This window comes from Janthinobacterium sp. KBS0711 (genome assembly GCF_000988085.1).
Lineage (GTDB): Bacteria > Pseudomonadota > Gammaproteobacteria > Burkholderiales > Burkholderiaceae_D > Janthinobacterium > Janthinobacterium lividum_E.
Genome location: NZ_LBCO01000020.1, coordinates 4,356 through 60,877, shown reverse-complemented (window position 1 = coordinate 60,877; position 56,522 = coordinate 4,356). Strand labels below are relative to the sequence as shown.

At 63.9% G+C, this 56,522-nt stretch carries 53 protein-coding genes, 1 tRNA gene and 1 pseudogene (1 of these 55 only partly in view); 22 read left to right on the top strand and 33 right to left on the bottom strand.

The genetic code is table 11. The features are described from left to right. The 8 genes from VM94_RS11560 to VM94_RS11525 all read right to left on the bottom strand — a co-directional run. On the bottom strand, positions 1-664 hold the start of the coding sequence (locus VM94_RS11560) for an AMP-binding protein (RefSeq protein WP_046683636.1). Its footprint begins 716 nt before the window's first position; 664 of the gene's 1,380 nt are visible here — the first part of the coding sequence; the start codon lies at positions 662-664; the stop codon falls past the left edge of the window. Further along, positions 661-1,254 carry a hypothetical protein gene (locus VM94_RS11555; RefSeq protein ID WP_046683635.1) on the bottom strand — a complete coding sequence of 198 codons (594 nt, stop codon included), beginning with the start codon at positions 1,252-1,254 and terminating at the stop codon, positions 661-663. Before VM94_RS11555 ends, VM94_RS11560 begins: the two co-directional genes overlap by 4 nt. Before the next feature lie 83 nt (positions 1,255-1,337). After that, on the bottom strand, positions 1,338-3,098 hold the full coding sequence (locus VM94_RS11550; protein WP_046683634.1) for a vWA domain-containing protein: 1,761 nt from the start codon (positions 3,096-3,098) through the stop codon (positions 1,338-1,340). Next, positions 3,095-4,066, bottom strand: coding sequence for a hypothetical protein (locus VM94_RS11545; protein ID WP_046683633.1), 972 nt, complete (start codon positions 4,064-4,066; stop codon positions 3,095-3,097). Before VM94_RS11545 ends, VM94_RS11550 begins: the two co-directional genes overlap by 4 nt. A gap of 9 nt (positions 4,067-4,075) precedes the next feature. Then, positions 4,076-4,543, bottom strand: coding sequence for a hypothetical protein (locus VM94_RS11540; RefSeq protein WP_046683632.1), 468 nt, complete (start codon positions 4,541-4,543; stop codon positions 4,076-4,078). After that, on the bottom strand, positions 4,540-6,120 hold the full coding sequence (locus VM94_RS11535; protein ID WP_046683631.1) for an AAA family ATPase: 1,581 nt from the start codon (positions 6,118-6,120) through the stop codon (positions 4,540-4,542). Before VM94_RS11535 ends, VM94_RS11540 begins: the two co-directional genes overlap by 4 nt. A 74-nt stretch (positions 6,121-6,194) precedes the next feature. After that, a complete protein-coding gene (locus VM94_RS11530; RefSeq protein WP_046683630.1) occupies positions 6,195-6,800 on the bottom strand; it encodes a glutathione S-transferase in 606 nt (201 codons plus the stop codon). Further along, positions 6,797-7,654: an alpha/beta fold hydrolase gene (locus VM94_RS11525; protein WP_046683629.1), complete on the bottom strand. Its 858-nt coding sequence runs from the start codon at positions 7,652-7,654 to the stop codon at positions 6,797-6,799. Before VM94_RS11525 ends, VM94_RS11530 begins: the two co-directional genes overlap by 4 nt. A 99-nt stretch (positions 7,655-7,753) precedes the next feature. Between VM94_RS11525 and VM94_RS11520 the strand changes: the two genes are divergently transcribed. Continuing rightward, a complete protein-coding gene (locus VM94_RS11520; protein WP_046683628.1) occupies positions 7,754-8,617 on the top strand; it encodes a LysR family transcriptional regulator in 864 nt (287 codons plus the stop codon). Between the two features lie 60 nt (positions 8,618-8,677). Here the strand turns inward: VM94_RS11520 and VM94_RS11515 are convergent, their stop codons facing one another. The 8 genes from VM94_RS11515 to VM94_RS11480 form a co-directional block, all read right to left on the bottom strand. Beyond that, positions 8,678-9,826, bottom strand: coding sequence for an ABC transporter permease (locus VM94_RS11515; RefSeq protein ID WP_046683627.1), 1,149 nt, complete (start codon positions 9,824-9,826; stop codon positions 8,678-8,680). Next, complete coding sequence (locus tag VM94_RS11510; RefSeq protein ID WP_046683626.1) at positions 9,823-11,004, bottom strand: ABC transporter permease; 1,182 nt, start codon at positions 11,002-11,004, stop codon at positions 9,823-9,825. The genes VM94_RS11515 and VM94_RS11510 overlap by 4 nt, the downstream gene beginning before the upstream one ends. Before the next feature lie 6 nt (positions 11,005-11,010). Further along, complete coding sequence (locus tag VM94_RS11505; protein ID WP_052755724.1) at positions 11,011-11,994, bottom strand: HlyD family secretion protein; 984 nt, start codon at positions 11,992-11,994, stop codon at positions 11,011-11,013. Between the two features lie 2 nt (positions 11,995-11,996). Next, positions 11,997-13,406 carry a TolC family protein gene (locus tag VM94_RS11500; RefSeq protein WP_046683624.1) on the bottom strand — a complete coding sequence of 470 codons (1,410 nt, stop codon included), beginning with the start codon at positions 13,404-13,406 and terminating at the stop codon, positions 11,997-11,999. A 177-nt stretch (positions 13,407-13,583) separates the two neighbouring features. Beyond that, the gene (locus VM94_RS11495) at positions 13,584-15,194 is read right to left on the bottom strand and encodes a bifunctional aspartate transaminase/aspartate 4-decarboxylase (protein ID WP_046683623.1); all 1,611 of its coding nucleotides are present in this window, start codon (positions 15,192-15,194) and stop codon (positions 13,584-13,586) included. A gap of 46 nt (positions 15,195-15,240) precedes the next feature. Further along, a complete protein-coding gene (gene aspT, locus VM94_RS11490; protein ID WP_046683622.1) occupies positions 15,241-16,929 on the bottom strand; it encodes an aspartate-alanine antiporter in 1,689 nt (562 codons plus the stop codon). A 54-nt stretch (positions 16,930-16,983) separates the two neighbouring features. Beyond that, positions 16,984-18,666 carry an aspartate-alanine antiporter gene (aspT, locus tag VM94_RS11485; RefSeq protein ID WP_046683621.1) on the bottom strand — a complete coding sequence of 561 codons (1,683 nt, stop codon included), beginning with the start codon at positions 18,664-18,666 and terminating at the stop codon, positions 16,984-16,986. Between the two features lie 261 nt (positions 18,667-18,927). Further along, the gene (locus VM94_RS11480; protein WP_046683620.1) at positions 18,928-19,797 is read right to left on the bottom strand and encodes a substrate-binding periplasmic protein; all 870 of its coding nucleotides are present in this window, start codon (positions 19,795-19,797) and stop codon (positions 18,928-18,930) included. 202 nt (positions 19,798-19,999) lie between these two features. Here VM94_RS11480 and VM94_RS11475 point away from each other — a divergent pair, with 202 nt between their 5' ends. Next, entirely contained in the window at positions 20,000-20,311 is a 312-nt protein-coding gene (locus VM94_RS11475; RefSeq protein WP_082127677.1) for a heavy-metal-associated domain-containing protein, read from the top strand. 31 nt (positions 20,312-20,342) lie between these two features. Here the strand turns inward: VM94_RS11475 and ubiT are convergent, their stop codons facing one another. From ubiT to ubiU, 3 genes are all read right to left on the bottom strand, one after another. Continuing rightward, positions 20,343-20,870, bottom strand: coding sequence for a ubiquinone anaerobic biosynthesis accessory factor UbiT (ubiT, locus tag VM94_RS11470; RefSeq protein WP_046683618.1), 528 nt, complete (start codon positions 20,868-20,870; stop codon positions 20,343-20,345). Between the two features lie 19 nt (positions 20,871-20,889). Further along, entirely contained in the window at positions 20,890-21,786 is an 897-nt protein-coding gene (gene ubiV, locus VM94_RS11465; RefSeq protein ID WP_046683617.1) for a ubiquinone anaerobic biosynthesis protein UbiV, read from the bottom strand. A 127-nt stretch (positions 21,787-21,913) separates the two neighbouring features. After that, the gene (ubiU, locus tag VM94_RS11460) at positions 21,914-22,951 is read right to left on the bottom strand and encodes a ubiquinone anaerobic biosynthesis protein UbiU (RefSeq protein ID WP_442905226.1); all 1,038 of its coding nucleotides are present in this window, start codon (positions 22,949-22,951) and stop codon (positions 21,914-21,916) included. Between the two features lie 161 nt (positions 22,952-23,112). Between ubiU and VM94_RS11455 the strand changes: the two genes are divergently transcribed. The 7 genes from VM94_RS11455 (at position 23,113) to VM94_RS11425 (ending at position 32,131) form a co-directional block, all read left to right on the top strand. Next, positions 23,113-23,523: a hypothetical protein gene (locus VM94_RS11455; protein ID WP_046683616.1), complete on the top strand. Its 411-nt coding sequence runs from the start codon at positions 23,113-23,115 to the stop codon at positions 23,521-23,523. Positions 23,524-23,646: 123 nt separating this feature from the next. Continuing rightward, positions 23,647-25,395 carry a ribonucleoside triphosphate reductase gene (locus tag VM94_RS11450; protein WP_046683615.1) on the top strand — a complete coding sequence of 583 codons (1,749 nt, stop codon included), beginning with the start codon at positions 23,647-23,649 and terminating at the stop codon, positions 25,393-25,395. Continuing rightward, on the top strand, positions 25,392-25,589 hold the full coding sequence (gene nrdD / locus VM94_RS29320; protein ID WP_046683614.1) for an anaerobic ribonucleoside-triphosphate reductase: 198 nt from the start codon (positions 25,392-25,394) through the stop codon (positions 25,587-25,589). The genes VM94_RS11450 and nrdD overlap by 4 nt, the downstream gene beginning before the upstream one ends. Beyond that, positions 25,582-26,286, top strand: a complete 705-nt coding sequence (locus VM94_RS11440) for an anaerobic ribonucleoside-triphosphate reductase activating protein (protein ID WP_046683613.1) — start codon at positions 25,582-25,584, stop codon at positions 26,284-26,286. The genes nrdD and VM94_RS11440 overlap by 8 nt, the downstream gene beginning before the upstream one ends. Before the next feature lie 148 nt (positions 26,287-26,434). Beyond that, a complete protein-coding gene (locus VM94_RS11435; protein ID WP_046683612.1) occupies positions 26,435-30,490 on the top strand; it encodes a Pls/PosA family non-ribosomal peptide synthetase in 4,056 nt (1,351 codons plus the stop codon). Positions 30,491-30,511: 21 nt separating this feature from the next. Further along, on the top strand, positions 30,512-31,027 hold the full coding sequence (locus VM94_RS11430) for a 4'-phosphopantetheinyl transferase family protein (protein WP_160309288.1): 516 nt from the start codon (positions 30,512-30,514) through the stop codon (positions 31,025-31,027). Between the two features lie 198 nt (positions 31,028-31,225). Continuing rightward, entirely contained in the window at positions 31,226-32,131 is a 906-nt protein-coding gene (locus VM94_RS11425) for a LysR family transcriptional regulator (protein WP_046683610.1), read from the top strand. Here VM94_RS11425 and VM94_RS11420 read toward each other — a convergent pair. Then, complete coding sequence (locus VM94_RS11420) at positions 32,128-32,805, bottom strand: phosphoribosylanthranilate isomerase (RefSeq protein WP_046683609.1); 678 nt, start codon at positions 32,803-32,805, stop codon at positions 32,128-32,130. The two genes, VM94_RS11425 and VM94_RS11420, sit on opposite strands and share 4 nt — an antisense overlap. Before the next feature lie 221 nt (positions 32,806-33,026). On the opposite strand from VM94_RS11420, the gene VM94_RS11415 reads away from it, so the two are divergent. Next, the gene (locus tag VM94_RS11415; protein ID WP_046683608.1) at positions 33,027-33,431 is read left to right on the top strand and encodes a hypothetical protein; all 405 of its coding nucleotides are present in this window, start codon (positions 33,027-33,029) and stop codon (positions 33,429-33,431) included. Positions 33,432-33,520: 89 nt separating this feature from the next. Here the strand turns inward: VM94_RS11415 and VM94_RS11410 are convergent, their stop codons facing one another. From VM94_RS11410 to VM94_RS11390, 5 genes are all read right to left on the bottom strand, one after another. Then, complete coding sequence (locus VM94_RS11410; RefSeq protein WP_046683607.1) at positions 33,521-34,555, bottom strand: RNA methyltransferase; 1,035 nt, start codon at positions 34,553-34,555, stop codon at positions 33,521-33,523. Between the two features lie 64 nt (positions 34,556-34,619). Continuing rightward, positions 34,620-34,961, bottom strand: coding sequence for a zinc ribbon domain-containing protein YjdM (locus VM94_RS11405; protein ID WP_034756972.1), 342 nt, complete (start codon positions 34,959-34,961; stop codon positions 34,620-34,622). Between the two features lie 91 nt (positions 34,962-35,052). Next, positions 35,053-36,027, bottom strand: coding sequence for a CDF family Co(II)/Ni(II) efflux transporter DmeF (gene dmeF, locus VM94_RS11400; protein ID WP_046683606.1), 975 nt, complete (start codon positions 36,025-36,027; stop codon positions 35,053-35,055). Between the two features lie 10 nt (positions 36,028-36,037). Then, positions 36,038-36,313 (bottom strand): metal/formaldehyde-sensitive transcriptional repressor, encoded by a 276-nt coding sequence (locus VM94_RS11395; RefSeq protein WP_034784058.1) that lies wholly within the window; start codon positions 36,311-36,313, stop codon positions 36,038-36,040. Positions 36,314-36,371: 58 nt separating this feature from the next. Then, the gene (locus tag VM94_RS11390; protein WP_046683772.1) at positions 36,372-37,196 is read right to left on the bottom strand and encodes a TlpA disulfide reductase family protein; all 825 of its coding nucleotides are present in this window, start codon (positions 37,194-37,196) and stop codon (positions 36,372-36,374) included. Between the two features lie 184 nt (positions 37,197-37,380). On the opposite strand from VM94_RS11390, the gene VM94_RS11385 reads away from it, so the two are divergent. The 3 genes from VM94_RS11385 (at position 37,381) to VM94_RS11375 (ending at position 40,634) form a co-directional block, all read left to right on the top strand. Further along, on the top strand, positions 37,381-38,367 hold the full coding sequence (locus tag VM94_RS11385) for an alpha/beta fold hydrolase (RefSeq protein ID WP_046683771.1): 987 nt from the start codon (positions 37,381-37,383) through the stop codon (positions 38,365-38,367). 85 nt (positions 38,368-38,452) lie between these two features. Then, positions 38,453-38,881 (top strand): MarR family winged helix-turn-helix transcriptional regulator, encoded by a 429-nt coding sequence (locus VM94_RS11380; protein ID WP_046683605.1) that lies wholly within the window; start codon positions 38,453-38,455, stop codon positions 38,879-38,881. Then, positions 38,874-40,634: a chloride channel protein gene (locus VM94_RS11375; protein WP_046683604.1), complete on the top strand. Its 1,761-nt coding sequence runs from the start codon at positions 38,874-38,876 to the stop codon at positions 40,632-40,634. The genes VM94_RS11380 and VM94_RS11375 overlap by 8 nt, the downstream gene beginning before the upstream one ends. Positions 40,635-40,641: 7 nt before the next feature. On the opposite strand, the gene VM94_RS11370 is transcribed toward VM94_RS11375, so the two are convergent. Together VM94_RS11370 and VM94_RS11365 are read right to left on the bottom strand one after the other, a co-directional pair. After that, positions 40,642-41,178: a DUF2325 domain-containing protein gene (locus VM94_RS11370; RefSeq protein WP_052755740.1), complete on the bottom strand. Its 537-nt coding sequence runs from the start codon at positions 41,176-41,178 to the stop codon at positions 40,642-40,644. A 272-nt stretch (positions 41,179-41,450) separates the two neighbouring features. Further along, positions 41,451-42,068: a hypothetical protein gene (locus VM94_RS11365; protein WP_046683603.1), complete on the bottom strand. Its 618-nt coding sequence runs from the start codon at positions 42,066-42,068 to the stop codon at positions 41,451-41,453. 60 nt (positions 42,069-42,128) lie between these two features. On the opposite strand from VM94_RS11365, the gene VM94_RS11360 reads away from it, so the two are divergent. Further along, positions 42,129-42,365: a hypothetical protein gene (locus VM94_RS11360; RefSeq protein ID WP_138828855.1), complete on the top strand. Its 237-nt coding sequence runs from the start codon at positions 42,129-42,131 to the stop codon at positions 42,363-42,365. A gap of 168 nt (positions 42,366-42,533) precedes the next feature. Here the strand turns inward: VM94_RS11360 and VM94_RS11355 are convergent. The 6 genes from VM94_RS11355 to cysS all read right to left on the bottom strand — a co-directional run bounded on the left by VM94_RS11355 (position 42,534) and on the right by cysS (position 48,921). Then, a tRNA-Ser gene (locus VM94_RS11355) sits at positions 42,534-42,626 on the bottom strand. Positions 42,627-42,736: 110 nt separating this feature from the next. Continuing rightward, the gene (locus VM94_RS11350; protein ID WP_034756957.1) at positions 42,737-43,984 is read right to left on the bottom strand and encodes an aspartate kinase; all 1,248 of its coding nucleotides are present in this window, start codon (positions 43,982-43,984) and stop codon (positions 42,737-42,739) included. Between the two features lie 196 nt (positions 43,985-44,180). Continuing rightward, positions 44,181-45,599, bottom strand: coding sequence for a tRNA lysidine(34) synthetase TilS (tilS, locus tag VM94_RS11345; RefSeq protein WP_046683601.1), 1,419 nt, complete (start codon positions 45,597-45,599; stop codon positions 44,181-44,183). Positions 45,600-45,781: 182 nt separating this feature from the next. Further along, positions 45,782-46,756, bottom strand: a complete 975-nt coding sequence (locus VM94_RS11340; RefSeq protein WP_034756951.1) for an acetyl-CoA carboxylase carboxyltransferase subunit alpha — start codon at positions 46,754-46,756, stop codon at positions 45,782-45,784. Positions 46,757-46,810: 54 nt separating this feature from the next. Further along, complete coding sequence (locus VM94_RS11335; RefSeq protein ID WP_046683769.1) at positions 46,811-47,524, bottom strand: DNA-3-methyladenine glycosylase family protein; 714 nt, start codon at positions 47,522-47,524, stop codon at positions 46,811-46,813. Beyond that, a complete protein-coding gene (gene cysS, locus VM94_RS11330) occupies positions 47,524-48,921 on the bottom strand; it encodes a cysteine--tRNA ligase (protein WP_046683600.1) in 1,398 nt (465 codons plus the stop codon). The genes VM94_RS11335 and cysS overlap by 1 nt, the downstream gene beginning before the upstream one ends. A gap of 279 nt (positions 48,922-49,200) precedes the next feature. Between cysS and VM94_RS11325 the strand changes: the two genes are divergently transcribed. The 8 genes and pseudogenes from VM94_RS11325 to VM94_RS28515 all read left to right on the top strand — a co-directional run. After that, entirely contained in the window at positions 49,201-49,830 is a 630-nt protein-coding gene (locus tag VM94_RS11325) for a peptidylprolyl isomerase (protein WP_082127676.1), read from the top strand. A 73-nt stretch (positions 49,831-49,903) separates the two neighbouring features. Beyond that, positions 49,904-50,395, top strand: a complete 492-nt coding sequence (locus VM94_RS11320; RefSeq protein ID WP_046683599.1) for a peptidylprolyl isomerase — start codon at positions 49,904-49,906, stop codon at positions 50,393-50,395. A gap of 86 nt (positions 50,396-50,481) precedes the next feature. Beyond that, positions 50,482-51,228: a UDP-2,3-diacylglucosamine diphosphatase gene (locus VM94_RS11315; RefSeq protein ID WP_046683598.1), complete on the top strand. Its 747-nt coding sequence runs from the start codon at positions 50,482-50,484 to the stop codon at positions 51,226-51,228. Positions 51,229-51,297: 69 nt separating this feature from the next. Next, the gene (locus VM94_RS11310) at positions 51,298-52,014 is read left to right on the top strand and encodes a DUF72 domain-containing protein (protein ID WP_046683597.1); all 717 of its coding nucleotides are present in this window, start codon (positions 51,298-51,300) and stop codon (positions 52,012-52,014) included. 127 nt (positions 52,015-52,141) lie between these two features. Next, entirely contained in the window at positions 52,142-52,522 is a 381-nt protein-coding gene (locus VM94_RS11305; protein WP_046683596.1) for a GntR family transcriptional regulator, read from the top strand. Further along, positions 52,519-53,391, top strand: a complete 873-nt coding sequence (locus VM94_RS11300) for an ABC transporter ATP-binding protein (protein WP_046683595.1) — start codon at positions 52,519-52,521, stop codon at positions 53,389-53,391. The genes VM94_RS11305 and VM94_RS11300 overlap by 4 nt, the downstream gene beginning before the upstream one ends. After that, positions 53,388-54,389: a hypothetical protein gene (locus tag VM94_RS11295; RefSeq protein ID WP_046683594.1), complete on the top strand. Its 1,002-nt coding sequence runs from the start codon at positions 53,388-53,390 to the stop codon at positions 54,387-54,389. The genes VM94_RS11300 and VM94_RS11295 overlap by 4 nt, the downstream gene beginning before the upstream one ends. A gap of 759 nt (positions 54,390-55,148) precedes the next feature. Next, positions 55,149-56,522, top strand: a pseudogene (locus VM94_RS28515) (hypothetical protein); the annotation flags it as partial.

The window sequence follows — 56,522 nt, the reverse complement described above, 5'->3', positions numbered from 1 at the left end:
CGCGCCAGTCGTCCACATGCAGGTTGATCTTCGCCAGGCCCGATTCGCTCATCGTCGGCGTGACGGAGACATAGGTAAAGCAGCGGCGCTGGTGCCCCAGCAGCATGACGCCCACCTGTCCAGAGCCATGGCACAGGGTCACGCCGAAGCGGCGCAGCGCGCGCTTGTGGAAGGCAAGGTAGCGCCCCGCCACCAGCGGGTGCGAAGCGATCAGCAGCGGGTGGCCCGTGGTTCCCGTCGTCTGGAAATTGATCATGCGCGCCAGGTCCGCGTCGTCGGGCACGAAGGCGGCGATGTCGTGCGCCAGCTCGGCGCGGCTGATGGGCGCCACGTCCGCAAGGCGCGCGGGCGGCGAGCCGCAGGCGCGGTAATGCGGCACGGTGGCGTAGACCGTCCTGAGAAAACCGGACAGCCAGGGCGGCGGCGCATCGGCGCTCCAAGCGACTACCGCATCCATGACTTCCTGCTCGTAAGCGCGCAGCGCTTCCACTTCCCCTGCCAGCAGCTTGTTGCCACTGCGGTTGCGGTACCGGGGCGCCGCCGGATGGCTGCGCAGTTTTTCCAGCATGCGCGCGCCCGCCGGCGTCAGGGTGGGACAGTAGTCGCGATCCGATTCCCAGGCCCCGCCAGGCAGGTTGACGTCAGGTTTGCCAGCGAGCGTCATTCGCGCGACCACTTGTCGGCCGACTCCTCGGCCGCTTTTTTCGCCAGCGCCTCGCGGATTTCGCGTGCGCGCTGCTCGGCAAGCCGGCTCGCTTCGAGCAGGCGGCGCCGTTCCGTGCCGCTGATGGCTGATAACCGGTCCGTCGCCTGCGCCACGCTTTCGTCGCGGGGCCGAAAACCGAGGCGCGCCAGCACGATGCGCGCCAGTTCCTCGCGCCGCTCGGGGTCTTGCGTGAACTGGTGGGCCGGCGTGGCGGCGGCCAATTCGCGCGCCGCCTCGCCCAGCAACTGCAACAAATCGTGCTGCGGCAACTGCCGCCCGGTGAACCAGTCGTCGGCCAGCAGCCAGCACACGATCATGGCCAGCGCCAGCCGGTTGCGGTCCGCCTTCACTTGCGCGCCGATAAACCCGTGCAGCGACGCGGCCGGCGCACGGGCGCCATGCAGCAGCAAAATGTCATTGACCAGCGCGGCCACAGCCACGGCCTGCGCATTGGCGACGCCGGCAATGCGGGGCTCGGCGAGGAATTCGACGGGCGTGTCGGCCAGGCGGTGGGTCAGGGTTTCGAGGTGGGGACCAGAGATATTCATGGGCCTTTTCTTAATACAGTGATGCGCAAATTTAGCCCCAAAAGCAAAGGCTGGGGTCAGACCCGGCGGGTCTGACCCCGGATTTAAACATAGTGGCGTCGGCTGAACGCGCGCGCAAAGTCCAGCAAGTCCTCGTAACGCTCGACGGCGTGGATGTCCCAGCCCTGTTCGCGGCGCGCGCGCTTTAAATCGTCATAGGTTTTCTGCAACCACTTGTTAGCCGCCGCGCCCTCCCATTCGCGCTCCAGGTTGAGGGCCATGGTGCCGCCCGCGCCGCCCTGGGCCAGCGCTTTCGCCGAGATATCCCAGCCGCTGTTGCCCAGTTCATCCTGGTCGAACATGGTGGTGATGCCGTCGTCGGAAATCATCAAAATGTGCGCGGGGCGTTCGCGTTTGGCCGCATACGTCTGGCGCAGGCGGTGGATGGGGAAGCAGGTGCCGCCGCCGAAAAATTCCGTCAGCACGCCCAGGATCATATCTTCATCGCGCACGAAACCCGGCGTTTGCATCACTTCGTTCTTGCCGCTCCACAGGGTCACCTGCACTTTCGCGCCCGCGCGCAAGGCCGATAGCGCGATGACGGCGCCAGCCAGGGTCAAAAACGAGGTGTGCGCCTGCGGGTTCGGCATGGAACCGGAACTGTCCACGTACATGTCGAGGTCGACGGGCACGGCGTCGATCGCGCGCGCCGGTTCGCGGCCATACACGCGGCGCACGGTGGTCACGCCCGGCACGGGGCGCGGCGACTGCATCACCGATTGCAGCCAGTCGATGTCTTCCAACGGGTCGCCGATTTCCCACGGCTCCAGCCCTTCCATCTGCGGCTCCTGCGACTCGGGCGCGGGGCGGCTGGGAAACGCCACCAGGTGCGGCAAGGCCCGCTCGCGGTAGTAGCGGATGGCGATTTCATGGTCGCTCAGGTTCACGCCCGACGCCTTTAGAATGTCGCCCAGCTCGAACGGTTCGCGCAGCTGGCCGCCGCCCTGCCTGGCCGGCGCATCGGCTGCAGGTTCCTCGCCTTCGAGGCCCGAGATGCGCTTGTCATGCACGGGATGGATGGCGCCGTCCTCCTCGTCATCCTCAATCTGCTGCGCGCCATACGTCTGGCAGCCACGCGCCGCATCGCGCGTATCGAGCAGATAGCGGCTCGGGCTCAGAGCGTCCGTGTCTTCCACCAGATAGGGCAGCAGCAAGGTGGCGAAGCGGCCCGCCGCCAGCATCCAGTCGTTCGCGTAGACGCGGATCAGGCGCGCGCCCAGCCAGGCATCCGTGTCCAGGCGCTCATCGGCCTGGCCGCCTCCCAATTCACCCTTTTCCAGCTGCCACAGGTTTTCATAGATGCGCATGTACAGGGTCCATACGCCGCCGCTTTTGGCGTCAGCTTGCGCAGAACGTCCCTGCTCCAGTTTGCGGTAGATGTCGGCCATGCGCAGGTTCGCCTGGCGCTGCAAGCGGTCGTTGATGAACAGGTCCGTGTACAGGTTGGCCACCATGGGCGCGTGCTGTTCCAGGGTCGGCAAGGCGCGGCGCATGCGGGCCAGCAGGCGGAACTGGTCGCTTGCGCTGCCAGGCGCGAGGATGTGGTGACCGATTTCATGGGCAAGCACTTCCAGCGCATAGTCGTCCAGGCCCAGCTCCGTCACCAGCGGCAAGTCCACTACCACGCTCTGGTCCAGTAAACGGATCATGGCGAAGCTGCCGGACAAGCCCTGCTTGCTGGCCTCGACGCGGCTAGCGCACAGGCTGGGGTCGCGCAAGCGCGTAAATTTGCTCCACACGGCCAGGGCCTCTGGCCAGGCGGCACGCCAGGCGTCGATCAGCGCGGTGTCGGCGGTCGTCTTCATGCCAGCGGCAGCAGGCGGATCGCGTGCGTCCACGGCGACGTGATGGCGAGCGTATGCGCATTCGCGGCAAGAGCGATGTCGCCAGCGGGCAGATCGAGCGCGATGCTGCGCGCACCGATATGCACGGTGGCCCCATCGAGGCGCACGGACGATGGCATGCCGGTATTGGCCTGCTCATACTCCTGCGCCGTGGCGCTGTGGAGCACGGCGCCATAGGCATCGGCCACCAGCAGGTAATGGCGCTCGGCGCTGCGCACGACAAAACCGTCGTTTGTTGCACGCACTTGCGGCGGCGTGCCGAAATCGCCACCGAGGCCGCTGAAGCTGCCGAACTCCCTGCCCTCGGCATTGCCGCGCCAGGGATAGTCCAGCAACTGCGCCCGCACCTGCGGCCATTGCGCGCCCGGTTCGTCAAAGGCGGCCAGCGCCAGCGCCGGCGGCAAGGTGTCGGCGGCGGCCAGCGCGCCCTGGCGGAAATGCGCGACGCCGGCGCGCCAGGCCAGCACCTGGCCCACGGCGCGCAGCTGCGCGACGCTGCCGACTTGCGGCGCCACGGCGGTCAGTTCGCGCTGCCACTGCGCGGGCCGCGCGCCCGCCACAGAGGCTATGTGGATGGCGGCGTTGCTGAGCATGCCCAGCACGTCGACGGGGGCCGTCGCCAGCAGCGGCGAAAACCGCGGCGCCAGTTCGCGCCACACGGTATTCAAGAACGGGTTTTTCGCCGCCGGTCCGGCCAGGCCATGACCCACCAGTTCCAGTGCCATGTCGTAGGCGGCCAGGGTGACGCCGCCCACGCGCTCGGGTGCGGCAGCGGACACTGCCAGCACCAGCGGGTCGACGCCGTCGTGCAGGAAGGCGCCGAAGGCGGCCATGTCGAGCGCGGGAAAACGCCGGCGCGCTTCGGCCGCGCGCGCATTGAACTGGGCGCGGCCGCTGGCGAGTATCGAGGCAAAGGCGGGAGAAATCATCGCGGCCCGTCAGTCGCTGTGCGAAAAATGCAGCAGATAGCGTTCGCCATCGCGCTCGAACGCGATCTCGTCCCAGTGGATCGCGTACCACATTGGTGGCGTCATCGTCACGGCATGCAGGGAAAACCCGCCCAGCGCGTCGTCGAGCGACTCGAGGAAAGCGGCCACCAGCTGCGGGCGAAAGCGCCCGGGGGGCGCCGCCTGCATGTGCCGCGACGAGAAAAGCCAGCGCTGGCATACCTGTTCCAGCTGCGTACGCCCGCACGGCGCCACCTTGATGTGCCACAGGGCGGCCGGCAAGTCGCGCGCGGGTGCGATAACGTGCAAGGCATAATCTTCCACGCGCAAGCCCAGCGCCGTGGCGAGATCGGGCGCATCGGGCAGGCGCTGCAACTCGTAGCTGGCGCACAGGTCGCTCGCTTCGCTATTCAGCAGGGCCAGCGCTTCCAGGAAGCCTTGACAACGCAGGACGCTCATTGCGAACGCAGCCAGCTGCGGTAGTTGGTGTAGCGCTGGTGCAGGTATTTGAGCTTCAACAGGTCGTCGTACAGAGGACCATACAGTTTTCTCCCCTTCGTGCGTTCGGCGATCAGCTTTTCGATGCGGTTCAAACGCGCCAGGGTCTCGCGTTCGCTGACGCCGTCGAGGCCCAGGTCGAATTCGGCCGACAGCACGCCGACAGGATCGTCGCGGTCCAGGTCCAGGCGGTTGAATTCATCGTTCGACAGGTCGAACAAACGGCGCAGCCAGCCCAGCCTGTCGCTGCGGTAGGCGGCGTTTTCCGGCAGCGCGAAAAATGGCGCGTCCGGGTCCGGCTGCAGCTTGTTATGCAGGACGAATGGCAGCACCTGGCGCAAGTCTTCCAGCTCCACTTCGCCATTGCCGCGGAAATACGCCATGGCCTTGGCGTAGATCATGAGCGCCATCAGGGTGCGCACGGAGATGCCGTTCAGGGTCTGGCAGCCGAGGTCCTTTAGGCGGTCGCGCCCATTGTCGGCCGCCTGCGCCTGCCCCCGGTCGGCGCCGGCCAAACGGGCCGTATCCTTGGTCATGTATTCGAACTGGCCGCCGGCCGTCTCGAACAGCTCGAACTGGCTGGCGAAAAATTCCAGACGGCGGCGCACGGCGTCGGGGATGCCCACCTGGCGGATCGCCTCGCCGATCTGGTCAACTTCCCCTTCCGTGAAGATGATATCGGGCGGCACCAGCTCTTCGGGGCGCACGTTTTCTTCCACACGCAGCAGCAACTCGTTCAGGAAGCGCGGATTGAAGGCGAGCGCCTGCACCGTCACGTCGACCCGGTCGCGCAGCGCTTCGATCACCTGGTAGGTGCCGCCGCCCTGGTCGTCGTTGGCCGTCAGATACCAGGCCGCTTCCGGGCACTCATAAATATGGTTCAGCACTTCCGCGTAATTGTCGCCCATGACGGTGAGCAGCGCGCTTTGCGTGCGCGTGGGAATGCGGTTGTATTCATCGACGATTTTCACGCGCATGCCCAGCCAGGCGCGCCAGGCGATGCGGATATCGTCCATGCTTTGCGCGTTGACCAGGTCGGCGGGCAGCGGATTGCCCAGCAAATCGGCCACCGTCATCTGCGGGTGTCCATGCTGCATGGCCCGTTTGACTTCCTTGACGGTGGAGCCGGCCAGCACGCCCATCAGCAAGGCGCTGGCCGTCTTGCCCCGCCCCGGTCCGCCGACGAACAGGCATTTGCGGCGCGTGGCAAACGTCAGCAGCGGCAACAGGATGAAACTGGAATAGCTTTGCGCCGACGGCAGATTCAGGGTGCGGCGGCTGTCGCCCACGGAATACGTCTGCGACGGGCCATCGTTGTACTCGATGTCGTAATGGGGACTGATGATGGCGTGGTTGACGATCCAGAAATACGCCTGGCGCAGCTTTTCATCGAAGGGCCGCGCTTGCGCCTCGCCCTCCGCTCCCAGCGCGATGGGCCCCTGGTACAGGTCCGCCACGTCGAACTGCCGCGCAACGGGCGCGGACTTGGGCTTGGTGGGGGCCTGGGACAGGCGCTGGAACAGATTAAAAGACGGCATGGCAATACTCTTCCGTTAAGGAAATGAAATTATTGCACAAGCCGCCTGCAAATACCGGTTCGGATGAAAGCGGATTAGCCCGCCATCGGCGTAGCCAGAAACACCGGCTGCCGCTCGGCCAGCGCCGTCAGCGCGGCCACGGCCGGATAGTCGCCGGCCGCCATCACGTCGGGTACCATCTGCTGAGCGAAACTCCAGGCCACCGCAATGGTGATGCCGGCAATACTCAGGCAGTCCGGCGCCTCTTCGCGCAGTGACGCTTCCAGCTGCCGCCACGCCCCATGCAACTGCAGCTGGACGCGGTCCAGCCAGGGCTGATGCTGTTTTTCCTGCGGGCGCAAGCGCCGCTCATAGACGATCTGCACGGCTTTGTCGCAGGCCGCCAAAGCATAGCTGGTCTGGCACAGCGCGCGCAGGCGTGCAGGCTCCGGCTCAGGCCTGATGCGGGGAGCATGCGCGGCCAGCTCCTCCAGATACGCGAGGATCAGGGTCGAGTCCATCAGCACCTGGCCGTCGCCGGTGACCAGGGTCGGCACTTTGACGGCAGGATTGATGGCTTGTACCTGGTCGAAATCGGAAAACACCGACAAGGGCCGGTGTTCATGTTCCAGACCCAGCACTTTCATGCCGATGGCAACGCGCCTGACGTAAGGCGAATCGAGCATTCCGATCAATATCATGGTTTTCTCCTCTCCAGCTGATGAATAAACGCGATCACTTGTGCCGCGACGGCCGCTGGCGCATCTTCCATCAGGAAGTGCCCGGCCTCGTCAAACAGGTGCAAGGTGGCGCCGGGAATATCGCGCTGCAGGCGATGGCCATAAGCCACCGGCTGCCACTCGTCCTGCCGGCCCCATAATACCTGTACCGGCACGGTTAACTGCGGCAGTTTTTCGGCAAAGTCCATCGTATGGCAGGCGTTATAGTGCGCCACCTGGTGCTGGTAAAACGAGGGCTGCCCCACCACGCCGCACAGCGGCTCCAGGTAACATCGCAAAAGCTCGCCCTGCATCCTGTCCTTGTGAAAAACGGCCATGCCCAACTGGCGCGCCATCGTGGCGCGATGCTCGCTGGCCGGCGTCAAAGCATACCGGGCGAAGTCATCGCGCAGATGCTTCCAGGTGGGCGACGGCCAGGAATCGTAGCTGGGCGCGTCGGCGATGCTCAAGCTGCGCAGGCGCGCCGCGTGGTCGAACGCCAGGCGCAGCGCAATGGCGCCGCCGATATCGTGGCCGAACACATGGGTGGTCGGCAGTTGCCAGTGGTCGAGCAAGGCCGCCAGCAAGGTCACCTGCGCCGCTACGGAGGTATCGGCCTCGACGGGCCGCTCGGATCGTCCAAAGCCCAGCAAGTCATACAGGTGCACGTGGAAACCGGCATCGACGAACAGCGGCACCAGTTCGCGCCAGATAATGCTGTGCGCCGGCGTGCCATGCACCAGCACCAGCGGCGTGCCTACGCCATGGATACCGGTGGCGATACGCTGGCCGTGGATCAGGGCGTGGCCATTCAACAGCGGTTCTTGACTCGTCATCAGATGTCCTTTTGTTTGCAGAACCTGCAGGCTAAGGCTAGACTGAACATGACGCCAGCGACATTCTTTTAACCCTCAATCCAACTTTTGTCATAGCCCATGAATTTACGTCTATCCGTCGACGCCCTGCGTGTGTTCAGGGCCGTGGTACATACCGGCAGCATGAGCCAAGCCGCCAGCTTGCTTCATCTGAGCCAGTCGGCCGTCAGCTGGAAAATCAAGCGGCTGGAGCAGCAGCTCGATTGCCAGCTGCTGGCGCGCAGCGGCGGGCTGTTTGGCACGACCGACCAGGGAGCCGTGCTGCTGCGGCATGCGCTCAACATACTCGACGCCCACGATGACGCCGTCGCCCATTTTTCGCCATCGGCGATGCAAGGCCGGCTGCGCATCGGCGTGACGGAGCAGATTTCATTGGCGGACGTGTGCGCGGTGCTGTCGCAGTTCTCGCATCACCACCCCAAGGTCGATGTGCAGCTGGTGGTGGAGCAAAGCCAGGTATTGCGCGAACGCTTTGCCGACGGCGTGCTCGATGTGATTTTGCACCAGGATTTTGCCGGCAAGGCGGCGCCGGGCGACACGCTGTTATGGACAGAAACGCTGCATTGGTGCGCCGCCACGGCAGAGCAGGCTTTGCCGGGAGAGACCGTCAAGCTGATCACCTACGGGCCGCACTGCTTTTACCGCCGGCTGGCCGAGGAAAAGCTGGGCCAGGCCGGCATGGCCTGGAGCGTGGGCCTGGAATGCCCATCGGTGGCGGGCATGCTGACCGCGGTTGCCGCCGGCCTGGGCATGGCGGTGGTCAATGCACGCAAGCTGGGCCAGGGCGTGCACCGGCACGCGGCACTGGAACGGCTGGCACCGCTGCCCCGCGTCGACAGCCTGCTGCGGGCCAATGACAACCTGCCCGACCCTGTGCGCGACGGTTTTTGCCAGTTGCTGCTGGCGGCATTGCGGAAAGCCTGATGGCTCCCGTCGCTAACGATACAGGCAGTTGGGGCTCCAGCTCTTTCCCCGGCTGCATGCTCATCCTTGCTGGACGATGGGCGCTGGCGTCTCGGCGCGCCAGCGCCACCAGCCCAGCGCCACGCACGCTACCAGCAAGGCCAGCAAGCCCGCCACTTCATGGCGGATTTCATACAGCGAGGCGCCCATCTGGTTGAGCGCGACAAAGCCCTGGATGCCGGCCGTCGATGGCAGCAGCCAGCGCAGCCATTGCAGCACGACGGGCATGGACGACACGGGCCAGGTCAGCCCCGCCAGGAACAGCACGGGCATCGAGGTGGCGATCATCAGCTGCGTGCCCCGTTCGCGCGTGCGGAACAACATGCCCAGCAGCATGCCGAAGGCCGCTTCCGCCAGCGAAAACAGCACCAGCAGCAAGAGCATGCCGCCGAAGTTGCCGCCACGGGGATAATCCTGGAACCAGAAAACAAAGCCGAAGAAATAGCAGCAGTTAAGGAACGCCACGCAGGCAAACGCCAGCAGCATGCCCGCATAGCCGCCCGCCGTGCGCTTGCCAGCCACGGGGAAACTCTTGCGCTGGTACCAGGTGCCGAACAGCATGGTCATGCCGATCAGCAAAGTTTGCTGCACGATTAAGGTGGCCACGCCCGGCACGACATAGGCGCCATAGCCTTCCTTGACGTTAAACAGGGGCACGGCATCGAAGGCGATGGGCGAGCGCTGCTGGTTGGCCTGCACGGTCGATGGCGTGCCCGCGCCCAAACGCTTGAGCTCAATACCGGCCGACACCGTGCCCACCACTTCGGCCAGGCCATTCAAGGCTACCTTGTTGAGCATCAGGTACAAGCCGTTGCCCGCCACTTGCGCGTGGGCCGCGCGGCCGGCCAGCACGTCCGTCTGCAAGCCGCCGGGAATGATCAGCACGCCCATGACCTCATCGCGCCACAGCAAGTCCTGCGCGACGGGCAGGTCCGGCGTGACGGCGATCACTTGCAGCGACGGGTGGGCCATGGCAAAGCGCGTCAGCTGGCGCGACATGGCGCTGCGGTCCTGGTCGACGACGGCCACGGGCACGCGCTGGACGATTTCCGTCGAGTACGGCAAGGGGTAAAAGAAGGAATAGATGATGCCGCCGATGAACAGCAAGGTCAGTGCGCCCTTGTCCGTCAGCATGGCGCGCCAGGTGGAGAGGAAGGATTGCCACATCATGCGCGCCCCCAGGCGGCAGGCGCATTTGCGCGGCGCGCCAGCAGGAACACGCCCACGGCGCCGCAGCCGATGGCAAAGCCCGCCAGGATCAGCATTTCCTGCACGCCATAACGCCACGGCGCGCCGGCCAGCCAGTATTTCGTTTGCAGCTGCAGATAATGCGTGAGCGGCAAGGCTTCCGCCCAGGCGCGGGCCGGTGCCGGCATGGCCATCAAGGGAAAGGCCTGGCCCGCAAACGCGAAGGCCGGCGCCGTGATGAAGGCCGCGCCCGACAGGGCCAGACGCAGGGACAAGGTGGCGCCGATCAGCAAGGTGGCCAGGCCGCAGTAGGCCAGCACCAGCAGCAGCATGCTCAGTAGTAAGGCCGGCAAGCTGCCCGCCACGGCCCAGCCCCGCGCCAGGCTGAAGAACAGCAAGTACAGCAGCGCCAGCGCGCAGTAGGCGATGAGGGGAAACAGCAGCTTGGCGCCGATGGCGCGCAGCCAGCTGCCCTTGGCCGTAGCCAGCCATTGCGGCACCGTGCCGTCGCGCAACTCGCGTCCTATGCTCGTGACGACGGCGACGACGATGAAAATCTGCAGCATGGCCGGCATCAGGGCCAGGGTCAGGAACGCTTCATAGCTGATGTTCTCGTTGTATAAACTGTTCAAGGTCGTGCGGATCGGTTCGAACTGGGCGGCAGCCTGCACGCCCGACATGCCTTTTTTGGCGCGCGCCGTCATCTCGATGCCGGCCGACAAGGTCGTGCTGACCGTGCGCACGTCACGCAGCAAGGCGCCCGCGTGCGAGGAAAATTGCGCGTTGTACAGCCATTGCACGGTGGCTTGGCGGCCGCCCAGCAGTTTCTGCTCGAAATCGTCGGGGATCAGCAGGTAGCCGAACGCCGTGCGCTCGCGCAGGCGATGCAAGGCTTCGTCGCTGGACGCCACTTTCGCCGCCACCTCGATGCCGGGCGAGGCGTCTAGCCAGCGCGTGAGCTGGCGCGACAAGGTGGAATTATCGTTATCGATGACGACGATGGGCAAGTCGCGCGCAATGCCGGCGGAAAACACCAGCCACAACATGCCGCACAGCACGACCGGAATCCAGCTGAGCATGCCAAAGTCCCAGAAGTCGCCGCGCAAGCGCCGCCACTCGCGTGCCAGCGCCGAAACCGGCTCTTTATCCGCTTCGTTCATCTAGTATCAGAGCGGTGGAAAGACGACCGACATGCCCGGGCGCAAACCCTCGACCTTGATGGCGGGACGCAAGCGGATTTCAAACGTGCGCAAATCCGTGCCGCCCGGACGTGCCGCGCGCCACGTGGCGAAGTCCGGCAGCACCGCCACGGAACTGACCTTGAAGCTGACCTGCTGTTTCAAGGCCGGCACATTGGCCGTGTGCGTACTTCCCATGGCAAACGCGGCCATTTCATCTTCGCGCACTTGCAGCACGGCCCAGGCGTCATCGAGGTTCACGAGGGTGATCACGGGGAAACCTTGCGGTGCCAGTTCGCCCGGCTGTATCTGGATCTTGCTGACCTGCCCCGCCACAGGCGCGGCGATCTTCGTTTCGGCCAGGGCGATCTGCGCTTCCGTCAGCACGGCGCCCACCTGGCGCGCCTGGGCGGCGGCGGCCGTCTTGTCTTCCGGACGGGCACCCTTTTGCGCCATGTCGTATTGCGCGCGGGCTGCTTGCGCCAGTTGGTCGGCGGCGCGCCATTGGGCTTGCGCCTCGTCGCGTTTCTGCAGGGCGATCACGCCTTGTTCGTACATATTGTTGACGCGGGTGTACGTGGTCTTGGCGATGGTCGCCCCCGTCTGGGCCCGCTCCCAGTTGGCTTTGGCGGCTGCGACTTCTTCCGGACGCGCACCGGCTTGCGCCTTTTGCGCCACGGCCTCGGCCGCTTGCGTGGCCGCCGTCGCTTGCGCGATCTTCGCATCCACTTCCGGACTCGTCAGCTGAAACAATATCTGGCCTTTCGGCACGGTCTGGCCCAGCTTGACGTACAGCTCGCCCACCCGGCCCGGCACTTTCGACGAGACATTGACTTCCTGCGCATCCATCTGTCCCTGCAAAGGCAGGCGCTGCGGCTGGAATGCCTGGTACAAGCCCCAGCCGACGAAAGCCAAGACAAAGATGACGAGGGCGACGGCGCCGATGGCCAACGGTTTTTTGGAGGTACTCATTATTATTTGTCCACAGGTAATTGGATATCGGCCGCGGCGGCCAGGCTGCCCAGGCGCTGCGTCTCGCCCGTCGCTTCCAGCAATTGCGCCAGCCCCATCACATAGTTATAGGCAGTCTGCGCGCGCTGGGTTTCGACCTTGGCCAGGTTCAGGCGCGCGTCGACCACTTCCAGCGACGTCACTTGCCCTTGCTGGAAGGCCACCGTTTGCAGGCGGATATTTTCGCGCGCCAGTTCCACCGACGAGGCCGTTGACAGATACTGGATGCGGGCGTTTTCCAGCGCGCGCCAGTTCTTTTCGATCAGGGTGGGAATGTCGCGCTCGGCCTGGCGCGCCACCACCTCCACCCGCTCCTGGTCCAGCTTGGCGGCGGCGATCATCTTGCCCGTATTGATGCGGTGCACGAGCGGCACCGACACGACCAGGCCGATGGCCCAGTTCGAGCGCACGAGCTTTTCATTGCCTCGGTTCAAATTGTAGTTACCGATGGCAAACACGGTGGGCGCGTATTCCTTGCCGTGCAGCTTCAAGGCTTGCTCGGCCTGCACGCGCTTGCTGTCGATCTTTTTCCAGTTAGCGTTTTCCCGCATGCCCGTACTGATGAACGATTGCAAGGTGCCGACCGGCAAGCTGTTGACGAACAGCGGCGTGCTGGGCAGCACTTGCGTGTTGACGGCAAGCAAGCGGTCGAGCGCCACCTGGGCGATTTCCTCGTCGCTGCGGGCCTGCGCTTCGTCGCTGCGGGCGCTGTCCAGGGCCACGTCGGCGCGCAGGCGTTCCGCCCGCGAAATCAGGCCGCCCTTTTCCAGCCTGGCCGCGTCGCGCTGGTGCTGCGTCACGCCAGCCGTCACTTCGGCCCGCACGGCCACCACTCTTTTTGCCAGCAGCAACTGGAAATAGCGCTGCGCCACCAGGGTGGCCAGTTGCTCTTCCGCTTCCGTGCGCTCCGCTTGCGCGGCCAGGGTCAGGCTCGATGCAAGGCCCTTGACGGCGTCCAGGCGCCCGCCCGTGTAGATGGGCCACATGCCCAGCAAGCCGAACGACGTCAAATCCGTCACCACTTCACGGTTCAGGGAATTGGGAATATGCGGCGTGGGCAAGCCGGGTATCGCCGGCAGCACGGATTCGATGCCGCCCACCACGCCGGCCAGGCCGCTCGTATCGATATTCAAATCCGTCGACAAACGGCCGCGAAACGCCGTCAAGTCCACGGAAGGGCCGTCGATATTCGACAAGGCTTCCGCCTTGAGTGTTTTTGCGCGCACGTCGAGCGCGGCGCCCTGCACCGTGCCCGAAGCCTTGGCCGCTTGTTGCAGCGCTTCGTTAAAGGTCAGCGGTTCCGCCGCGGCGGGCATGGCCGCGCCCAGCGCGCTGGCCAGCAATAATGATAAGTGTCCTTGCAATCTGCCCATGTAGCGTCCAGTCAATGAATGAGGGGAAAGCACGGGGTTGCCATGTTTATACTTTCACAATAGCAATTATATCTATGGATGTCCATTCCAGCCTGCACTATTGGTTACCGGGACTGGCACATGAAAACGGGCGCCTCTTGCGGGACGCCCGTTGCGATCAAGCCTTTACCAAACTAATTATTTCTTCGCTTTCTTGCCACCCTTCTCTTTTTCCTTTTCAAACACGGCAAAGAACTCGGACGCCATGTTGCGGATGGCGCGGCCGATGTTGGCGTAGTCGTATTCGTTCAGGTTGGCCAGCGACACGCGGCCGGACGGGTGCGTGGTGCCGAAGCCGCGGCCCGGCAACAGGATGACGCCCGTTTCCTCGGCCAGGCGGAACAGCGCTTCGTTCGGTTTGAGCTTTTTCAGCAGCCACTGCGAAAACTCCACGCCATGCATTTGCGCGGCCAGGGACTCCATGTCCAGCAGATGGTAGTAGCGCACGGAATTGGCGTCGTGCACCATCGGCAAGCCCAGTTCGCGGTACAGCGCTTCCTTGCGGCGCAGCACGATGCGCTTCATCGACTGCTTGTACTTTTGCTCTTCATCCATCAGCGAGAACAGGGAGAACAAGGTCATCTGCGCCTGCACGGGCGTGGACAGGCCGGCCGTGTGGTTCAGCGCCACGGTGCGGCTGTCGGCCACCAGGCGGTCGATGAATTTCAGCGCGCGCGGCTCCGTCGTGATCGAGTGATAGCGCACATCGAGCTGCTTCTTGATAGTTTCCGGCAACTTGGCAATCTTGGCGTCGAGCACATTGTCTTCATGCGTGGCCACCACGCCCATGCGCCAGCCCGTCGCGCCGAAGTATTTCGAGAACGAATACACGAGGATGGTGTTGAACGGGCAAATGGCGAACAGCGAGACGAAATTGTCGGCAAAAGTGCCATACACGTCATCGGTCAAAATGATCAGGTCCGGGCGCTTCTTGATGATCTTGGCGATGTATTCCAGGGTCTCGCCATCAATCTTGACGGACGGTGGATTGCTGGGGTTGACGAGGAAGAAGGCCTTGACTTTCGGGTCCAGCAGCTTGTCCAGCTCCTTCTTCGTGAATTGCCAGTTGTTCGATTGCGGCGCATCGATGTGCACGGTGTTCAGCTTGTAGTCGTTCAGCTGTGGAATTTCGATGTACGGCGTGAAGATCGGCATGCCCAGGGCGATCGTGTCGCCTTCCTGGATGATGTGGTTCGATTTCAGGCTGGCAAACAGATACGTCATGGCGGCAGTGCCGCCTTCGACGGCGTACATGTCGAAGTTGCCGACGAACGGATGCTTGCCGATCATTTCGCGGTGGATATACTGGCCGACGATTTTCTCGGACAGGCGCAGCATGCGGTCCGGCACGGGATAGTTACAGCCGAGGATGGCTTCGCACATCTCGTAGAGGAAGTCGCCCGCGCTCAAGCCCAGCTGGTCGCGCACATACGATACGGCCGCCTCGATGAAATGCACGCCCGGGTTGCCTTCATGCTTGCGCACGAAGATTTCAAAACGCGCCTCGATGCCGTCGCGCGTGGGGAAACCGCCCACGTCGTCCATGTACACATAGGAACGTTCCGCTTCCGTCATGGCGAACTGGCCGAACTGGAAGAAGCCGTGACGTGGCGTGGTGGCCAGGAAATTCGGGTTGCCGCGGCCCGCATTGAGCATCAAACGGTTGCTTTGCTTGGCCGTCTGGATCAGCGCATCCTTCAATTCGAATGGGCTCAACAGGGCGAGTTTGCTTGGGTTACTGAAATCCATTTTTGCTACTCCTTATTGACAGACAATGTGCAGGGTTCTTGCAGACTCAGACGAAGGCCACGATCAGCGGCCCCAGCAAGGTCAGGAAAACGTTGGCCAAGGCATACGTGATGGCAAACGGTACGGTGGGAATCGAGTTTTGCGCCGCGTTCAGCACTTCGCCGAACGCGGGATTGGCGCTGCGCGAGCCGGACAAGGCGCCAGCAAACACGGCCACGTTGTCATAACGCAAGATGTAGCGGCCGATCAGCATGGTCAGAATCATCGGCAGGATGGTCACCACCACGCCGACGCCAAACAGGGTCAGGCCATGTTCGCGCACGGTTTGCACGGCTTGCAGGCCGGACGTGAGGCCGACGACGGCAACAAAGCCGGCCAGACCCAGGTCCTTGAGGATTTGCACGGCGCCGCTGGGCATGTAGCCGAACGTCTGGCGCTTGGCACGGAACCAGCCGAATACCAGGCCCGACAGCAGAACGCCGCCGCCGCTGCCCAGTGTCAGCGGAATCGAGCCGATACGCGCCACCAGCAAGCCCACCAGAAGGCCGACGACGAGGCCGGCGCCCATGTAGACGAAGTCCGTCTTGGCGCTCGGCACGATCATATAGCCCACTTCGGCCGCCACGCGCTTGACGTCCTGCTCGGCGCCATAGATGGTCACCACGTCGCCCGTCTGCACGACGGTTTCCGCCTGCATGGGCAGTATCTTGCCCATGCGGCTCAGCTGCACGACAAAGATGCCGTGACGCACGCCCGGCGCCGTCGCGCTGCGGATTTCGCCCACCGTCTTGTTGTGGTAAGCCTTGTTGGTCAGCACCATGTCGCGGCGCTGCATCACCAGTTCCATGCCTTCGACGGCAAGCAATTCCTTGCCCAACTGGGAAGAGACGCTGAGCATGGCTTCGCGCCGGCCCACCAGCAGCACGATATCGTCGGCCGCCAGCACCAGGTCCGGGCTGACGTCAATGATCTGGCCATTGCGTTTCACGCGCTCGATGGTGATGGCCGTGTTCGGATTGGCGCTTTCGATCTCCTCCACGGAGCGCCCGGCACCGGGGCCCACGTCGTAGATGCGGCCGATCAAGTCAGGCGCGGCCGGCGTCTGGCCAGGTCCCAGCACTTGCACGCCCGCTTGCAGCGCCGTTTCCGCCTTGATCGCATCTTCGCGGATGGTACGCCCCATGAGCTTTGGCAAGATGTTGACGCAGACGATGATGGCGCCAAACGAGCCAAACACATACGTCACGGCATAGCCGACGGCCACGTTGCCCTGCAAGCGCGCCACTTCCTCGGCCGCCAGGCCCAGCTTGGTGATCGCGTCGCCGGCCGTGCCGATGATGGCCGACTGCGTCAAGCCGCCCGCCGCCACGCCGGCCGCCAGGCCCTTGTCCAGATCGAACATCTTGGCCAGGATGACCACCGTAATCAGCGACGTCACGGCCAGCACGACGGCCAGGATGATTTCGCGCACGGACTGGCGCCCCAGCGAATTGAAGAATTGCGGCCCGCTTTCATAGCCGACCGCATAAATGAACAGCGCGAACAGCACCGACTTGACGCCAGGATCGATGGCGACGCCTACCTGGCTGACGAGTACCGCCACCAGCAGTGAACCGGCGACCCCGCCCAGCTGAAACGAGCCGAACTTGATCTTGCCGATGTAATAACCCGCTGCCAGGGAGAGAAACAAGGCAATTTCAGGCGACTTCTTGAATAACTCATGCAACCATTCCATGCGGACCGCCTTTCATGTTGAAGGAATTCTTTACTGCTTGTGCTCTTGCGTGCTTCACGCGTGGACGGAGCCGGCCAGGGCCACGATCAGCGGCCCCAAGAGGGGCAGCACCACGTTCGAGATGGCATAGGTAATCGTGTAGCCCAGCAAGGGCGTGGAATTGCCGGCCGCGTTCTGCACGGCGGACAGGGCCGGCGTGCTGCACTGCTGGCCGGCGATGGCGCCCAGGAGCACTGGCGCTTCCAGCTTGAGGAAAAAGTGGCCCACCAGCAGGGACAGCGAGGCGGGAACGACGGCGATCAACACGCCCATCAGCGGCAGCGACAGCCCGTACTGACGGATCAGGTCGATCGCCTGCGGTCCCGACGCCAGGCCCACGCAAGCGATGAAGGTGGCCAGGCCGATATCCTTCATCATGTCGAGCGCGCTGGGGTGGATGCCGGGCATGCCCGGTTTTCGCGCCTGGTACCAGCCGAACACGAGGCCAGTCAGCAAGGCGCCGCCGCCCGTGCCCAGCGAAAACGGAATGCCGCCCAGCTTGGCTGAAAAGCCGCCGATGTACACGCCGAGCACGATGCCGATGCTGGCGTAGACGATATTGCTGCGGTCGCCCGCGGGCACGCGCTTGCCGATGGCGGCCAACGCCGTGTTCAGTTGGCGCCCTTCCGTCGTGCCGTACAGGCGCAGCACGTCGTCGCGCTGCAGTGAAAGGTCAGGCAGCGGCGGCATGCTGTGCTCGCCACGGACGACGGCCGCCACGTGCACGCCGGACGGCAAGGCCAGCTGGCGCAGGGGCTGGCCGACGAGCGAAGCCTGCTGCAGCACCACTTCGACGGCGGAGACCGCCATGTTCAAGCCCGTCGTGTCGGCAAATTCCTCGCCCAGGATGGCTTCGGCCGCCACCAGCGCGGGACGGTGGCCGATCACCAGCACTTCGTCGTTGCTGCGCAGGCGCAGTGCGGGTTCCAGCGGCAAGACCTTGCCATGCCGGCGCACGCGCGTGATGCTGGCGCGGCCCGCGAAAATATGCTGCAAGGCATCGAGACGGCGCCCCGCGCCCCGGCTGATGCGGTAGGCGCGGCCCACCATGTCCGGCGTCGCCTGCACGCCGTCGCCATCGGTTTGCGCGCCGCCCATCTTTTCCCACAATTTATCGGCTTCCTCGCGCAGGTTGACGCGCAGCAGGAGCGGAAAAATCTGGCTGGTGACGATGACGATGGCGATCAAGCCAAAGATGTACGTGATGGAATACGCGGTGACGACGTTGGCTTGCAGCTCGGCGATGCGGGCGGCCGGCAGCGCCAGTTTCGAGATGGCGTCCGTGGCCGTGCCGACGACGGCCGATTCCGTCGCCGCGCCCGCCATCATGCCGGCCGCCGTGCCCTGGTCCAGGCCCAGGAAACGCGTGGCCAGCAGCACCAGCGCCAGCACCACCACCACTTCGATCAGGCACAGCAAGCCCAGGCGCAAACCCTTGGCATTCAGATTGGCAAAGAACTGGGGACCGCCCGCATAGCCGAGGGCGAAGATGAACAGCATGAAGAAGACGTTCTTGACGCTGGCGTCCAGGGTGATGCCCAGTTGGCCGATCAGCAGCGCGGCGATCAGGGTGCCGCACACGCCGCCCAGCTGGATGGGACCGAAGCGTATTTGCCCTACCGCATAGCCCAACGCCAGCGCCAGGAACAGGGCCAGCTCCGGCACCTGGTGCAATACCGACGTGATCGACTCGAGCATGGGCAAACCTTCGAAAAGATAACGGATGGTTACAAGGGAACAGAACGTTCGGCGGCTGGCGGCGGCTGGCTTTTGAACGGGCGCACGGGTCCTGCACGACAATTGCCATGGCAGCTTGTGCTTGCAAAATGTTGCAACGTGGAATTATGTTCGGTGAAAATTTTACAAGTGTCAACAGGTGTTCTGTTGAACTCGCCTTGCGTTTCATCAAACATCGTGCGCACGATTGAAGCGCTTGTTTGACACTGATCAATAAAACTATTAGTAATGTTTTGGACGGTACCAAAGTGCCTTGCGCAGCAGCGGCGTCTCTTCCGGCAAGTCGGGATTGGCCAATTCCAGCACGTACCGATGGGACAGCTTCAGGCCCTGCGCGAGGCGACCGAAATGGCGCTGGAACAGCTGCGCGAAACTGCCATCGGCCAGCATTTTCTCCAGCCCGGTCTCGATGTGGCGCGCCAGTTCCGGCCGGTGCCTACCGACAAAAAAATACAGCGCGGCCGGGTAGCGGATGACCAGGTGAGTGTCCAGCGCCAGCGGCAATGGCGCATGGCTGGCCAGCTCGCTTTGCGCCTCGATCACGGAGCGGGGAAAGTAGTCGATGCGCCCCGCCGCCAGTTGCTGGAACAGGCCTTCGTAGGTGCTCGAAGTATCGAGGCGCAAGCCATTCGCCTGCAGGATGACGGAGTCGGGCCAGTCGCGCATCTGGCCGGCCGACAGCCGCGCCAGTGCGGCGATGCTGCGCACGTCGCGCAGCAGTTGCGGCTGGCGCGCGTGGATCAGGGCCACTCGCCAGCCGATCAGGCCGCGGTCGATGGGGATGCGCACCGGCAGCAATTGCGTTTCGCGCGCGCGGCTCGTCATGGTCCAGACGACATCGACGCTGCCGGACGCCGTGGCGATTTCCTGCATGGCGCGCGTCTGCACCATGCGCAGCGCGGAGCGGCGCAAGGCATAGGCCTGGCCCGAACGGGCCAGCGCCTGTTGCAGCAAGGCCGTCACATAGCCTTGTTGCGGATCATCAATCGCCTGGTGGCGCGGATACACGAGCGGCAGCGGCGACGACTTGCCGGCGGCGGCGGCGCCCAACGGCCACAGGGCGGCAAGCTTGAGCAGGGGGCGGCGCTGCATGGGCCCTCCTTTCCAGCGCTTTCATCAGCGTTCTTATCAGAATGACAGTATCACGCAGCAGAGCACGCTTGTCGACTCGAATATGGAAACTGTGTACAAAACAACAGCGCTTTCAGCGCTGGACAGCAGGGGTCGGAATTAATCCAGATCAATAAAACCGCAAATAGAAAATAAATCCTGCGTGCCGCTCTGGACGGCATGCATGCCCCTCGCCTACGCTGTTTTTTTATCTGAAAAACAAGAGGAACCCATGCAGACAGCGCGCTTGAATATTATTGGAATGGATCACGAAGGCTGCGCCGACAGGCTGACGGGCGCGCTCGAAGCCGTCACGGGCGTGGCCACCGTCTGCGTCTCGCTGGCGCGCCACGGCGCCACGGTGCAATTCGACGAAAAGCTGGCCACGCAGGAACGCCTGCTGGCCGCCGTCAACGACGCCGGCTTCATGGGCGAAGCGACGGATGAAGAACAGCTGGCCTCATGCAGCGGCGCCTGCGGCCACTGCCGCCACTGAGTGCCGCCACTGCGCGCCGCCACCTTCCCGCTTACCCTCCCCGCGCGCCCCGGTCGCGCAGGTGCGCCAGCACGCGGCGCGGTCCCAGCGCCTGCAGGTCGAACGGCGGCAACTCGATGGCGTCGAGCGTATTCTTGAACAGCAAGCCCAGTTCCGTATCGCCTTCCAGGCTCAAACGGCGGCTGAAGAACAGGGTGTCCGGATCTTCCTGGCGCCGCGCCAGCAGCATCAAGTCATGCACGCTGGCGGCGATGCACAGGTCCGGCACGTCGACATAGCGCTCGGCCACGAACACCGTTCCCTGCCACTCGAAATCGAAGGCGATGCCCGCGTCCAGCAGGCGCAAGCGAAGACTGCGCCCTTCCAGGCTGCAGCGCACGTCGTCGGGCAATTGCGGCGCCAGCAGGCGGTTCAAGCCTTGCACGAACAGCCACGAGGCGGGATACGGCGGCAGCTTGGACAGCAATTCGGCCAGCGGTTCGGGCAGCCGGTACGATACGGCCGGCTTGCTCAGAGGAGGCTTGGCCGGGACGGGCAATCTTTCCAGTTGATCTTGCATGTGCTTCCTTTCGATGCGTTCAATGGGCGGCGTGCTGTTCCATGCCGGGCTGGCCGTGCCAGTAGCCGTCGCAGGCGCCGGCCGGCTGGCAAGCGGCCAGCTGGGCCTGGGCGCCGATGCCGCTGACCTGGCCGCGGCGGGCGCGGTCGAAGATGGCGATGACTTGTTCCGTATGCATGGCTTGCGGGCTGATGCGCGCCACGGACACGCCCATATCGCGCATGGCCTCGAGCTCGCGCACCAGGTTGTAGACGAGGGCCGACTGCGTCTGCGTGCCGTTGAGCACAAGGAACGGCACTTCATCGCGCGTGCGCAGCAGCAGGCCGTCCGGCTCTTCCAGGCAGCTGTAGCCGCAATCGTCCTTCGGCAGGTTGCGGTTGCGCGCCGTGAAGCAGCGCGCGGAAAACGCCAGCGGCATGCGGCCGTAGGCGAATACCTCCGTCTCCAGCCCATCCGGTTTCTGGCGCTGCATCTCGGCCAGCGCCGTCTGCCCCATTTCCAGCGGCATCACCCAGCGCCGCGCACCCAGACGCGCCAGCAATTGCAGGCTGGGGCCATTGAACAGGTTCAGATGGGGACCGGCGACGAAGGGCGTGCCCTTTTCCATGCAGTGCACGGCGCCCATGTCGTTGGCCTCGACGCCGTAACGGCCATTGCCCGTGATGCGGCGCAGGGTCGCCAGTTCCGCGCCCGCCTCGATCAGCGCCTGCGTCGACAGCACCACTTCCTTGCCGGCGGCGGCCAGCATGTCGGCGATATCGAGCCAGTCGGCCAGGCGCACCTCGTGCCGGCGCGAGCAGACGGTTTCGCCCAGGTAGACGATATCGACGGCCGTGGTGGCGATCTGCTGGTAAAACTCGAAGACGGTGGCGCGCGGCCAGTAGTAGAGCAAAGGGCCCAAAGAGAGTTTTAACATGCCTTTTCCAGTATTTTTAAAGTTTACAAAACCGTAGCGAGCGGTTCGCGGCGAGGCCGAGAAGCGCAGCTGTGCTAGAGCACAGCGAGCATCGCAGGCCACGCCCCGGGACGCGCAGTAGGTTTTGCTATTTCCAGGAGCGATGGTAGGCGCCTAGAGTGTGCTGCTGGCCTTCGGCCAGCTTGTCCATGGACGCCATCCAGGCCGGCTTGACGGCGTAGCGCGCATTGCCTTCGCGGCAGGCGTCGATCGCTTCGCGCCACACGCGCGTCACCTGCGCCACGTAGGCGGGGCTGCGCTGGCGTCCTTCGATCTTCACGGCGCGCACGCCCATGGCGATCAGCTGCGGCAGCAGCGCCAGCGTGTTCAGGCTGGCCGGCTCCTCGATGGCGTAATACTCTTCGTCGTTGACTTCGAAACGTCCCTTGCACAGGGTGGGATAGCTGGCGTTTTCGCCCGGTGCGTAGCGGTCGATCAGCACGCCGTTCAGGCGCGATTCGAGACCGTTCGGCGTTTCCAGCCAGCGCACGGATTTCGCCGGCGAGCACACGCCGTGGGTGTTCGGCGCCTCGCCCGTCGCATACGACGACAGCGCGCAGCGCCCTTCGACCATCACGCACAGGCTGCCGAAGCCGAAGACCTCGATCTCGACTTCCGTCTTGGCGATCAGTTGCTCGACCTGCGCCATCGACAGCACGCGCGGCAGCACGGCGCGGGCGATGCCGAAGTACTCATGGTAAAAATTGATGGCTTCGTAGTTGGTGGCCGAGCCCTGCACGGACAGGTGCAAACGCAGTTGCGGGTGGTGCTCGCTTGCATACGCCATCAGGCCCGGATCGGCCACGATCATGGCGTCGATGCCGGCCTGCGCGGCGCGGTCGATGGCGCTGCGCCACACGGCCCAGTTGTGCGGCTGCGGATAGGTATTCAGCGCCAGCAGCACCTTGCGCCCATATTGGTGGGCGTAGCGCACACCCTCGGCGATGGCCTTCTCGTCGAAATTGAGGCCGGCGAAATTGCGCGCATTGGTGGCGTCGCGAAAACCCAGGTAGACGGTGTCGGCGCCGTTGTCGATGGCCGCCTTCAAGGCAGGCAGGCTGCCGGCGGGGCAGACCAGTTCCAGCGGTCCGGCCACGCGGGTGGCGGTGGTTGATTCAAGCATCATGGTGTTCACAGTCCTGTAGCGGCTCAGGGTGCAGACTATAGCCCCGCCCATACCGCCCAGTCCTTGACGCAGGTGAAGGAATGCATGCATGGCTGGCGCGCGTTCAACTTGCTTGACCTGGCTGTAAAATGCCCCACTTTTCTCCCTCACCGATTGCCGCCATGCCCCGCAAACCGCTGCTGATTTTTTTGCTCACCCTGTTCCTCACCGTGCTGCAAGTGCAGTGGGCCGCCCCCGCGCAAGGCTACGACGCCGAGGCGCTCTCCGTGCTGTCGCCCGAGGCGCTGGGCGTCTGGGCCGGCGTGCTGCTGCTGTTCCTGCAAGCCGTCTTCGCGCGCCGCGCCATGCCCGTGCTGCGCCAGGCCGCCATCTGCACAGGCCTGCTGGCCGTCTACTGGCTGCTGGCGAACTACGTGACGTTCGACGCGCGCGTGGCCAGCTGGAGCACCTTCTCGGCGCGGGAAATCTGGGCGCACGTGCTGCCCGCCTCCGTCGTCAGCATCGCCGTCTGCGGCGCCGCTTACCTTGGCCTGAGCGGCTTCCTCCTGCGCCAGGGCCGCGCGAAAAAGTAAACGGGGACGCTTTTTTCACCTGCATCAAGGATTCGCCACGCAACTGCACGCGCCCTTTGACGCCACTATATTTAGTGATTAATCTCCATAAAAACACCGCATGTTGTGTTTATTGGAGGTTTCATGACGACGAATGCAGTTCTTCCATCACGCGGCCAGGTCGATGTCGCCGCGTCCATCAATGAATACCTGGACCGGCGCGACTGGCGTGTCAACGCCAACGCCAACCAGGGCTACTCGCTGGGGGGCCTGATACTCAATGTGTCGGGCAAGGTCATCGCCAATTACTGGCTGGACCAGGTGTATCCGCCGGAAGTGGGCGCGGCGCACCGCGAAGCGGCGCTGCACATCCACGACCTCGACATGCTGGCCGGCTATTGCGCCGGCTGGTCGCTGCGCACCCTGCTGCACGAAGGCTTGAATGGCGTGCCGGGCAAGATCGAATCGGGCCCGCCGAAACACATGTCGAGTGCCATCGGCCAGATCGTCAATTTCCTCGGCACGCTGCAAAACGAGTGGGCCGGCGCGCAGGCATTCAGCTCCTTCGACACCTATATGGCGCCCTACATCCGCAAGGACAGCCTGCGCTACGAGGACGTGCGCCAGTACATGCAGGAGCTGATCTTCAACCTCAACGTGCCATCGCGCTGGGGCACGCAGACGCCGTTCACCAACCTCACTTTCGACTGGGTCTGCCCGGATGATTTGCGCGAGCAGATTCCCGTCATCGCCGGCCAGGAGATGGACTTCAGCTATGGCGAGCTGCAGGCGGAAATGGACATGATCAACCGCGCCTACATCGAGATCATGATGGCGGGCGACGCCAAGGGCAGGGTCTTCACCTTCCCCATCCCCACCTACAACATCACCGAGGATTTCGACTGGCATAGCGAGAACGCGGAACGCCTGTTCGAGATGACGGCCCGCTACGGCCTGCCCTACTTCCAGAATTTCATCAATTCGGAACTCAAGCCGAACATGATACGTTCCATGTGCTGCCGCTTGCAGCTGGACTTGCGCGAACTGCTCAAACGGGGCAATGGCCTGTTCGGTTCCGCCGAGCAGACGGGTTCCCTGGGCGTGGTCACCATCAACTGCGCGCGCCTGGGCCACTTGTGGCGCGGCGACGAGCCAGCGTTGATGGCCGACCTGGACCGCCTGCTGGAGCTGGGCAAGACCAGCCTGGAAATCAAGCGCCGCACCATCGAGGAACTGATGCAGCAAGGCCTGTTCCCGTACACGAAGCGCTATCTGGGCACCTTGCGCAATCACTTTTCCACCCTGGGCGTGAACGGCATCAACGAGATGATCCGCAATTTCAGCGCCGGCGCCTACGACATCACGACACAGGAAGGCCATGCGCTGGCCGTGCGCCTGCTCGACCACGTGCGCGCCCGCATGGTGCGATTCCAGGAAGAGACGGGCCACATGTACAACCTGGAAGCGACGCCGGCCGAAGGCACGACGTACCGCTTCGCCCGCGAAGACCGCAAGCGCTATCCCGCCATCCTGCAGGCGGGCACCGTCGACAATCCGTATTACACGAATTCGTCGCAACTGCCCGTCGGCCATACGGACGACCCGTTCGAGGCGCTGGAATTGCAGGATGCGCTGCAGCGCAAATACACGGGCGGCACGGTGCTGCACCTGTACATGACGGAAGCGCTGTCGGATGCGAATGCGTGCCGCGAGCTGGTAAAACGCGCGCTGAGCCGCTTTTCGCTGCCCTACATCACCGTCACGCCCACGTTTTCCATCTGCCCGCGCCACGGCTACCTGGCCGGCAAACATGAATTCTGTCCCACCTGCGACGCGGAACTGATCGCCCGCAAGCAGTCCGATCTCGCTCACCCACTCAAGGAAACGCCATGAATGCACGTCCCGACTTCACTCCCGCCATCACCCTGCTCGACACGGAACGCCAGCGCTGCGAAATCTGGACCCGCGTGATGGGCTACCACCGCCCCGTCGCCTCGTTCAATATCGGCAAGCAGGGCGAATTCCAAGAACGCCAGTACTTTACGGAAGCGAGCGCCCGGGTTGGCCAGCCCGCCTGCCATGGCTGAGTTGAAAGTGGGCGGCCTGACGCCCTTTTCCGCCACCGACTATCCGGGCAAGCTGGCGGCCGTGGTGTTCGTGCAGGGCTGCCCCTGGCGTTGCGGCTATTGCCACAATCCGCACTTGCAGGCGCGCACGCCGGAAGGCGCCATGCCCTGGCAGGACGTCCTGACCTGGCTGCGCCGCCGCGTGGGCCTGGTCGACGCGGTCGTCTTCAGCGGCGGCGAAGCCAGCATGGACCCGGCGCTGGGGCGCGCCATGCAGGACGTCAGGGCGCTGGGATTCGGCATCGGCCTGCACACGGCCTGCATCTATCCGCAGCGCCTGCAGGAAGTGCTGCCCCTGGTCGACTGGGTGGGCTTCGACATCAAGGCGCCGTTTGCCGACTATCGTCATGTGACCCGCGTGGCCGGCAGCGGCGACCCCGCGCGCGCCTGCCTGGACGCCATCCTTGCCAGCGGCGTCGCCTACGAATGCCGCACCACCGCCCACCCCGACTTGCTGCCGGACGAACAGCTGTTGGCCCTGGCCAGCGCCCTGGCCGCCAAAGGCGTCGACAATTACGTGCTGCAGCAGTTCCGCGCCGAAGGCTGCCTGGACGCGGCGCTGTCCGGCCGCACCCTGCACGGCTATCCATCGGCGCCTGTTCTGGCGCAAATCGGCGCCATGTTTCCCCGTTTTACATTCCGTAATCATGGCAATTGAGCCTGCAGCCACATAATTGCTGAAAGCTTCACAAAATTCCCCGTTCTGCAACGCTGAAATGTCTTGCGTGCTGTAATGTATCAACTGTGCTGCGCACCACGCGCAGCCCATCTGATTCCTCACTCCGCATTACAGATAAGCGTCATCCATGAACGATTTCACCGCAGTCAGTCCAGGCCTCCCTTCCACCCACGCCGACATCCTGTACGGCCCGCCGCGACCGGATCTGCTGCGCGAGGAAGTGCTGGCCGACCTGCTGGAAGCGACGGCCCGCCGCTGCCCCGAGCAAATCGCCCTGATCGACGGCGCGCGCCGCACCACCTATGCGCAGCTCGATGCCCAGGCGGGCCTGGCCGCGTCACGCCTGGTGGCGGCCGGCGTCAAGCCCGGCGACATCGTGGGACTGTGGCTGCCGCGCGGCGCCCATTTGCTGCTGATGCAGGCGGCCATCGCCAAGGCGGGCGCCGCCTGGCTGCCCGTCGACGAAGACACGCCCGTCGAGCGCCTGCAGGTGTGCCTCGATGACGCGAACGGTTTTGGTGTCGTCAGCTGCGCCCAATTCGCGCCGCGCCTGGCCGAGGCAGGCATCGGCCGCCCCGTATGGACGGCGGAAAGCCTGCTGGCCCCCGCCACGCCGGGCGAACAGCTGCCCGCGCGCGGCGCCGTGCTGCCCGAACACCCGGCGTACGTGATCTACACATCCGGCTCCACGGGCAAGCCGAAGGGCATATTGATCAACCAGCGCAGCATCTGCCACTTCCTGCGCAGCGAAAACGCCGTGCTGGAAGTGGCGCAGTCCGACACCGTCTACCAGGGCTTTTCCGTCGCCTTCGACATGTCGTTCGAGGAAATCTGGATCGCCTACCTGGTGGGCGCCACCCTGTGGCTGGGGCCCAAGGAGATTTCGGGCGACCCGGAAGCGCTGCCGCGCGCGCTGGCCGACAACCACGTGACGGTGCTGCACGCCGTACCAACCTTGCTGGCCCTGTTCGCCGAGGAAGTACCGAGCCTGCGCCTGATCAACCTGGGCGGCGAGATGTGTCCGGAGTCGCTCGTCGAGCGCTGGTCGCGCCCGGGCCGCGCCATGTTCAACACCTATGGTCCCACGGAAGCGACCGTCTCGTGCAGCCTGGCGCGCCTGCGCCCCGGCGAGCCTGTGACCATCGGCACGCCGCTGCCCAACTACGGCTTGCTGGTGCTGCAGGTGGCCGAGCCGGGGGAAAACCATCCCTTGACTTTGCTGGCGCGCGGCGAGACGGGTGAGCTGTGCATCATCGGTCCCGGCCTGGCCGAGGGCTACCTGGGCCGGCCCGACCTGACGGTGGAAAAATTCCTGCCCAATCCCTGGAGCACGGGGCCCGACGATGCGCGCCTGTACCGCACGGGCGACCTGGCGCGCATCGATCCTGACGGCCAGGTGCTGTGCCTGGGCCGCGCCGACGACCAGGTGAAGATTCGCGGCTTCCGCGTGGAGCTGGGAGAGATCGAAGCCGTGCTGGCGCAGCAAACGGGCGTAGGCACGGTGGCCGTCCTGCTACGCAAGGATGACGGCATCGACCAGCTGGTGGCCTACATCGTCGGCAGCGACGAGGCGCCGGCCGAGGCCCTGGCCGCGAAAACCCTGCGCGCGGCCTTGAACCTGCACTTGCCGCCATATATGGTGCCGGGCCGTTTTGAATTGCTGCCGCTGATGCCGCGCCTCACCTCCGGCAAGATCGACCGGAAGGCGCTGAAGGCCATGCCCCTGTCCGCGCCGCCGCCTGGCGAAGCGGGTGAATCGGACGTACCGGAAACGCCGGCCGAAGCGGCCCTGTTCGCGGCGCTGGCCAAGCTGTTCCCGGGCCAGGCCATCTTGCGCCAGCTGGACTTTTTCAGCGACCTCGGTGGCCATTCCTTCCTGGCCGCACGCCTGGCCTCCGCCCTGCGCGCCGATCCGGCCTACGCCCACATGACGGTGCGCGACATTTACCAGAACCGGCAGATCGGCAAGATCGCCGCCGTGCTGAACGAAGCACCGGCGCTGGCCACACCGGAAGCGGAATGGAGGCCGCCATCGACGTGGAAGCGCTGGATCTGCGGCGCGGCGCAGGCGGCGGCCGTGCCTGGCCTCGTCACCCTGCGCATGGCGCAGTGGATGGCGCCGTTCTTCACCTATCACTTCTTCACGGGCGACACGGGCGACACCGTGCCGCGCGCCATCGCCGCCTCGATCGGGGTGTTCCTGCTGGCGACCCTGGCCGAATTTGCCATTGCGATTGCCGGCAAGTGGCTGATCGCCGGACGTTTGAAGCCGGGCAGCTATCCGCTGTGGGGCGTCACCTACTACCGCTGGTGGCTGGCCGACCGCCTGGTCGAATCGGCGCCCGCCTACCTGCTCAGCGGCTCGTCGCTCAATAGCTGGTGGCTGCGCGCGCTGGGCGCGAAAGTGGGCAAGGAAGTCGTCATCGGCTCGATGACCCTGCGCGCGCCCGACCTGCTGTCCATCGGCGACAACGTCAGCGTGGGCAATGCCGTCAACTTTGAAAACGCCCGGGTCGAACGGGGCCGTTTGCTGCTGGGCCAGATCAGCATCGGCAACGACGCCTGCATCAGCTCTTACGCGATCATGGAAGGCAATACCACAGTGGGCGCCTTCGGCCACCTGGAAGGTCAATCGGCGCTGGCCGATGGCGCGGCGGTACCGGCCGGGCGCGTGTACACAGGCTCTCCCGCGCGCGACGTTGGCGCGTTTGACCCTGCCAGCCAGCCGCCACGCCCCGCCGTCTCGCGCCTGCGCCTGACGGGCGAAACCGTGTTCTTCTGCTTCGGCATGGTCCTCATCGCCGTGCTGTTCTTCATGCCCGTCTTCCCCAGCTTCGTGCTGATCGACTGGTTCGACGAGCGCGAAATGATGCCGTGGCTGCAGGGACGCGACGTGACGACCCAGCTGGCCCGCTACTTCCTGCTGGCCTTCCCCGCCAGCGCCGTGCTGATCGTGCTGACGGCCCTGCTGTCAGCCGCCATCCGCTGGGGCGCGCTGCCCCGCTTGAAGCCGGGCAGCTCGCCCGTGCACAGCAATATCTATTGCGCCAAATGGCTGGTCAGCCATATCCAGGAATCGAGCCTGAACGTCCTGCATGGCATTTACGCCACCGTGTACGCGCCGTACTGGTACCGCCTGCTGGGCGCCAAGGTCGGCAAGGGCGCCGAGATTTCCACGGCCCTGGGCGTCGTGCCCGACATGCTGACCCTGGGCGACGACACCTTCATCGCCGACGCCGTCATGCTGGGCGACGAGCAGATCGACGGCGGCTGGATGACCATGCGTCCCACCGTCATCTCGCACCGCAGCTTTGTCGGCAACGGCAGCTATATCCCGGACGGCACCGTACTGCCCGAACACGTGCTGATCGGCGTGCACACGCATGCGCCCCGCAATGAACAGATGCACAGCGGCGACACCTGGCTCGGCTCTCCGCCCATGCACTTGCCCGCGCGCGAACAGGTCAGCGGCTTTGCCGAACACCTGACCTTCAAGCCGTCGCTGTTGCGCCGCCTGGGCCGCAGCCTGATCGAAGCGTTCCGCATCGTCGCGCCGCACGCCGTGGTGATCGCCGTCGGCTATACCCTGGTGCTGGACGTGATGCCGATCGCGGGCGCCGGACGCTGGGGCGAAGTGGTGGGCGACCTGGCCATTGCCGGCCTGGCCTACGGCATCGGCAATTTTTTGGTGGTCGTGCTGTTCAAGTGGCTGCTGCTGGGACGCTACCGCAAGCACGCGGCGCCCATGTGGACGCCGTTCGTGTGGATTTCGGAAGGCGTGACCAATCTGTACGAAGGTATCGCCGTGCCCAACTTCATGCGCTACCTGCGCGGCACGCCGTGGCTGCCGCTGGCTTTCCGCCTGATGGGCTGCAAGATCGGCCGCGGCGTCTACATGGACACGACGGACATCACGGAATTCGACTGCGTGCACATCGGCGACTACAGCGAATTGAACGCGCTGACCTGTCCACAGACGCATCTGTTCGAAGACCGGGTGATGAAGATCGACCACGTGGAGATCGGCCAGCGCGTCTACATGGGCCCGCGCAGCTCCGTGCTGTACAGCGCCAAGGTGGGCGACAATGCGCGCCTGGGACCGTTGACCCTGGTGATGAAGGGCGAACATATCCCCGCCGGCAGCAACTGGGCGGGCTGCCCGGCCGCGCCGCTGCGTAGCTGATCGCAGTTGATGGCTTTTACGGTGCTCCGGTTGGGGGATGGCGTGCTGGTGATCGGCATCGCCGCCGTGCTGCCGCGCTTGGAGGCCCGGTTACGCATCCGCGATGCCGCGCGCGAGGCCGTCGCACAGTGGCTGAAGCTGGATATCGAGACCATCTCGGTGGAGTCGACGCCGGGCGCCCCTCCCCACCTGCTGTTTCCCGGCGGCGTTGCGGGACTGTCGTTCAGCCATGACGAGGGAATCTCGCTGGCCGCCATCGGCTTGCATGGCCCTGTCGGCATCGACGTGATGCGGGTACAGGACATCCCCGACTGGTTCATTCTGGCGCGCGATTATCTGGGGCCGCAGGTGGCCGAAGCACTAGCCGCCTGCCCCGCCGAGCAGCGCCCATTGGCGCTGGCGCAAGCGTGGACGGCGCGCGAGGCGGCGCTCAAGTGGGCAGGTTTACAATTGGTGGAATGGGATGGGGCAGCACCGGCTTGCCGCTCGCATGCCTTGCCCCTGCCCGCACCCTACGTCGCGACCCTGGCATATTAATCTTCTTTGCCGCTACCGCTACCGCCAATCTGGACGAAAATCAGTTTTACGATAATACTGACGAGCAGTCCCAGCACCCCGATCAATTCCAGCATGGTCTTTCCTTTGCAGTGACAGCAGACGAGGCCACTGTACCGCGAACGGCGGGGCCGGGCCAATATCAAATCAGGCAGTCTCCGATCTCGAAAAGGCATACGATTGATTTCCATCAGACAGTTCCGCTACTTTGTCGAAGTCGTCGATGCGGGCAGCTATTCGCGCGCGGCGGAAAAGCTGTACATCGCGCAGTCGGCCCTGAGCCGGCAAATCAAGGAGCTGGAAGGCGAGGTGCAAGCCCTGCTGCTGACGCGCGACGCACGCCATATCGAGCTCACGCCCGCAGGACAGGTCTTTTATGAACGGGCCAAACGCATCCTCGACGACATCGAAGAAACCGTGCGCCAGACGCGCCACGTGGGACAAGGCGCGCAAGGCATCATCCGCCTGCTGCATTCAAGCTCCGTTACCCTGACGCCCGCCATCGGCGCCGTGCTGAACCGCCTGCTGGCGCAGTTCCCCGGCGTTTCGCTCGATGTGTCAAAGGGATCGTCGGAAAACCAGGCGGCCGACATCGAGGAAGGCCGCGCCGATCTGGGCCTCGTGCGCCTGCCCACCCTGCGCAAGCATGCCAACATCGTCGTGCGCGAACTGTTTGCGGAAAAGCTGGTGGTGGCCGTGTCGGCGATGTCGCCGCTGGCCGCGCTGGAGCGCACGACGATAGCCGCCCTGCGCGACGAAGCGTTCGTCTCGATCCCGCACAAGGACCGGGGAGGCCTCAGCTACCTGGTGGCGGGCCTGTGCCTGGCGCAGGGCTTCTTCCCGAAGGCGGCGCGCGCCCTGTCGCGCAAGACGTCGCAGCTGAACCTCATCGAGGCCAACATGGGCATCGTCATCGTCCCGGACAGCATGCGCCTGGTGGCGCCGCCCGGCGTGCATTTCATCGCGCTGCCGGACGAGGAGTCGCACTCCGTCGTGGGCCTGATCTCGCCGCGCGCGGCCAGCGGCATGGTGGCCGCGTTTACGGAAGCATTCGTGCGCGAAATGTCCCGCCTGCCGGCCGCTTAACCCTCCGCATACAGCGCCGCATCCACGTCGCGCACGGCCGCCATCAGCAAGGCCAGCTTCATGACGTCGAGCTGGCCATCCGTGCGCACGCGCGAGCACAGGTCGATGCCGTAGGGGCGCACCTGGCGCAGCGCTTCCATCACATTGTTCGCATCGAGGCCGCCGGCCAGAAAAACGGGACGGGGGCTGGCGCGCACGAAGCGCGCGCTGACGGACCAGTCGTGCGTGCGGCCCGTGCCGCCCAGTTCCGGCACCGCCGCGCCCGGGCGGCCCGAATCGAGCAGGAAAGCGTGGACATGGGGCGCGTAGGCGGGGATCAACGCCAAAGCCTCGGGCCCCTCCACGTGGATCACCTGCACGCGCCGCACGTGCGGCAGCAAGCGCGCCAGTTTCTCGACCTCGCCCGGGTCGATATGGCCGACGATCTGCACGGTGGAAGGCTGCGTGGCGCGCACGTGTTCGGCGATGGCTTGCGCCGTCGTCTCGGACGTCAACAGAAACGTGGCGACTGGCGGCGGCGTCCAGGCGGCGATCTGCGCGATGCGCGCGTCGGGAATCGGACCGGGGCCGGACGGCATGGCCGCCACCAGGCCCAGTGCGTCGGCGCCGGCGGCAATGGCCAGTTGCGCTTCGTCGATGGAAGCGATGCAGCAAATCTTGATGCGGGTTCTCATGGCCTTGCGTGCTCAGTCGGGATGATCAACATTACAACACAGGGCGGCACGCGCGCCAAGACACGCGGTCAAGGCGGCGCACGATTGTGTGCCAGCATGGGACCGCCCACTTCGTCTCGACGGAAGGCCGCTCATGCCGCCTGATCGTCAGCCCGCGCTGATTGACATGCGCCAGATGGCGGATGATACTTGACATCCGGGATTGCCATTGGAAGCCGTACATGCGTATCGTCGACTTTGAAGTCCGCAAGGAGTGTCCGCCGCAGTTGTGCGACTGCGAGCGCGAGCGCCTGCTCGACGATGCGCAGGCGGACCTGTCCATCCTGCGCCTGAACCTGACGGAAGAAAAGCGCCTGCTGGCGCACATCGAGGGTATCGCCACCCATGCGCAGTTGCGGAAGCTGCAGCTGCTGTTGCAGAAAAACCTGGGCGTGGAATTGCAGATTACACCGGGCAGCGGCGAAGTGCGCACCGTGCGCGGCTTCCAGATCCGCCTGCTGGAGCGGCCCGGCCTGTGCCGCAAGACGCGCGCCGCCATTCCCGCCGCCGTGCGCCGCTGCCTGGCCGCGCACCCCGAGATAGCGTTTGCGATATTGAATGAAAACGATTTGCTGGGCGGGGTGTAAGTCGGGTAGGTCGGATTAGCGGGAACCGCGTAATCCGACACCATTGTTGGCGTATGTGCGAATGTCGGATTACGCTCCGCTAATCCGACCTACGCCGCCACGCTGGCGCGGATGGGAATGACCTTGCCCTTCGCTTCGCGCGCCCTTAACTGCCCGCAGCCGCCCTCCACGTCCTGACCGGCCGAATCGCGCAATTTGGTCAGCACCCCGCGTTCGTGCAGGGCGGCGGCAATCGCACGCGCCTTTTCCCAGCTGGGGCGCTTGAACGGCAAGTCGGCTATGGTGTTATACGGGATCATGTTCAACACCGCGTACTTGCCCTGCAAGAGGGCCACGATGCCATCCATCTCATCGTCACCGTCGTTGACGCCTTCCATCAGGGTCCATTGATACTGCACCGGGTAGCCGGTCAGGCGCGCATACGACTCGCCGAAGTCCACCAGTTCGCGCGGAGTGAGCCTGGGCGCGCGCGGCAGCAGCTGTTCGCGCAACTCCGGCTTGGTCGTGTGCAAGGACAGCGCCAGCGCCGGCTTGACCCTGCCTTGCGGCAGGCGCTCGAAGGCGCGCGGGTCGCCCACCGTGGAAAACACGAGGTTCTTGTGGCCGATATTGCCCTCGGTGCCCAGCAGTTCGATCGCTTCCATCACATTGTTCAGGTTATGCGCCGGCTCGCCCATGCCCATGAAGACGACTTTTTTCACGGGACGCATGGTGCGCGCCAGCACCACCTGGGCGACAATTTCTCCGCTGGTCACTTGCCGGATCAAGCCGTCGCGGCCCGTCATGCAGAACTGGCAGCCGACGGCGCAACCGACCTGGCTCGATACGCACAAGCCGTCGCGCGGCAGCAGCACGCTTTCCACCGTCTGGCCGTCGTGCAGTCCCACCAGCAGGCGCGCGGAACCGTCGGCCCCCGGATGGGTGCTGAGCAGCTTCAGCATGCCCTGCAATTCCAGGTCGAGTGCGGGCAAGGCATCGCGCACGGGCAGGGGCAAAAAATCTTCGGCGCGGCGCCGGCCCTGGTCGTGCGGCTGCCCCTGTATCCAGTCGCGCAGCACGCGCTGTTCGTGCAGGGGCTTGGCGCCCAGGGCCCTCAGGCGCTGGCGGATGGTATCGATTTGCATGGCGTCAGAATAAAAAAACGGCGCGCAGGAATGAAACCGGCGCGCCGTGTTAGGGGTAAAAGCTTTAGACCTTCTTGACGAATTCCGTCTTCAGACTCATGGAACCGAAGCCGTCGATCTTGCAGTCGATATCGTGGTCGCTGTCGACCAGGCGGATGTTCTTGACCTTGGTGCCCATCTTGACGACACCGCCGCCGCCCTTCAATTTCAAGTCCTTGATGACGCTGACCGTGTCGCCATCCTGCAGGATGTTGCCAGCCGAATCGCGGTATACCTTGGCGCCCTCTTCGACCGCTTCGCCAGCCGTGGCCGACCATTCATGCGCGCATTCAGGGCAGATCAACTGGCTGCCGTCTTCGTACGTGAATTCGGATTTGCATTGCGGGCATGGTGGTAATGTGCTCATTTTATTCTCTGTCTGGTGAACAGCGCGTGCTGTAAAAGCCGACATTATACTGCCTACGCCCCGCATCAGCGGGCTTGTTTCACCATCATTGTCAAGGACGGCGAATAATCTCGATGGTGCTGTGGACGATCTCCTCGTGGATGCCGATGCGCGTGCGCAGCTCGGCGCCTGTCAGCGCGGGGTCGCGGCTGACGACGGACAAGGCGCACGAGTACAGCTGCTTGCCGACTCGCCACACGTGCAGGTCGACGATGCGCGGCGTGTCGCCGGCGCTTTCCACTTCCACCGCCTCGCGGATTTCGTCCACCACGGGGTGGTCCATCTCGCGGTCCAGCAAGACCTTGCCCGTCTCCTGCATCAGCTTTTTCGCCCACAGGGCCACCAGCACGGCGCCCGCGATGCCCATCACGGGATCGAGCCACTGCCAGCCGTAAGCCCACGCGCCGGCCAGCGCGACGATGGCCAGCACGGACGTGGCGGCATCGGCCAGCACGTGGATGTACGCGGCTTTCATGTTCAGGTCTTCGCCATGGCCATGGTGGTCGTGGTGATCGTGATGGTCATGCCCATGGCCGTGGTCATGATGATGGTCGTGGTCGTGATGCCCGCCGAGGATCAGCGCGCACACGAGGTTGACCACCAGGCCGAAGGCCGCCACCGCCATGGCCTGAGGATAGTGAATGGATTGCGGCAAGAACAGGCGTTCGACGGAAGCGGCCACCATCAGCACAGCCACGCCCAGCAGCAGGATGGCGCTCGTGTAGCCGGCCAGCACCTCGATCTTCCACGTGCCGAAGGCGAAGCGGGAGTCGCGCGCATAGCGGCGCGCGGCAGCATACGCAAACGCGGCCAGGCCGATGGCCAGCGCGTGCGAACTCATATGCCAGCCATCGGCCAGCAGGGCCATGGAGTTGTACCACCAGCCGGCGACGATTTCCAGCGCCATGGTGGCCAGGGTGATCCACATGACGATGCGCGCGCGGCGTTCGGCCTTGCCATTGCTGCTGTCAAAAACGTGTTCGTGCTGCCAAGCGGAGAGGTCTTCCTTGATGAATGGCGTTTGCATGCCGTTCTCCTTATTTGAGGTAGGTGCGCAGGATGCCCGCGATGTCGTCGGCGCCCCTGGCCCGCTCGTCGCCGGAGATATCGGGACTGGCCACGTGCTCGCGCAAGTGTTCTTCGATGACTTCGGCCATCAGGCCATTGACGGCGCCGCGCACGGCGGCGATCAGCTGCAGCACTTCGCCGCAGTCGCGCCCTTCTTCCAGGCCCCGCTCCAGGCCTTCCACCTGCCCCCGGATACGCTTCACGCGATTGAGCAGCTTGGTCTTGTTGTGCGCCGTGTGTCCCATGATTTCACCTCGATAAATACTATAGGGGGGTATGCTATCAGAAACGGTGGCGGCCGCGTCAAGGCGCCGGCGCGATCTTTTGCAGCTTGCTGGCCAGCGAAGCATCGGACAATTCGCCCAGGTGCGTGTCGACCAAGCGTCCTTGCGCGTCATAAAACAGGGTGGTGGGCAGGGCCGAGGAACCGGCCGCCTTGCCCAGCGCCGCCCCGCTGTCGAGCACCACATTGCGCAGGGTGACGCCGCTCCTGTCCAGGAAAGCGCTGGCGGCAGCCGCATCCTCGCGCTGGTTCGCATACACGAAAACGATATCGGCACGTGCCTGCTGTGCGGCGGCCAGCACGGGCATCTCGCGCCGGCATGGCGGGCACCAGCTGGCCCACAGGTTCACCACCAGCGGCTTGCCGCCGGCCAGCGCGGCCAGGGTCACGGGCGCGCCATCGAGCGCCTGCAGCACCACGGCCGGCAAGGCCGTCGGCTTGTCGTAGGCCAGCGAGAGCCCTGCGCTCAACAGACCCCAGGCCAGCGCGCCGGAGGCCACGCTGACGGCCAGCGGACGGCGCATGGCCGCCATGGCGGGACCCCAGCAACGCCATGCGGCGATGGCCAGCGCGGCGGCGATGCCGGCCGGCGCCAGAAAGCCGCCGTCGCGGATATTGATGATGGACCAGGGAGCGGCCAGGTACTGTTCATGCCAGCGCAGGACGAAGGCCAGCCGCGCCGCCAGCAGGCCGGCGATCAACATGTCGGAAACGAGGGGGCCGGCGTCCGGCAGCCGGCGGGATCTGCGCAGCCACCACGCCGCGCCGTAGGCGACGCACAGGGCAACGAACAACAGGACGAGGCCCGTGGGCAGGGCCAGGGGACCGATTTGCAGGGACAGCATGGGCGCTTTCGTCAACAGTCAAGGCGCCCATTGTGCCTCAAGCCCCGCCGGGCAGCACCTCGCACCAAAGGCGAGCGGGCGTTTTTCCTACGCCAGGCACCGCAGAACGCCTATCGCGCCGGCGGCCTGCCATGGGCATCATGGATGCCTGACTCACTAACAGGGGCACAGCATGAAAAAAGACATGAACGCCGTTGTTGCGAAAGGCGCGCCGGCACGGGCACAGGCACGTAGGGGCTGGACCCTGGGCGCGCTGGCCCTGGGCGCCGCGTGGCTGTTTGTCCGCAACCGCAGCCGGCAGGCGGAGCGCGCGCATCCGCCCGCAGGCCATTTTCTCGACGTGCACGGCACACGCCTGCACTACCTGAGCCAGGGCGAAGGTCACGTCATCGTGCTGTTGCATGGGAATGGCGTGATCGCGGAGGATTTTCGCCATGCGGGCCTGTTCGAGCAGCTGGCGCGCACGCACCGCGTGATCGCCTTCGACCGGCCCGGCTTCGGCTACAGCAGCCGGCCGCGCGGCACGCTGTGGACACCGGCCGCCCAGGCCGCGCTGCTGGCCGCTGCGCTGGAGCAGCTGGGCGTACACCGCGCCGTCGTGCTGGCGCACTCCTGGGGCACCCTGGTGGCGATCTCGATGGCCCTGCAGCACCCGCACCTGGTGCAAGCCATGGTGCTCGCTTCCGGCTACTACTATCCCAGCGTGCGCTTCGATGTGCTGACGGCAACGCCGGCCATCCCCGTCATCGGCGATGTGCTCAGCCATACCGTGTCGCCCCTGCTGGGTCGCCTGATGTGGCCCCTGTCGGTCAAACGCGCGTTCGCGCCCTCGGCAGTGCCGGACAGCTTCAAGCGCCTGTCGCCGTGGATGATGCTGCGTCCCGGCCAGTTGCGCGCCGAGGCTGAAGAAACGGCCATGATGATACCGAGCGCGGCGGTGCTGCGCAAACACTACCCGGAACTGCGCATGCCCGTGTCCATCGTGGCCGGACGCGAGGATGCGATCGTCAGCGCCAGCCACCATTCCGCGCGCCTGCACGATGAGCTGGACAACAGCGAACTAACCTTGCTGCCCGGCGCCGGCCACATGATCCAGCACCTGTCGCAACCCACCCTGCTGCGCGAAACGGCGCGGGCCGGATACGGCGCGGGCATCGGCATCCCCGCCTGAACATAAACTTGTCAGGGAAAGGCTTTCCGGCCATTTATATCACGTTGTGATATATTTGACGCCTTTCTCTCACCAGGCCGCCGCGATGCCCCTTGCCCCTCCCGCCACACTTGGCAAACATGACTTTACGACCCTGTCGGAATTTCGCTATCAGATGCGGCGTTTCGAGCGCTTCTCCGACGACGTGATCCAGGCGCACGGCATCACGCCGCTGCAATACCTGCTGCTGCTGCATATCAAGGGATACCCGGGCCGCGACTGGGCCACGGTGGGCGAACTGGCTGAACGGCTGCAGGCGAAGCCGCACGGCGTCGTGGCGCTGGTCACGCGCTGCGAGGCATCGGGTCTGGTGGAGCGCCGTCACAGCAGCGCCGACCGGCGCCGTGTCGAAATCCACCTGCTGGCCGACGGTGAAGCCATGCTGGCCAAGCTGGCGCAATTGCACCGCACAGAATTGCTGTCCCTCGAAGGCGTGTTCACCATCCCGAAGCTGGCGGGAGACGGCCATGCATAAATACGATACGCGGCGCGACTTCGATGGCCAGGCGCGGCTGATCCTCATCTCCGGTCTCGCCATCGTGGTCGGCGCACTGAGCACCGTGACGGCCTGGGTGCTGCTGCGCGCGATCCACTTCTTCAGCAACCTGTTTTTCTTCCAAAAATTATCGACCGACTTCACGTCGCCAGCCGGCCACGCGCTGGGCATCTGGGTCATCGTCGTGCCCGTGCTCGGCGGCCTCGTCATCGGACTGATCGCCCGCTACGGCACGGAGCAGATACGCGGGCACGGCATTCCCGAAGCCATCGAGGCGATCCTGTTCAAGAAAAGCCTGATGTCGCCCAAGGTGGCCGTGCTCAAGCCGCTGGCGTCGGCCATCGCCATCGGCAGCGGCGGTCCGTTCGGCGCCGAAGGGCCGATCATCATGACGGGCGGCGCCGTCGGCTCGCTGCTGGCGCAGCACTTTCACCTGAGCGCGGCCGAGCGCAAGACCCTGCTCGTGGCAGGCGCCGTGGCAGGCATGACGGCGGTATTTGGCACGCCCGTGGCGGCGCTGCTGCTGGCCGTGGAACTGCTGCTGTTTGAATTGAGGCCGCGCAGCCTGGCGCCAGTGGCGATTGCCTGCGTCATCGCCGGCTTCCTGCGCCCCGTGCTGATCGACAGCGGCCCCCTGTTCCCGCTGCATAGCGCGGCGCTGCCGCCATCGGCATTGCTGTCTTGCCTGATCGCCGGCTTGCTGTGCGGCGCGCTGGCCTGGCTGTTGTCGACGTCGCTGTACCGCGTGGAAGACCTGTTTCACCGGTTGCCGTGCCACTGGATGTGGTGGCCGGCCATCGGCGGCCTGGCCGTGGGCATCGGCGGCTATTTCCAACCGCGCGCGCTGGGAGTGGGCTATGACGTGATCGCCGACCTGCTGCACAACCATATCGCGGCCGGCGCGCTGCTCGCGCTGCTGGCCATCAAGGCCGTGATCTGGCTGCTGGCCCTCGGTTCGGGCACCTCGGGCGGCGTGCTGGCGCCGCTGCTGATGCTGGGCGCCGGCCTGGGCGCCCTGCTGGGTCCCTACCTGCCCGGCAGCGAGCCTGCCATCTGGCCGCTCGTCTTCATGGCAGCCACCCTGGGCGGCATGATGCGCGCGCCCATCATGGCCGTGGCCTTCGCGTTTGAACTCACGCACGACGTCAATGCGCTGCTGCCCGTGATGGCCGCGTCGGCAGTCGCCTATGCCTTCACCGTGACCACCATGCACCGCTCCATCCTGACGGAAAAGATCGCCCGCCGCGGCTACCATATCTACCGCGAGTACGGCATCGACCCCATGGAACGCCATAGCGTGGCCGAAGTGATGACGCCAGCGCCGCTCAGCATCGACGCCGGCGCGCGCCTTGCCGACGTGCTGGCCAGCCATTTCAACGAGACGCAGCGCCATCGCGCCTTCCCGGTCACACGCGACGGCGCGCTCGTCGGCATGCTGGACCGCCCTACCCTGCTGGAGCGCCTGCCCGGCAACGGCGACCTGACGGCCGGCGAGCTGTTTGGCGTGAACATGCCGGTCGTCGCCCTGGCCGATGAAACGTGCCGCGCCCTGGCGACCCGCCTGGCCGTGCACGAACTCGAACGCCTGCCCGTCGTCAGCGACGCCAGGACCTTGCGCCTGATCGGCATCGTCAGTCGCAGCGACCTGGTCAAGCCGGCGCTGGGCCTGCAATCGGAAGAGGTGCAGCGGCAGACCGTGCGGCGCCTCTGGCCGCTGCAGCGCCAGCGATAAAAAGAGTTCAGGTGAGCAGCGCTTCCTTGCGCACGAAATGCATGGCTTGAGGCTGGTCCACCAGCACGCACTGCTTGCCCGTGCGCTTGCAGTGGTCATGCACGCGCCAATAGGCGTCGTGGCTGACGCAGCCCGTCTGGCAAATCACCAGGTCGGCTGCCACCAGGCCCGCTTCCAGCGCCGCCACGTCGTCGGCGCCAGCGTCGCCGCCAGCATGGTGCAGGAAGCGTCCGCCCGCCTGCTCGATGGCCAGCTGCGCCACGTTGGCGCCGGCGGCCGATCTGCCCGCATTCTGCTCCAGATAGCTGCCCACATACAGCACAGCTTTTTCGCGCACGTCAGCCTGCAAGACGGGCGCGGGCAGCCACTGCAGGCGCAACAGCTCGCGCATCAGGTCTTGCACGCGCTCACCGAGCCACTCGACCTTGCGCGCCAGCCTGGCACGCGTCGGCAAGCCCGGCACGCTGGCCGCCAGTTCGGCCAGTTCGTCGCGCGCCAGCGCCAGCCTGGTATCGCGGATCACGACCTGCGCCCGCGCGCGCATCAATTCCGATTCCAGCTGCGCGATGCGAGCCGCCTGCGCAGCCAATTGCGCACTGCAGCGCGCCTGCGCGCGGCCATACTCGCCCATCAGCACGCGATGCTCGTGTGCGATCACGTCCTCGTTGCCATACACACTGCCCATCATGCCCTCCTTCACCGCCCGTGGCGCCATGGCGCCAGCCCACGCTACCCCATTGCCCGCATTATAAATGAGAATCATTATTATTTGTCTATGCGCGTGCGTGCGGTAGGGGTATGCGGTGGCCGCCAGCGTCACGCAGGCGGCGGGCAAGACAGCAGGCGCTGCCAGACGTCGTCCTGCACTTCTCGAACATGCCGCAGGCCGTCGGGGCCACGATAGATGTCCAGCGTGTTCGGCCACGCCATATCGATGAACAACTGCCGTGCAGGATCGATCAGCAGGGACTGCCCCACATAGTTACCCTTGATCTCGCTCTTGTTCACGGCCAGCAGGCGCGCGCCGCCCGCAAGCGACCGCTCGTCCAGCGCCACGCCGCTGCGTTCGGCCACGTCGCGCAGCCAGCGTTCGCGCCAGCGCGCCTGCTCCTCGAACTGTCCCTTCGGTGGCCGGTCCAGCTTGACGACGGCCGCCACGGGACCGCCTATGCCCGCCTGTAACGAAAAGCCCATGCGTTCCTGCAATTCGACCGTGTAGGCCTCTCCCTTGACGTCGATCTGGTAGCGCCCCGTCCCGTCCTGCACCAGCAGCTTGGCCTGATGATAGGCAGGCCGGACGCAACTGGCGTATTGAGAAACGAGCACGTCAAGGAACGGCGGTGCGGCCGGGGTGGATGCCGCCATGGCGGGTGACAGGCTGGCACACAGGGTCGCGGCAGCGGCCCATTGCATCGCGTATTTCAGCATACTCATGCTTGCTCCTGATTGACGTGGACAGACAATGGCAGCCGAAAAATCCCCAGGCGCGCCATCTTGTCGCTCATATTATCTATTTTGCATATTTCTTTCTGGCAAACGATTCAATTGAATCGCGCCAGGCACAGGGAACCGCGGCTGTCCCAGGCCATTGACCTTGAAAGCAAGGAACGCCAGGACAGGGGCTACGACATCGTGGCAGCCGGCTTGCAGCAGCCGGCGGAAGTGCTGCGAAATATTCCACCAGAAATTTCGTGCGCGGCGCCGGAGGGAGCGCTGGCCGCTAGTGCCTGAAGTGAGGGGACGGCGTTGGCCGCTGCGCGGCCAACGTGCCGCGCGCAGCGCGGTGGTCGGGCGATTCGGATAGCCTCGCGCCCTTTAGGGCGCTCCGTCTTCGAATCCCACCGTTCCGTCCAGATAAATAAAAAAGCCTCCCGCAGGGGAGGCTTTTTTATTTGATTCTGGCGGAGACGGTGGGATTCGAACCCACGATACAGGTATAAGCCGTATGCATCCTTAGCAGGGATGTGCCTTCGGCCACTCGGCCACGTCTCCTAGCTGATTACTCAACTATGTCTCTGTAGCTAACTGCGCTGCAGCGACGAACGTCATAATATCGATTGCCCCCCCTTTGGTCAAGGGCGTGGGGCAATATTTTTGGATATTTAAGCTTTTTCCAGCTCGAACGCTTTATGCAGCGCGCGCACGGCCAGTTCCATGTACTTTTCATCGATCAGCACGGAGATCTTGATCTCGGAAGTGGAGATCATCATGATGTTGATGCCCTCTTCCGACAAGGTACGGAACATTTGCGATGCGACGCCAACGTGGCTGCGCATGCCCACGCCGACGACGGACAGTTTCGACACTTTCGCGTCGCCCGTGATGCTGGCCGCGCCCAGCGATTCGCGGTTCGCTTCCAGCACGGCCAGCGCGCGCGTGTATTCGCCGCGCGAGACGGTGAAGGTGAAGTCCGTTTTACCGTCGACCGACTGATTCTGTATGATCATGTCGACTTCGATGTTCGCGTCGGCCACCGGTCCCAGAATGTGGTACGCCACGCCTGGACGGTCGGGCACACCGAGCACGGTGATTTTGGCTTCATCGCGGTTGAAGGCGATGCCGGAGATGACTGCTTGTTCCATGTTTGTATCTTCCTCAAACGAAATCAGGGTGCCTGAATTGGCTTCTATTTCCAGCGGCAACATCGGGTCGGTCAGCGACGACAGCACGCGCGTGGGTACGCGGTAATTGCCGGCAAATTCCACCGAACGCGTTTGCAGCACTTTGGAGCCCAGCGAAGCCAGTTCCAGCATTTCTTCAAAGGTGATGGTCTTCAGGCGGCGCGCCTCGGAGACCACGCGCGGGTCGGTCGTGTAGACGCCGTCGACGTCCGTGAAGATCAGGCATTCGGACGCCTTCATGGCGGCGGCGATCGCCACGGCCGACGTGTCCGAACCGCCACGGCCCAGGGTCGCGATGTTGTCGTGTTCGTCGACGCCCTGGAAACCGGTAATGATGACGATCTTGCCCGCATCGAGGTCGCGTTTGACTTTTTCGTCATCGATCGACTGGATGCGTGCCTTGGTAAAGGCGGAATCGGTCTTGATCGCGACTTGCCAGCCAGCATAGGATACGGCTTGTTTGCCGATCGCCAGCAGTGCCATCGACAATAGGCCGACGGACACTTGTTCGCCTGTCGAGGCGATCATGTCAAGTTCACGGGGATCGGGTTGATCCATGATTTCCTTGGCCAGTCCAATCAGGCGGTTGGTTTCGCCCGACATGGCGGATGGCACCACCACGATTTGATGCCCTGCGTCGTGCCACTTGGCAACGCGCTTGGCGACATTCTTGATACGGTCAGTCGAGCCCATCGACGTACCGCCATATTTGTGGACGATTAAAGCCATAAGAGTGAAGTTTCCGCTCAAGAAGAATAAAAAAGGAGGGCTTTACTCTACATGCCGCAATGCAAAATAACAAGCTAAAAAGCGCATTAGCTCATACCGATTGCGCATATGGAAATAACCAATCCATGCAGTCCAGCCGGCTTGCACAGCCACTTGGCGGCCACCCCGGGAGTGGCCGTGGCAGCTGTCCTTACGCTCAGCAGGAGACCCAGCGCAAGGCGACGCGGGGACGATCCAACAGACTCAGGCAATGGCAATCGAGGCCAATACCAGCCGCGAACAGCAATTGTTGCGCCGCACAGACAAGGGGCAGGCGTTTGCGCTCCCAGGCGGGCACGTCAAACGCCTGGTAATGGTATTTCAAGCTCTTCGTGGGACGGTTCAAGGCCAGTTTCAGGCGCTCGCCGCCCTGGCGGAAATCGATGCTCAAGGTTTGAGCTTGCAACCAGGCAATATCAATACCTTGTCCACCCTCTTCCACCGCATCGAAATGCAGCACGCCGCCATACGCGGGGAACGCCAGGCTCGCTTCGCCTTGCCATTTGAACTCCTGGCTGGCCTTTTCCAGGCCGGGAATGCCCGCGTCGCTCTTGTCGCGCATGCCGGCCAGGTCATCGAGCTTCGGCGTCAGGTACAGCCGGTCGCGGTGGCGCCGCACGTGGCATTCAGGGTGCGTGACCAGCAACTGCGCATCGGGCCGCGCTTCCAGCAATTGCGCCAGCATTTCCGCCAGCCACGCCGTCGACGGCATGCGCAAGCCGCGCGTGCCGAACCAGTGGCGCAGCAGGTTGTAGCAGCGGTCCGCGCTCAACTCGCGCAATTTCGCCAGCTCGATGCAGTCGCCATCGAGGCACGCCGCCAGATCCTGCGTCGCCAGTTCCGTCAGCAGACGCTGCGCCGATTGCGCGTGCTGGGCGCTGCGGGCGAAACGCTCCTGGAAACCGGGAAACGCCTGCGCCAGCACGGGCATCACCTGGTGCCGCAGGGCATTGCGGGCAAAGCGGGGATCGTCGTTCGATTCGTCGTGGATGTGCGCGATCGCATGTTTCGCCACATACGCTTCGAGCTGTTTGCGCGACACGGGCAGCAAGGGGCGCGCCATCACCAGGTCCGGGTTGCCCAGCAGCTCGGGCGCGCTGTTGGCGCCATCCATGCCGGACAGGCCCGCCGTGCCCGAGCCGCGCAGCAATTGCAGCAGCACGGTTTCCGCCTGATCATCCTGGTGGTGGGCGGTGAGCAGCAGGCGCACGCCGTGCGTGGCGCACAGCTCGCCCAGGGCCGCGTAACGGCGCTTGCGGGCCGCCTCTTCCGTGCCCGTCTTTGCATTCTTTTCCAAGGTGACCTTGCGCGCCTCGAAAGCGATGCCCATGCCGGCGCACAATTGTTCACAGTGGGCCAGCCACGCATCCGCATTCGGGCTCAGGCCGTGGTGCACGTGAAACGCGTGCAAGGCCACGCCATGCTCTTGCGCCCAGGCATGCGCCAAGTGCAGCAGGGCCGAGGAATCGAGGCCGCCGCTCAGGGCAATGCCGACCGTCTCGCCGGCTTGCGGTGCGCAGGTTTCCAACGCACTGGCGAAAATGTCGGCGACGGTGGCGGTTTGTTGCTTTTTCAATGTGGACTCCGGGAATGCAAAGAGGGACAGGCTGCTAAACGGATGGTGTCGTTTAGCGGACTGTCCCTGGTGTGTTCTACTGTCTTGTCGGCTTACGTCATGTCGGCTTACGTCATGTCGGCTTACGCTGCGCTAAGCCGACCTACGCCGACCAACGCCGACCAACGCCGACCGACGATGGCTTACTCGCTCGGCGTGGTTTCCTTGAACTTGCCGTAGCTCAGCAGTTTTTCGTGGCGCGCGGCCAGCAGGTCCTTGGTTTTCATGCCGTGGAACTGGCGCAGGGTATCGGCCAGTGCGCGTTTGAGCAAGGTGGCCATCTGTTTCGGATCGCGGTGGGCGCCGCCCAGCGGTTCGTTGATGATCTTGTCGATCAGGCCCATGGCTTTCAGGCGGTGAGCCGTCAGGCCCAGCGCTTCGGCCGCGTCGGAGGCGCGCTCGGCGCTCTTCCACAGGATCGAGGCGCAGCCTTCCGGCGAAATCACGGCATAGGTCGAGTATTGCAGCATCAGCACGGCGTCGCCCACGGCGATGGCCAGTGCGCCGCCGGAACCGCCTTCACCGATGATGGTGGCGATCAGCGGCACTTTCAGCTCGGCCATCACGTACAGGTTGTGGCCGATGGCTTCCGACTGGCCGCGCTCTTCCGCGTCGATGCCGGGGAAGGCGCCTGGCGTGTCCACAAAAGTAAAGATGGGCAGGTTGAACTTTTCAGCCACTTTCATCAGGCGCATGGCCTTGCGGTAGCCTTCCGGTTTCGGCATGCCGAAATTGCGCATGGCGCGCTCTTTCGTGTCGCGGCCCTTCTGGTGGCCGATGACCATGCACGGCTGGCCGTTGAAGCGGGCCAGGCCGCCGACGACGGACAGATCGTCCGCGTAGCTGCGGTCGCCATGCAATTCGTGGAAATCGGTAAAGATTTCATTCACGTAATCCATGGTGTAGGGGCGCTGCGGGTGGCGCGCGATCTGCGCCACTTGCCAAGGGGTCAGCTTGGCGTAGATATCCTTGGTCAGCTGCTGGCTCTTCTTGGCCAGGCGGTCGATCTCTTCCGAGATGTCGACGGCCGAATCGTCTTGCACGAAGCGCAACTCTTCGATCTTGGAATCGAGTTCCGCGATCGGCTGTTCAAAATTGAGGAAAGTCGTTTTAGTCATTGTACCTCCAGGTTTTACCGGCCACGGCGCCAGGGCGCGCGGCGTCATCTATGTTTATTTTACCGTACCGGCTGGTGCGCCGGGGGCTGCATCGGGTGCGGCAGGGGCGGCTGCAGGGTCGAGACTGCGCCACAGATACCACGTCGCCACGGTGCGCCACGGTTCCCAATTGGCGGAAACTTCGCGCGCATCGCTGCGGGAAACAGGTTCGCCGGAGAAGTAATTGACGCTGATGCCCTGGATCAAACCGGGGTCGTCGAGCGGCAAGACATTCGGCCGGAGCAGATTAAATATCAAAAACATCTCGGCTGTCCAGCGGCCGATGCCGCGGATTTGCACCAGTTCGGCGATGACGGCTTCGTCATCCATCTGGTCCCACTGGCTCGCGTGCACGCGCTTTGCCTTGAAATGGTCGGCCAGGTCGAGGATGTATTCGGTCTTGCGTTTGGACAAGCCGCAGGCGGAAAGCTGCTCGGCGCCCGCCTTGAGTACTTGTGTAGGCGTGCATTTCGGGCAAGCCAGCAGCAGCTTTTTCCAGGCAGCATCGGCCGCCTTGGGCGTGATCTGCTGCCCCACCAGCGAACGGGCCAGGGTGGTAAACGGGTCGCTATGGCCGACCAGGTGCAGGTCGCCAAATTGCGGGATGAGCTTTTTCATGATGCGGTCGCGCTTCATCAGCTCGATCTTCGCCTCTTCCCAGTAATGCGGCACCTGGATCACCTGCGCAGCTGTTACTGGCGCTTCCCCGTTTTCCCTGGACGTTGGCATCATGCGCGGCGCCAGTTGGTCGAGCCGTCAGGCTTGTCTTCGAGAATGATGCCTGCGGCCAACAAGTCGGCGCGGATCTTGTCCGATGCGGCAAAGTCGCGCGCCTTTTTCGCCGCGCTGCGCGCCGCGATGGCAGCTTCAATGCCGGCCGCTTCGTCCTGGCCGCCAGCGGCGGCGCCGACTGTCGCTTGCAGGAATTGCTGCGGCGTGCGTTCGAGCAAGCCGAACACGCCCGCCAGGCCCTTCAATTGACGCGCCAAGGCTGGCGACTTGCTCTTGTTCACTTCCGTTGCCAGATCGAACAGGGCGGCCACGGCCAGCGGCGTGTTGAAATCGTCATCCATGGCTTCCGCCACACGCACGGCATGGGCTTCGCTCCAGTCGATGGCGCCCTCTTCCACCGCCACGTCGGCCAGCGCCGTGTACAAACGGGTCAGGGACAGACGCGCATCGTCGAGGTGCACGTCCGAGTAATTGAGGGGGCTGCGGTAGTGCGCGCGCAGGATGAAGAAGCGGATCACTTCGGCATCGAACTTTTGCAGCACTTCGCGGATGGTGAAGAAATTGCCGAGCGACTTGGACATTTTTTCATTGTCCAGGCGCACGAAACCGTTATGTATCCAGTAATTGACGCTGGCATGGCCAAACGCGCCTTCGGACTGGGCGATCTCGTTTTCGTGGTGCGGGAATTGCAAGTCCGCGCCGCCGCCATGGATGTCGAACTGTTCGCCAAGCAAGGCGCAGGACATGGCCGAGCACTCGATATGCCAGCCCGGGCGGCCCTTGCCCCACTTCGTATCCCATTTGACTTCTTCCGGCTCGGACTCTTTCGACGATTTCCACAGCACGAAGTCGAGCGGATCGCGCTTGCCCGTGTTGACGTCGACACGTTCGCCCGCGCGCAGGTCGTCGAGCGACTTGCCCGACAGCTTGCCGTAGTGGGGGAAATTGCGCACGGCATAATTCACGTCGCCATCCGCGCCCTGGTAAGCCAGGTCTTTCGCTTCCAGCTGCTCGATCAGACGCAGCATCTGCGGCACGTATTCGGTGGCGCGCGGCGTGTGGTCGGGCGTCAAGATGCCCAGCGCGGCCGTGTCTTCATCCATGTACTGGGTGAAACGCGTCGTCAACTGGGAAATCGTCTCGCCGTTTTCCACGGCGCGGCGGATGATCTTGTCGTCGATGTCCGTAATGTTGCGCACGTAGGTGACGTCGAAACCGGACGCTTTCAGCCAGCGGTAGATGACGTCGAACGCCATCATCATGCGCGCATGACCGATATGGCAATAATCGTAGATGGTCATGCCGCACACGTACATGCGTACCTTGCCCGCTTCCATCGGGACGAATACCTGCTTCTCGCGCGCCAGGGTGTTGTAAATCTTTAGATTGCTCATCGTACTTTGCAAGTGGAGCGGCCGCCAGCCTGGCAAAACGACAGACAGGCGCGGACACCGGGGGTGCCGCGCCACAGAACTGCCGTGTGCGCCGAAGACTGTACGACCCGCTATATTGTTGTTCTTGTTTGTTAGAATTAGGGCGTTAGCGGTCAAGTATAACATTGATAAAAACCATACTGGCCCGATATGAATCAGGTTTTTACGATGTTCAACCGAATTTTCATTTCTTTACAATTAAAGCAAGTTTAAAGAAAAATAACGATCAAGGACGCCTTCATGCAAGAAACCAAATCGAAACGCCTGTCTTTCCTGGCCCGTTTTTGCACCCTGTTTGCCGGCCTGACCCTGGGCAGCGCCGTCATGGCGGCCGCTCCGGCGACCGCCCTCGACCCCACGCCCCACGTGGCCCTGAAAACCAGCATGGGCGAGATCGTGCTGGAACTGAACCAGGAAAAAGCCCCGCAAAGCGTGGCCAATTTCTTGCAGTATGTCAAAAGCGGTTATTACAAGGGCACCGTGTTTCACCGCGTCATCGACGGCTTCATGATACAGGGCGGCGGCTTCGACAAGAACATGAAGCAGAAAGCCACCAAGGCGCCGATCAAGAATGAAGCGCAGAACGGCTTGCAAAACGTCACCTACAGCATCGCCATGGCGCGCACGGGCGACCCGCATTCGGCCACAGCGCAATTCTTTATCAACGTGAACGACAATGGCGCGCTCGACTACCCGGGCCGCGACGGGTTCGGCTACACGGTGTTCGGCAAAGTCGTCAGCGGCATGGACGTGGTCGACAAGATCAAGGCCGTGCCCGTGGCCGACAAGGGCCCGCACCAGAACGTGCCGGTCACCCCCGTGGTGATCGAATCGGCGACTTTACTCAAGTCCGCGCCCGCAAAACTGTAAAATAGCGTTTTTGCGGCGCCGGCCTGCCTGGCGCCGCTGAATCAATTATTCATCCAATTTATTAAGGATCATCATGACCTCCGTCATCATCACCACCAATCTGGGCAAGATCACCGCTGAACTGGACGCCGAGAAAGCGCCGAAAACGGTTGCCAACTTCCTGGCCTACATGAAAGTCGGTCACTACGACAACACGATTTTCCACCGCGTCATCGACGGCTTCATGATCCAGGGCGGCGGTTTCGAGCCAGGCATGAAACAAAAGCCAGCCGACACCACCGTGGAAAACGAAGCCAAGAACGGCCTGAAAAACGACACCTACACGCTGGCCATGGCCCGCACGTCGGATCCGCATTCGGCATCGGCCCAGTTCTTCATCAACATCAAGAACAACAGCTTCCTCGACTACCCAGGCCAGGACGGCTGGGGCTACGCCGTGTTCGGTAAAGTCACCGAAGGCAAGGAAGTCGTCGACGCCATCCGCGCCGTGAAAACCTCGCGCGCCGGCATGTTCGCCGATGTGCCAGTGACCGATGTCATCATCGAAAAAGTCGAAGCGGTTTAATTCGGCTACAGCATCATGAATAACAGGCATTGCAGCGTTTGCGCCTCTCCATGTACATCACTTTTTGGGAGCGTTGAACGATGACAATGCCTGCCGCACTCTTTATTTCCGACCTGCATCTGCAGAGCTCGCACCCGCGCACCAGCGCGGCGTTTCTTTCTTTCCTGGAACACCATGCGCAATATGCGCAAGCGCTGTATCTATTAGGCGACCTGTTCGAATACTGGGCCGGCGACGATGACCTGGAAGACCCGTTCAATGCGCGCATGACGGCCGCCATCCGCGCCGTCAGCGATGCGGGCGTGCACGTCTACTGGATCGCCGGCAACCGCGACTTTCTTGTCGGCTCCGGCTTTGCCGCCGCCGCCGGCGCCACCCTGCTCAGCGAACCGCACGTGGCCACGATAGCGGGCCAGCGCATCGTCCTGCTGCATGGCGACGCCGAATGCACGAAAGACGTCAGCTACATGGAGTTTCGCGCAATGGTGCGCCAGCCCGCCTGGCAAAAACAGTTCCTGTCCATGCCGCTGGCGCAGCGCAAGGCCATCATCGACGGTTTGCGCCAGAGCAGCCGCGAGCACAATGGCGAAAAATCCATGGATATCATGGATGTCACCCCCGATGCTGTGGCGCAGGTGTTTGCCGAACATGCGAGCACCATCATGATTCACGGCCACACGCACCGCCCCGCCCTGCACCAGGTCGACCATACCCTGCGCTATGTCCTGCCCGACTGGGAATGCGATGTCACGCCGCCGCGCGGCGGCTGGATCGCCATCGATACGCGCGGCAACATCACGCGCCACGACCTGAACGGCGACATCATCGACTAGGCCCGCGCCGACGGCCGCACGGGCGTTTGTCCGATAGCCGCGCCCGCCTGGCCTTGTTGTAATGGCGCCATGCATACTATTTACATCGGCACGGCCGGCTGGAGCATTTCCAGCGCCGCCGCCAGCCACTTCCCCCTCGACGGCAGCCACCTGCAGCGCTATGCCCGGGTGCTCGACTGCGTGGAAATCAACAGCTCTTTCTACCGCCCGCACCAGCCCGCCACCTACGCGCGCTGGGCCGCCAGCGTGCCCGACCATTTCCGTTTCAGCGTGAAATTGCCGCGCAGCATCACGCATGAACGGCGTTTGCGCGATGCCGCGGCCGAACTGGATCGTTTTGCGGGAGAAGTCTTGCAGTTGGGGAATAAACTGGGCTGCGTGCTGGTGCAACTGCCGCCCAGCCTGCGTTTCGAAGCGGACGTGGCCGCAACATTTTTCCATGCGCTGCGCCAGCGCTTCGACGGCATGCTCGCGTGCGAAGCGCGCCACCCCAGCTGGTTCGAAACGGGCGCGACCGAACTGTTAACGATGCATGGCATCACCCGCGTGCGGGCCGATCCGCCTGCCGGCCAGCCCGGCCCGCACGTGCCGACGACGGAAATCGCCTACTTGCGCCTGCACGGCAGTCCGAAAATATATTATTCGGACTATGCGGCCGAGTACCTGGCAGCGCTGGCGACCGAATTGCGCGCACCAGCGCATGCGGGCAGCTGGTGCATCTTCGACAACACGGCGGCGGGCGCCGCCGTGTTCAATGCGCTGGGTTTGCGGGCGCGGCTGGCCTGAAAATAGGTGTTGATTTTTTGAGACTTGGTGTTATAGTTAACTACAACACTAACTCAATAAACCACGGAGCTTCGATGCCTACCGCATTTTTCACGCGCCGCACCGCGCCCTTATGGGAGCGCATCCCATGAGCGCGGAATGGAACGACAATAGCCCCATTTACCGCCAGCTCAAGGCCAGAGTGGTGGGCATGATGCTCGATGGCGTGCTGCAGTCCGGCGACGCCCTGCCTTCGGTGCGCCAGGTGGCGGCCGATTATCAATTGAATCCCATCACGGTTTCGCGCGCCTATCAGGAACTGGTCGACGATGCCCTGGTGGAAAAACGCAGAGGACTCGGTATGTATGTCTTGGAGGGCGCCCGCGACAAATTGCTGGCAAGTGAACGCGAGCGCTTCATGCGCGAAGAGTGGCCGGCGATGCTGGAACGCATCACGCAACTGGGCCTGAATCTCGAGCAACTACTGCAAGCAAGCCGCGACAGTGGCCCACACGGAGAGAGCGCATGAATGCATTGAACAAGGACAGCATCATCAGCGCACGCGGCCTGCGCAAGCAGTATGGCAAACAGGTGGCCATAGCCGGCATCAGCTTCGATATCGCGCCGGGACGCATCGTCGGCTTGATCGGGCCTAACGGTTCCGGCAAGACCACCACCCTGAAAGCCATCCTGGGCCTGACGGGCTTCGAAGGCGAGCTGTCGGTGCTGGGGCGCGACCCGCGCGTGCAGCGCGATGCGCTGATGGACGACGTGTGCTTCATCGCCGACGTGGCCATCCTGCCGGGCTGGCTGCGCGTGGCGGACGCCATCGATTTCGTTGCGGGCGTGCATCCCCGTTTCGACCGCAGCAAGGCCGAGCGCTACCTGGCCCACACCAAGCTGGCGCCGAAGATGAAGGTCAAGGCCATGTCGAAAGGCATGGTGGTGCAGCTGCACCTGGCGCTGGTCATGGCCATCGACGCCAAACTGCTGGTGCTCGACGAGCCGACCCTGGGCCTGGACATCCTGTACCGCAAGCAGTTCTACCAGAACTTGCTGGAGGACTATTTCGATGAAAACAAGACCATCGTCATCACCACGCACCAGATCGAGGAAGTGGAACACATCCTCAGCGACCTGATGTTCATTCGCGACGGCAAGATCGTGCTGGCCTCAAGCATGGAAGAAGTGGGCGAACGCTATATCGAAGTGATGGTGGGCCCGCAGCACGTCAATCCGGCGCGCGCCCTGCAGCCGATCAGCGAACGCAGCGTGTTCGGCAAGTCGGTGATGCTGTTCGATGGCGTTGCCCGCACCCAGCTGGCCGCCCTGGGCGAAGTACGCACGCCCAGCCTGGCTGACCTGTTTGTCGCGACCATGAAAGGATCGTACCAATGAGTATTTCCCCTGCCAACAAGATGCAATGGCTGATCCGGCGTGAACTGTGGGAACACAAGGGCATGCTGGTGTGGACGCCCGCCCTGATCGGCATCGCCATGACCGTGCTGGGCGCCCTGATGACGATAGCCACCATCGCCAAGACCAAGATGCGCACGGCGCTGATCGTCAATGGCGAGGAAGTGTCGTGGAGCACCGTCTTCAACACGCGCACCTTCGGCCCGCGCCGCACGGAAATCATCGACGCCGTCGCCAACAACTATACGTACGCGGCAGCGCCGCTGTTCCTGGCGCTGGGTTTCCTCGTGTTCTTTTATTGCCTGAGCGCCCTGCATGACGACCGCCGCGACCGCAGCGTGCTGTTCTGGAAATCGCTGCCCATCTCGGATGCGCAGACGGTGCTGTCGAAAGCGGCCATCGCCCTGCTGGTCGCGCCACTGATCGTGGCCGCCGCTGCCAGCCTGACTTCGCTGGCCCTGATCCTGATCCTCAGCGGCGTGCTGGCGGCCAACGGCATCCACGTGTTTGCCGAACTGCTCGCCACCCCCGGCCTGTACCTGGGACCGCTGCGCGTGTTCGGCTTGCTGCCCGTATATTGCCTGTGGGCCTTGCCGACGGTCGGCTGGCTGCTGATGGTATCGAGCTGGGCCAAGTCGAAAGTCTTCCTGTGGGCCGTCGGGGTGCCGCTGCTGCTGCTCATCCTGACCGTCTGGGCCGGCAAACTGGCGCAGACGGAAAGCGGCGTCGACTGGATACAGATGAATGTCATCGGACGCGCCCTGCTGGGCACCCTCCCCGGCAGCTGGTATCTGTTCGAGCCGCAACTGCTGTCGCAAATGCACGCCCTGGCGGAAGGGGGATCGCACATGACGCGCATCGATGTGTTCAGCAATTCCTGGTCCAGCCTGGCCTTGCCAGCCGTCTGGCTGGGTGCGGCGGCGGGCGCGGCGCTGATTTACGCCGCCATCCGCCTGCGCCGCTGGCGCGAGGAAGGCTGACAGCGCAGTATCACCGCCCCATAAAAACGCCCCGCCCGTCGGGGCGTTTTGCATTTTTATCCCAATTCAGCCCCTGAAATAATAACTACTTTATTGATAGTTATTATGAAAAATCCCCTTCACTACATTCAGGCTATTCATTCGATAGCATTAATGCGATATAAAAATTACAAATAATTATTTCTATCGTATTTTATTACCAATCACATTTGATAATCGACAGTCAAAAAAACAACAACTAGCAATTCGATAGCAAGCCAGTTTTTTGAATAAAAGGTGCAGAGATACGGGAACACAGCAGCAAATACAGCCGAAAAAGTCCATTTGGTGACAATCCGTGAGAATTATCACGCGCAGCGCTGGACAGAATAGCGTCATGGAAAGTGATCAAAATCAAATTGGAAATTTCAAAATTGAAACTATTCTCAGAGTGGGAGCCAATACATGCCTCGTGCAAAGGCTGCGCCCTGCCAGCGCGTCTGGCTGGACAAGCCCGTTGCCGGCGCAACAAAATACAGGAAAGCGGCAACACATAAAACGAATATCAAAATGACATTTTAAATATTGCTGAAGTAGCGCCCTTTTGCCGCAGCGTTTTTTTCCCAGTTATGTTTTACTTGCCACTATCAACATCGGAAACACCAAAGTTCGACCTCGGCCCAAGCCTCGCCGGAGCAAGCAAGGAAGTGAACCATATTATTGATTTTTTATTATTTTAGAAAATTGAACGAACACATAACCCTTTCCGGAGACTTTCAAATGGCCACCACCCCAAATCCAGCACAAGTTCCCGTCAATGCCGAAGGCGCTGGCGCCAAGACCGCGACGCCCGCAAAAAAAGCCGTCGACCCGAAAACCGGCGACCGCAAGCAATATGACGAAGATGAACTGATCAAAGGGGCTGATGCCAGCGCGACCATGCCGCCTGAAAATGTCGTGGAAGTCACGGGAAGCGCCGGCAACGGCAATGCCGCCGCCCTCGGCACGGCCGCCGCTGTGGCAGCCGCCCTGGCCGCCGGTGGCGGTGGCGCGGGCGCAGGCCAGGCGGGACAGGCTGGTGCCGACCTCGGCACGCCGCAAAGCGATAACAATGGCGGCGCCGCAGGCGCTGCGGGCACAGGCGCGGGCGCGGCCGGCATCCCCAGCGGCAGTGTCGTCGATGTCGCCGGCGCATCGGCTGGCGCAGGATCCGGCGCCGGCGCGGGTGCTGTGGGCGGGCTGAGTAGTCTTGGCGTGCTGGGCGCGCTCGGCGGCCTTGGCCTCGTTGCAGCAGCGGCAGGCGGCGGCGGAGGCGGTGGCGCCGCGGCCGGCGGTTCCGGCACCGGTGGGACGGGCACGGGCGGCACCGGCGGCGGTACGGGCACTGGCGGTACTGGTGGTGGCACCGGCACTGGCGGAACTGGCGGTGGCACAGGCACGGGGGGAACCGGCGGTGGCACAGGCACTGGCGGCACTGGCGGTGGCACGGGTACGGGCGGTACCGGCGGCACGGGTGGCACAGGTGGCACGGGCGGCTCGACCGGCGGTGGCACGGGCAATCAATCCACCACCGTTGTGACCGACGCGGCCATACTGGCCGCCGCGGCCGCCGTTGCCGCCGCCAACAATGCGCTGGCCGATGACGCCGCCGCCGCCGCTGCGGCAGCCACGGCAGCAGCTTCGCTGGCCGCGGCAAATGCGGCCGCCCTGGCCGACCAGCTGGCGGCGCAAGCCGCTGCCGCTGCAGCAGCGGCCTTGCTCGCCGCCAATAGCGCTACCAGCGACGATGCCCTGGCGGCCAGCACGGCCGCCGTCGTCCCCGCAGCACAAGCGGCCGCTACCGCCGCCACGAGCGACGACAGCGCCGCTGCCGCCGCTGCCGCTGCCGCCGCCATATCCCAGGCCGCCGCCACATCGGCGCAAAATGCCGATACGGCCGCCGCCACGGCCGCCGCCGACGCCGCCGCCGCGCACGCCGCTGCCGATGCGGCGCAAACGCAAGCGGACCAGACCAACGCCCCGGCATTGCAAGCCATCGCGGATGCGGCCGATGTCGTCTCCACCGCAGCCAACACCCAGGCAGCACTGACCGATGCGGCCGCGCTGGGCGTCATCTCGGCCAATGATGCAGCCGCCGCCGCTGCCGCCACGGCC

What these genes read in the sequence shown, in the direction of transcription:
- VM94_RS11405 (WP_034756972.1), bottom strand. Translation starts at nt 34,961, where the DNA reads ATGAGCACATTACCACCATGCCCGCAATGCAAATCCGAATTCACGTAC.
- VM94_RS11555 (WP_046683635.1), bottom strand. Translation starts at nt 1,254, where the DNA reads ATGAATATCTCTGGTCCCCACCTCGAAACCCTGACCCACCGCCTGGCC.
- VM94_RS11300 (WP_046683595.1), top strand. Translation starts at nt 52,519, where the DNA reads ATGAATGCATTGAACAAGGACAGCATCATCAGCGCACGCGGCCTGCGC.
- VM94_RS11325 (WP_082127676.1), top strand. Translation starts at nt 49,201, where the DNA reads ATGCAAGAAACCAAATCGAAACGCCTGTCTTTCCTGGCCCGTTTTTGC.
- VM94_RS11305 (WP_046683596.1), top strand. Translation starts at nt 52,142, where the DNA reads ATGAGCGCGGAATGGAACGACAATAGCCCCATTTACCGCCAGCTCAAG.
- VM94_RS11550 (WP_046683634.1), bottom strand. Translation starts at nt 3,098, where the DNA reads ATGAAGACGACCGCCGACACCGCGCTGATCGACGCCTGGCGTGCCGCC.
- VM94_RS11540 (WP_046683632.1), bottom strand. Translation starts at nt 4,543, where the DNA reads ATGAGCGTCCTGCGTTGTCAAGGCTTCCTGGAAGCGCTGGCCCTGCTG.
- VM94_RS11515 (WP_046683627.1), bottom strand. Translation starts at nt 9,826, where the DNA reads ATGATGTGGCAATCCTTCCTCTCCACCTGGCGCGCCATGCTGACGGAC.
- VM94_RS11475 (WP_082127677.1), top strand. Translation starts at nt 20,000, where the DNA reads ATGCCCCTCGCCTACGCTGTTTTTTTATCTGAAAAACAAGAGGAACCC.
- VM94_RS11375 (WP_046683604.1), top strand. Translation starts at nt 38,874, where the DNA reads ATGCATAAATACGATACGCGGCGCGACTTCGATGGCCAGGCGCGGCTG.
- VM94_RS11435 (WP_046683612.1), top strand. Translation starts at nt 26,435, where the DNA reads ATGAACGATTTCACCGCAGTCAGTCCAGGCCTCCCTTCCACCCACGCC.
- VM94_RS11450 (WP_046683615.1), top strand. Translation starts at nt 23,647, where the DNA reads ATGACGACGAATGCAGTTCTTCCATCACGCGGCCAGGTCGATGTCGCC.
- VM94_RS11440 (WP_046683613.1), top strand. Translation starts at nt 25,582, where the DNA reads ATGGCTGAGTTGAAAGTGGGCGGCCTGACGCCCTTTTCCGCCACCGAC.
- VM94_RS11525 (WP_046683629.1), bottom strand. Translation starts at nt 7,654, where the DNA reads ATGACGAGTCAAGAACCGCTGTTGAATGGCCACGCCCTGATCCACGGC.
- cysS (WP_046683600.1), bottom strand. Translation starts at nt 48,921, where the DNA reads ATGAGCAATCTAAAGATTTACAACACCCTGGCGCGCGAGAAGCAGGTA.
- VM94_RS11340 (WP_034756951.1), bottom strand. Translation starts at nt 46,756, where the DNA reads ATGACTAAAACGACTTTCCTCAATTTTGAACAGCCGATCGCGGAACTC.
- VM94_RS11395 (WP_034784058.1), bottom strand. Translation starts at nt 36,313, where the DNA reads ATGGGACACACGGCGCACAACAAGACCAAGCTGCTCAATCGCGTGAAG.
- VM94_RS11530 (WP_046683630.1), bottom strand. Translation starts at nt 6,800, where the DNA reads ATGATATTGATCGGAATGCTCGATTCGCCTTACGTCAGGCGCGTTGCC.
- VM94_RS11420 (WP_046683609.1), bottom strand. Translation starts at nt 32,805, where the DNA reads ATGAGAACCCGCATCAAGATTTGCTGCATCGCTTCCATCGACGAAGCG.
- VM94_RS11365 (WP_046683603.1), bottom strand. Translation starts at nt 42,068, where the DNA reads ATGAGTATGCTGAAATACGCGATGCAATGGGCCGCTGCCGCGACCCTG.
- ubiV (WP_046683617.1), bottom strand. Translation starts at nt 21,786, where the DNA reads ATGTTAAAACTCTCTTTGGGCCCTTTGCTCTACTACTGGCCGCGCGCC.
- VM94_RS11320 (WP_046683599.1), top strand. Translation starts at nt 49,904, where the DNA reads ATGACCTCCGTCATCATCACCACCAATCTGGGCAAGATCACCGCTGAA.
- VM94_RS11310 (WP_046683597.1), top strand. Translation starts at nt 51,298, where the DNA reads ATGCATACTATTTACATCGGCACGGCCGGCTGGAGCATTTCCAGCGCC.
- VM94_RS11495 (WP_046683623.1), bottom strand. Translation starts at nt 15,194, where the DNA reads ATGGATTTCAGTAACCCAAGCAAACTCGCCCTGTTGAGCCCATTCGAA.
- VM94_RS11415 (WP_046683608.1), top strand. Translation starts at nt 33,027, where the DNA reads ATGCGTATCGTCGACTTTGAAGTCCGCAAGGAGTGTCCGCCGCAGTTG.
- VM94_RS11335 (WP_046683769.1), bottom strand. Translation starts at nt 47,524, where the DNA reads ATGCCAACGTCCAGGGAAAACGGGGAAGCGCCAGTAACAGCTGCGCAG.
- aspT (WP_046683621.1), bottom strand. Translation starts at nt 18,666, where the DNA reads ATGCTCGAGTCGATCACGTCGGTATTGCACCAGGTGCCGGAGCTGGCC.
- VM94_RS11390 (WP_046683772.1), bottom strand. Translation starts at nt 37,196, where the DNA reads ATGCTGTCCCTGCAAATCGGTCCCCTGGCCCTGCCCACGGGCCTCGTC.
- VM94_RS11480 (WP_046683620.1), bottom strand. Translation starts at nt 19,797, where the DNA reads ATGCAGCGCCGCCCCCTGCTCAAGCTTGCCGCCCTGTGGCCGTTGGGC.
- nrdD (WP_046683614.1), top strand. Translation starts at nt 25,392, where the DNA reads ATGAATGCACGTCCCGACTTCACTCCCGCCATCACCCTGCTCGACACG.
- VM94_RS11410 (WP_046683607.1), bottom strand. Translation starts at nt 34,555, where the DNA reads ATGCAAATCGATACCATCCGCCAGCGCCTGAGGGCCCTGGGCGCCAAG.
- VM94_RS11535 (WP_046683631.1), bottom strand. Translation starts at nt 6,120, where the DNA reads ATGCCGTCTTTTAATCTGTTCCAGCGCCTGTCCCAGGCCCCCACCAAG.
- VM94_RS11350 (WP_034756957.1), bottom strand. Translation starts at nt 43,984, where the DNA reads ATGGCTTTAATCGTCCACAAATATGGCGGTACGTCGATGGGCTCGACT.
- dmeF (WP_046683606.1), bottom strand. Translation starts at nt 36,027, where the DNA reads ATGCAAACGCCATTCATCAAGGAAGACCTCTCCGCTTGGCAGCACGAA.
- VM94_RS11510 (WP_046683626.1), bottom strand. Translation starts at nt 11,004, where the DNA reads ATGAACGAAGCGGATAAAGAGCCGGTTTCGGCGCTGGCACGCGAGTGG.
- VM94_RS11370 (WP_052755740.1), bottom strand. Translation starts at nt 41,178, where the DNA reads ATGCGCGCGCGGGCGCAGGTCGTGATCCGCGATACCAGGCTGGCGCTG.
- ubiT (WP_046683618.1), bottom strand. Translation starts at nt 20,870, where the DNA reads ATGCAAGATCAACTGGAAAGATTGCCCGTCCCGGCCAAGCCTCCTCTG.
- VM94_RS11295 (WP_046683594.1), top strand. Translation starts at nt 53,388, where the DNA reads ATGAGTATTTCCCCTGCCAACAAGATGCAATGGCTGATCCGGCGTGAA.
- VM94_RS11315 (WP_046683598.1), top strand. Translation starts at nt 50,482, where the DNA reads ATGCCTGCCGCACTCTTTATTTCCGACCTGCATCTGCAGAGCTCGCAC.
- VM94_RS11385 (WP_046683771.1), top strand. Translation starts at nt 37,381, where the DNA reads ATGAACGCCGTTGTTGCGAAAGGCGCGCCGGCACGGGCACAGGCACGT.
- VM94_RS11545 (WP_046683633.1), bottom strand. Translation starts at nt 4,066, where the DNA reads ATGATTTCTCCCGCCTTTGCCTCGATACTCGCCAGCGGCCGCGCCCAG.
- VM94_RS11505 (WP_052755724.1), bottom strand. Translation starts at nt 11,994, where the DNA reads ATGAGTACCTCCAAAAAACCGTTGGCCATCGGCGCCGTCGCCCTCGTC.
- VM94_RS11380 (WP_046683605.1), top strand. Translation starts at nt 38,453, where the DNA reads ATGCCCCTTGCCCCTCCCGCCACACTTGGCAAACATGACTTTACGACC.
- VM94_RS11455 (WP_046683616.1), top strand. Translation starts at nt 23,113, where the DNA reads ATGCCCCGCAAACCGCTGCTGATTTTTTTGCTCACCCTGTTCCTCACC.
- VM94_RS11500 (WP_046683624.1), bottom strand. Translation starts at nt 13,406, where the DNA reads ATGGGCAGATTGCAAGGACACTTATCATTATTGCTGGCCAGCGCGCTG.
- ubiU (WP_442905226.1), bottom strand. Translation starts at nt 22,951, where the DNA reads ATGATGCTTGAATCAACCACCGCCACCCGCGTGGCCGGACCGCTGGAA.
- VM94_RS11520 (WP_046683628.1), top strand. Translation starts at nt 7,754, where the DNA reads ATGAATTTACGTCTATCCGTCGACGCCCTGCGTGTGTTCAGGGCCGTG.
- aspT (WP_046683622.1), bottom strand. Translation starts at nt 16,929, where the DNA reads ATGGAATGGTTGCATGAGTTATTCAAGAAGTCGCCTGAAATTGCCTTG.